The following is a 55,951-nucleotide window of genomic DNA, read 5'->3' as shown; positions in this document are numbered from 1 at the left end:
TGCTCGGCTAGCATTGGCGGTCTTCCGCTTACCAGTCGCGACGGTTTTCAATGAGTTATCAGGTTCTTGCACGTAAATGGCGTCCGCGCTCGTTCCGCGAAATGGTCGGCCAGACACATGTGTTGAAGGCCCTGATCAACGCGCTGGACAGTCAGCGCCTGCATCACGCCTATCTGTTCACCGGCACCCGCGGCGTCGGCAAGACCACCATTGCGCGGATCATCGCCAAGTGCCTCAATTGCGAAACCGGTATCACCTCAACCCCGTGCGGCACCTGCTCGGTGTGCCGGGAGATCGACGAAGGCCGTTTCGTTGACTTGATCGAGATCGACGCCGCCAGCCGCACCAAGGTTGAAGACACCCGTGAGTTGCTGGACAACGTGCAATATGCGCCGAGTCGTGGGCGCTTCAAGGTCTACCTGATCGACGAAGTGCACATGCTTTCCAGCCACTCGTTCAATGCGTTGCTCAAGACGCTTGAAGAGCCGCCGCCCTACGTCAAGTTCATCCTCGCTACCACCGATCCGCAAAAGCTGCCTGCCACGATCCTGTCGCGTTGCCTGCAGTTCTCGCTGAAGAACATGACGCCCGAGCGTGTGGTCGAGCACCTGACTCATGTTCTGGGTGTCGAAAACGTGCCGTTCGAAGACGACGCATTGTGGCTGCTGGGTCGCGCTGCCGATGGTTCGATGCGAGATGCAATGAGCCTCACCGACCAGGCGATTGCGTTTGGCGAAGGTAAAGTCATGGCGGCCGATGTGCGTGCCATGCTCGGTACGCTGGACCATGGTCAGGTTTTCGATGTACTGACCGCGCTTATCGAGGGTGACGCGCGCGGCGTGCTGGAGGCCGTGCGTCATCTGGCCGAGCAGGGGCCTGACTGGAATGGCGTGCTTTCGGAAATCCTCAACGTGTTGCACCGGGTGGCGATTGCCCAGGCATTACCTGAAGGTGTCGACAATGGGCATGGCGACCGTGATCGTGTACTGGCCTTGGCGCAGGCGCTGCCCGCCGAAGACGTACAATTCTATTATCAGATGGGGCTGATCGGTCGGCGTGATCTGCCGCTGGCGCCGGACCCGCGTGGCGGTTTCGAAATGGTCCTGCTGCGCATGCTCGCGTTCCGCCCGGCGGACAGCGACGATGCGCCCACGCAAACGCTAAAGCCAGTGGGGATCAGCCAGGCCACGGTTGATTCCCAGAAAGCGGTGGCCGATGCGACACCTGTTGCATCGGCGGCTCCGATGGCGTCCGTTGCGCCTGTGATGGCCGCGCCAGATCCGGCCTTTGAAGCTTCGCCGCCTGCTCCTGCGCCTGCGACCGCTGTTCGGGCTCCGGCTGCGCCGGTAACAGCAACACCGGTCAAGCCTGAGTCTCAGTCGCAAGCTGAGCCTGCTGAAGAGATCGACCTGCCTTGGAACGAGCCGAAGGCGCCTGCCGCCGTCGCGACATCTGAGCAGGCAGTCGAATCCGCAGCGCAACCCTCTGTAGAACTGGTCGCCGAGCCGATTCTGGAGACCGCTTCCGAGCAGCCCGAACTCACCCCTATGCCGACGCCAGCACCTGCCAGCCCGGTGCCGGATGCGCCTGAGGTCGAGGTGGTGGAGGAGGTCCCGCAGGTTGCCGAGCAGCAGGTTACGCCTGCCATGCTGGAAGCGATCCCGGACGCTGCCTATCATGCCGCTCCCATGGACCGTGACGACGAGCCGCCGCTGGACGACGATTATGTTGAGCCGGACATTGATATTGATCCGGCGTCCTACAGTTACCTTGATGAGCTGGCGCATGAAAGTGTCAGTGAGGCCGAAGCGCCCGAGCCTGAGCCCGCACCTGCTGCCATGCCGGCCACGGGGCTGGCGCTGGAGTGGCTGAATATGTTCCCGCATTTGCCGATCTCGGGCATGACCGGCAGCATTGCCGCCAACTGCACACTGATGGTGATGGAGGGCGACAACTGGCTGCTGCATCTGGACCCAGCCCACAGCGCGCTGTTCAATACGACCCAGCAGCGGCGCTTGAACGATGCATTGAACCAGTTCAAGGGTCGTACGATCCATTTGACTATCGAGCTGATCAAGCCCGAGCAGGAAACCCCTGCCCAGGCTGCTTCGCGTTTGCGTGCCGAGCGCCAGCGTCAGGCCGAGGCCTCGATTCAGGCTGATCCGTTCATTCAACAGATGTTGCAACAGTTTGGCGCCGTAATCCGTGAGGACACTATCAAGCCGGTGGACGCTCCTGTAGCAGGCACTCAATAACCGATAGCGCAGCGTCTGAAGGCGTTGCGCACACGCACCATCCATATTCGAGGAGATATCCCATGATGAAAGGTGGCATGGCTGGCCTGATGAAGCAGGCTCAGCAAATGCAGGAAAAAATGGCCAAGATGCAGGAAGAACTGGCCAACGCAGAAGTCACCGGTCAATCGGGCGCAGGCCTGGTGAGCGTGGTGATGACCGGTCGTCACGACGTCAAGCGCATCAATCTGGATGACAGCCTGATGCAGGAAGACAAGGAAGTACTGGAAGACCTGATCGCTGCCGCCGTCAACGACGCCGTGCGCAAGATCGAGCAGGCCAGCCAGGAAAAGACCGCTTCCATGACCGCGGGCATGCAACTGACGCCAGGCATGAAGCTGCCGTTCTGACGGTTATAGCGCGGTAATCAATGCCAGGCCAATGTGCCTGGCATTTTTTTGGGTGGGAGTAAGCAAGCAGGCCTTGCCGGCTCGGAGATGGCTTAAGCGTGAGCGCCCTTATGTTCAGGCACGAGGCGTATTTCCACGCGTTGTCCGAGCGCCCTGGCTGCGCTGGCAAGCGTCGCCAGCGTCATTCCCGCGTCATTCTGGTCCAGCGCGCGATCGACCGCAGTACGGCTGGTATGCATTCGCTCGGCCAAGGCTTTTTTGGTGACTTTCTGACGTTTCATGGTTTCGGCAATCTGCCACGAGATGACCCGCTTGAGCGCAGCAGCAGAAACCTCTTCCACAAGACCTTGCTCTGCCAGGAAGTCATCGAAATCAGAGCCGATGTGCTGGGTCATTACGTTTTCCTCTTCACCGTCGCTTTGCGCTTTCTGGCAATCTCCAGATCAATCGCAGGGGTTTTTGGGCTCTTCTTGATCAGCCCGTGAAGTAGCACCATGGTGCTGCCTGCAAGGGTGAAGAAAACCCGGGATATGCCGTCAGCGAAATCGGTTCTCACCTCCCAGAGGTCGGTTTCCATTTTGCGTACAACAGGCATCCCTATCGGCCATCCGAATTGAACTGTCTTGATATCAACTCCAATGGCTTTTCGGCATTCTCGGGGCAATTCAATCAGCCATTCGCGCACAGGCTCGTTACCCACGTCCGTTTTATAAAAACTGACACTCAGCGTGGGTGGGAGTCTACTCATATAGAGTGCACCAAAAAAGGTGCTTTAATCAACGGGCAGTAGAACGGCTTCATATTCGCTTCGAGTTTTGAAGAAGGATTCGACGCAAACTCTAGCGGGGAAATGCCGCGGGGCATTCTCGATTTTGTCGCAAGCAATGTTTGGCAGGGCTCAGCCTGGTTTACGCTCTTGATAAACGCAATCAAGCTGAAACGTCCAGGACGATATAAATTTATCAATCTGATGCCCCGCTCGAACCACCCATCAGGGCGATTCGAGCGCGCAGTAGAGGTTATTCGAAGCCGACGATGGCTTTGATTTCCAGATACTCCTCGAAGCCGTGCACACCGTATTCGCGGCCATTGCCGGAGCGTTTGTAGCCGCCGAACGGGGCCATGGGGTTCCAGGCCGGGTAGTTCAAGTGAACCTGGCCGGCGCGGATACGTGATGCGACAGAGCGGGCCAGCTCCAGGTCCTGGCCTTGCACGTGAGCGCCCAGGCCGTAGACAGTATCGTTGGCAATGGTGACGGCTTCATCGACAGTGTCGTAAGCGATGATGCACAGCACCGGGCCGAAGATTTCTTCCTGGGCGATGCGCATTGAAGAAGCGACCTCAGAAAACACGGTCGGGCGGGTATAAAAACCCTTTTCAAGCCCCCCTGCGCGTCCGGGCCCACCGCAGACCAGTTTTGCGCCTTCTTCCAGACCGGCTGAGATCAGGGTCTGGACGCGATGAAACTGCGCCTGGTTGGCGATGGGCCCAAGTACCGTATCTTCGGCTTGCGGGTTGCCAACCACGATTGCATTCGCGGTCGCGGCGGCGAGCGCTTCAACTTCAGCGAGACGGTTTCTCGGCACGATCATGCGGGTCGGTGCGCTGCATGATTGCCCAACGTTACGGAATGCCACCATGACGCCCATGGGCACAGCTTTGGCGAAATCGGCATCTGGCAGAAACACATTGGGTGATTTGCCTCCCAGTTCCAGTGTCACGCGTTTCACGGTGGGTGCAGCGGCCTGGGAAACCAGCGCGCCGGCACGGTTCGAACCGGTGATGGAGATCATGTCGATGTCCGGGTGCGCGGCCATGGCGCCGCCGACCTCTGCACCGCTGCCATTCACCAGATTGAACACGCCTGCGGGCAGGCCGGCGTCATGCACCAGTTGCGCAAAAAGCAGTGCGCAGAGGGGCGACAGCTCGCTGGGTTTGAGCACTACGGTGCAGCCTGCGGCGATGGCCGGTGCGACCTTGGCGGTGATTTGATACAGCGGCCAGTTCCACGGGGTAATAAGGCCGCAAACACCGATTGGTTCGCGGCGGATGGCAGTGCCGCCTTCGACGTTCTGAAAGTTGTAGGTGGACAAGAGGTCGCGTGCGACCCGCACATGTTCGGCGGCCAGTGGCACTTGCATCGCCCTGGCCGACGCCATGGATGCGCCCATTTCCAGGGACAGTGCCTGAGCCAGCTCCTCCTTACGCTCGATGATCAGCTCGTGCAGTTTGCCGAGCACCTGGGCGCGGGTTTCAAGCGCCGAGGTTGACCAGCTCGCAAAAGCTGCGCGTGCTGCTGCGACGGCGCGATCCACGTCTTCGGCCGTGCCGCTTGCAACGTGGGCCACTACCTCTTCGGTGGACGGGTCGACCACCGGCAGGCTGGCAGGCTTGAGCGGAGCACACCATCGACCGTCGATATAGAATTTCTGCGCGGTATCCGGATCAACGCGGTGGCTGTTCAAGGAGGGTGTGGTCATCAACGGGTTCCCCGAAGTGTGAATGGGTCGGCTGGCACAAGACGCTGTTACTCGTCAGATGAACACGCCGTTTCATATCAATACGCTAACAAAGCAGCCTGAATAAAAAGCGCCGATCTTCAGCGCCGCAAAGAATAATCTGCTGTATGGGACCGGCTGACGCTATTTGGGCGAATTGGGCGAAGAGTCGACAATCTTTGCGTGGGCGGCTGGAGCGATCAGCCAATGGTCTGTGTGATCAAGGTCAACTGCTTGATCACCAGGTCAGTCGGCGGCAGGTGCCCGACACGGTACACGGCACCCATGACGCCGCCACCGATAATCCATGTATAGCTCTGTCGTGAGTCGATAACTGCGCTCGACGTGCTCATCATGCGCGGCGGGCCAGGGCTTCGATTTCGATCAGATAGCCATGGTGCAGGGCGGGCACTGGAACGACCGCGCGGGCAGGACGATGGGTCCCCAGGTAGCGTGCGTAGATCCGGTCGAAGGCAGGCCAGTGCTCAACGCCTGCGATATAAACCGTCACTTTCAGCACATCATCGGGCTCACTCCCTGCGGCCTTGAGAATCGCCACCAGGTTGTCCAGGGCAATGGTGGCCTGCACCTCGAACGGCTCGTCCATGCTGTGGCTGCCGTCGGCACGCACTGGCAGTTGTCCCGAAACGTGCAGCACACCCTGGTGCAGAACGGCCTGTGAGTAATGACCGCCGGGCTGGGCGGCCTCTTTAGTTTGGATCAGCTCGATATCACCAGCCATGCAGACGACTCCAGAGTGTGACGTCACCCTGTGCACCACAGGCGTGATATTCGGGGAACTGCGCACCGGTGGCGCAGGCGTGGTTGGGCAGGATCCGCAGGCGGCTGCCGATGGGGAAACGGGTGGTGAGATTGTGGCCGTCGTCAGTACCCAACGTGATGATGCCGTGCTCCTGGTTGGCGCCGGTGATCCGCGCGCCGTCGATCCATTCACCGGTTTCGGTGCAGACCTGGCCATAGCCGAAATCCTGTCGTTGGCGTTGCGTGCCACGGTCGCGGCTCATGGCCATCCAGCCCGCATCAACGATGATCCAGCCCTTGTCCTGCTGATGGCCGATAACAGTGGTCAGCACACTCAACGCCAGTTCATCGGCCCGGCAGACGCCAATGTTGTGCATCACCAGGTCGAAAAATACGTACACGCCGGCCCTGACCTCTGTCACGCCGTCGAGGTTTTGCGCCGACAGTGCGGTGGGGGTCGAGCCGATGCTGACCTCCGGGCAGGGCAGCCCGACTGCGCGGATACGTTGCGCGGCGCTGACACACAGGGCGCGTTCCTGCTCGGCGAGTGCTTGAAGCGCTTCAGGCGTGTCGAGGTCGTAGCTTGAGCCTGCATGGGTCATCACGCCGTGCAACTGCATGCCGCCCTCGACCAGAATGCGTGCGACTTCAATCAACGCGTGGTCTTCGACGGTGAGCCCGGAGCGGTGCCCGTCGCAGTCAATCTCGATCCACACCTCGAAATGCTCGTCATGTTGCTGACCAAAGGCGACGATGGTCTGCGCGGCCGCGACGCTGTCAGTCAGTACGCTCAAGCTGCAACCGCTGCGCCGCAAGGCGAGTGCCTGCATCAACTTGCCCGGTGCAATGGCCACGGCGTAAAACACATCAGTGATGCCTTCGGCGAAACAATGTTCAGCCTCTTTCAATGTGGAGACGGTCACGCCGCCGGCGCCGGCCTCAAGCTGGGCCTGAATGACTGGCAGTGATTTGCTGGTTTTGACATGCGGGCGCAAACGCACGCCCAGACTGTCCATGCGTTGCTGCATGCGCTGGATGTTGCGCTGCATGCGTGACACATCGACAAGGGCGACGGGCGTATTGAGAGAGGACAGGGAAGCAGACATGGGCGAGGCTCGCAGGGCAGGGGACGGCTTCACTCTACTGGCCAGTAGTGAACCTGTGGTTCAATGAGTCTTCATCAATCATTAAGAAGAAATGAATGATTGCCATCGAAGACCTGCGGCTGGCGGTGACCCTGTCGCGATGCGAATCCTTGAGCGCGGCTGCCAGGGTGCTGAATGTTTCACCGCCCGCCTTGTCGATGCGCTTGCGCAAGCTGGAGACGCAACTGGGCATCACGCTCGCCAACCGTGACGCCCGACGTTTGAGCTTGACGGCCGACGGCGAGCGCTTTGCCCGGGAAAGCGCGCACCTGCTGGAGCAACTTGATGCGCTTCCCGAATCGTTTCGACAGCGTGATGAGCGACTGGTCGGCACCTTGAGGCTGGCCGCGCCCTTTGGTTATGGCAGGCAGCGTATTGCGCCGTTGCTGGCGCGCTTTGCCCGGCTGCATCCCCAATTGCGCCTGCACCTCGATTTGCGCGAAACCCCGTGGCCCGATCGTCACGACAGCGACGCGGTGATCCACATCGGCAACCTCAATGACAGCCTCTGGATCGCCAGGCCGCTGGCCCATAACAATCGTTGGCTGTGCGCCAGCCCGGCCTACCTGGAGCAGCACGGTGTGCCGCTGCAACCGGACGAACTGGCGCAGCATCGCTGCATCTGTATTCGCGAAAACGATGAAGACGTGACCCTCTGGCACATGAGCAAAGGGCAAGCGAAGAAGGCGTTGCGCATTGAGCCTGCGATGCTCAGCAACGACGGGTCAGTGGCCCGTCGTTGGGCTGAGCAGGGGCTGGGGATCGTGCTGCGCTCGGAGTGGGACGTCGGTGACGCCATTGCCAGCGGCAGTCTGGTGCGGGTGCTCGCTGACTGGCAGCTGGCCAGTGCACAGATCAATCTGCTGGTGCCGCTGCGCAAGCACCGAAGCGCGCGTTTGCAGGCATTGACGGAGTTCCTGGAGAGCGCTTTGAAAGCGTAAAGCAGGCCTCGACGACCGGCTATTGGTCGCAGGGGCGAAACCCTCAATTGACGCTCACGGCAACGCGCGGGTATAAACCGCGTCTTGTGTTTTTGTCGGACTTTTCTTCATGAGTTTCAGCCCCCTGATTCGCCAGTTGATCGATGCTTTTCGCGTATTGCCAGGCGTCGGTCAGAAAACCGCTCAGCGTATGGCGCTGCAACTGCTGGAGCGCGACCGCAGTGGCGGCTCGCGCCTTGCGCTGGCCCTGAGCCAGGCCATGGAGGGGGTCGGCCATTGCCGCTTGTGTCGCACGCTGACCGAAGAAGAGCTGTGCCCGCAGTGCGCCGATCCGCGCCGCGACGACACGCTGCTGTGTGTGGTCGAGGGCCCGACGGACGTGTATGCGGTCGAGCAGACTGGCTATCGTGGCCGATACTTCGTGCTCAAAGGGCATTTGTCACCCCTTGATGGGCTGGGTCCGGAAGCCATTGGCATTCCCCAGTTGATGGAGCGCATCAGCCAGCAAGGCACTTTCACTGAAGTCATTCTGGCCACCAATCCGACGGTAGAGGGCGAGGCCACAGCGCATTACATCGCCCAACTGCTCAACGACAAAGGTCTCGTCGCCTCACGCATCGCCCATGGCGTGCCGCTGGGCGGCGAGCTGGACCTGGTGGATGGTGGCACACTGGCGCATTCGTTTGCCGGGCGCAAACCGATTGCGTTGTAGCCAGCGATAACGGTCGATGTGTCGCCCGTGATGGGCAACACACGTGTCAGTTGCTCTGGCGACCCGGTGTGATGTCCCGTTCGACTGGCGGCGCATCCGGGTCCTGCCCGACGGGGAACTTGCCTTTCAGGTGCCAGGCGAACGCGATGATTTCGGCGATCGTGCGGTACAGCGGCTCCGGGATGCTGTCGCCCAGTTCCAGGCGAGCCAGCAGTTTGACCAGTTCGGCGTTCTCGTAGATAGGCACTTCGTATTCTTGCGCGATGGCCAGAATGGCTTCTGCCAACTGGTCGTCACCCTTGGCGCTCAGGGTGGGGGCCTGTTGGCCGTCGTAGGTGAGCGCAATGGCCTGGCGTGGGACGTGATCGGGTTGGGTCATCAGGCGTTCTCGTCAATCCAGCGTTGTTCAAGGGCGGTACGCGGGCCTTGGGGCGGTGTGCCATGGCTGCAGGTCAGTTCGCCGACTGCCAGACCACAGACAACCAGCCGATCCCGCAAGTGGCCGAGTTCCTGATCGATCATCGCAGCACTGGCCGGGCGTTCTGCCCACAACTGACTGGACAACGTACCGCGCAGCAATTGGGCATGTACTTGCAAAGGCCCCAAGGGTTCCATGTCAAACGCCAGGTCGATCTTCCAGAGCTTTTCCCGGGTTTCCTTGACCTCGATATCGCCGTTGTCTTCTGTGTCGTCCTGCTCCGGCTTGTCTTCACGCTGTACTTTGACCTGCAACGGCACGATATCGTGGGCGTTGCGCATCGGCACCTCCAACTGCCAGGTGGTGACCTGGGTGCCATCGGCGTTGGTGCGAGTCTGTTCCAACCCGCCCAATTGATGACTTTGCACGCGGGAAACCGCTGCAGCGGCGAGCTTCAACAGGATTTCCAGATCATCCTCTTTTTCGCCGCCACCGACCGTGCGTGAAGGCAGCGGAAAACTGGTCGGTTGGGTGCGAGCAGCAACCAGCCCGAGCGTTCCCAGCGCATTGCGAATCGCGTTGGGCATCGCGCGTATGAGCGTGTTGGATGCGGCCGCCGAGCTGTAGGACGTGTTGTCCGGCAAGCCAGGCAGGATCTGCGCAATCAGACGCATCAGATTGGCTTTCATGTCTGGCATTTGCGCAGGGTTCAGACCAGCCAACAGCTTGGACTCCATAAACACGCCGCTGGCGCTTAACGCCTGGGCAACGGTTTTGGGTGTGGTCATCTCCTCGATATCGGGAATGTTGCTCAATAACTGATTGATGCTGGCCTGCAAGGGCGCGCTGATCGCCGGGCTGTTGCCTGGCAGGTTCTGCAGCGCGGTGAACAGGTTTTCGAGCGAGCCCTGGCGGCTTTGCTGAGTGGTCAGTTGCTGCGTTACGGCCAATTGATCGAAGCGGCTGGGCAGCGCCACGAAATTGAGCGCCTGAGTGCTCTTGACCTGTGCACTGAGCAAGCTGTTTACCGGCAATGGTTGCGGGCTTTCGATCGTCAGGCTCGACCCTGCCAGGGCAGTATTGAGGAGCATCACGATTGAGCGGTAGATGACCGGCGCAGCTGCTGCACCCGCACCCGCACCCGCACCCGCACCTGCACCTGCACCTGCACCTGCACCTGCACCTCCGTTCGCACCTGCGTTGACCCCAGCACCCGGCCCTGCGCTGGCATTTGCGGCGGTACCCGGCGAAGCACTAGGGATAGCGGCAGCCAGCTGACTGATGTTCTGGGCGACGATCTGACTGGTCATGACCTTGGCTTGCAGCAGCGTTCCGACCGGCAGTTGTCGGGTGTCCAGGCTGGTCAGCGAGTTTTTCAGCGCGCTGTTGAGCTGTTGCAGGGTCAGCGTCAACTCGTCGGCCGACGATTGCGACACTTGCAGCAGGCTGCCAGGTGTGAAGGGCACAGCGCTGCTGACCGGTACATTGGCCTGGGTGCCGTTGCTGAGAATCAGTTTGAGCAACAGCTGAAAGTTCTGATTGACCTGCTTGAGAGTCAGCACCTCGGCTTCGGCAGTCTGTCCTTCGGGGATCAGGTTATTGGCCGAGTTCAGCAAGGTCAGGACCTGCGCCTGAGAAATGCCCGCGCGTATCAGCGCCGTCGTCGGGACGGTCGCGGGAACGCTGGTGATATCGCCTGTCATTGAATTCGACCTGAGGAAATTGCCCCTTGGATGGCAGGACGGGCATGTATAATACCGGCCGACCAGAGCCTCGCCGCTATTAAGTTCTTTTCATGTAACGGCCGCTCCAATCCTGACTTGAACAGCCATTTTCTCAGTTTGTGTCTTTTTCGACGCATTTCAAGACATTGCGATACTGGAAGCGCTCGATGAATCCTCCCATTCCATCTTTGCAGGCAACCGCGCTGGCGTGCGAGCGGGATGGGCGAATGCTGTTCGAGCATCTCGACCTGCACGTTCGCGCTGGCGACATGCTGCACGTCGGCGGGCCCAACGGTAGCGGCAAGACCAGCCTGCTGCGGCTGCTGTGCGGTTTGATGCAGGCAACCGCGGGCGAAGTGTTGCTCGGCGCGCTGGCGCTGGGTCGCCAGCGTGCGGGGCTCGCGGGCGAGCTGCTGTGGATCGGTCATGCGGCCGGGTTGAAGGACGTGCTGACCCCTGTCGAGAACCTGGCGTGGCTGTGTGCACTGCATCAATCTGCAGGCACCGCCCAGATCTGGCAGGCACTCGATACGGTCGGTCTGGCAGGTTTCGAGGACGTACCTTGCCACACGCTGTCTGCCGGACAGCTGCGCCGCGTTGCACTTGCGCGCCTGTACCTGCCGGGGCCATTGCTGTGGCTGCTGGACGAACCGTTTACCGCGCTCGACAGTCAGGGCGTTACCCAACTTGAGCAGCGACTGGCCGAGCACTGTGAGCGTGGCGGTGCTGTGGTCCTGACGTCCCATCATCAGTTGGTCCACAAACCTTCAGGTTATCGAACTCTTGAGCTGGGGCAGCATTCAGCGTGATCAAGGTCATCGCCCTGTTGTTGCGCCGTGAAGCCCGGCTTCTCGTACGTCGTCCCGCCGAGCTGATTAACCCGCTGGTGTTTTTCGCCGTGGTGGTTGCCTTGTTTCCGCTGGCGGTGGGCCCGGACACGCAATTGTTGCAAAGCTTGTCGCCGGGACTGCTCTGGGTGGCGGCACTATTATCGGTTCTGCTCTCGCTGGACGGGCTGTTTCGTAGTGATTTTGAGGATGGCTCGCTTGAGCAGTGGGTCCTTTCGCCGCACCCTCTGGCGCTTCTGGTACTGACCAAAGTACTGGCACACTGGATGTTTTCCGGGCTGGCGCTGGTCGTGCTGGCGCCGTTCCTTGCATTGATGCTGGGACTGCCAGCGCACTGTGTCCCGGTGCTGATACTGTCGCTGCTGCTGGGTACGCCGGTGCTGAGCCTGTTGGGTGCAGTCGGAGCCGCGCTGACGGTCGGTTTGAAGCGGGGCGGTCTGCTGCTGGCGCTATTGATTCTGCCGCTGTATATCCCTGTGCTGATTTTGGGCAGCGGTGCGTTGCAGGCCGCTTTGCAAGGCATGCCGTCGACCGGTTATCTGTTATGGCTGAGTAGCCTCACGGCACTGGCGGTTACCCTGACACCCTTTGCAATCGCGGCTGGCCTGAAAATCAGTGTCGGCGAATAATCGTGGTTCCGACCCGTTCATCCGGCGCTCGGTCAGCCCTGGATGCAGTGATGGATATGTACCGATGAACAGGCAGCGATGAAAGGTAACGTGATGAAAAGCGGCATTGGCTGGGCCTGGCTGCACCGGCTCGGCTCCCCCAAAGTCTTCTATGGCATCAGTACGCGTCTGCTGCCCTGGCTGAGCGTTGCCGCCGCGTTGCTGATCGGGTCTGGTGCGGTGTGGGGGCTGGCGTTTGCGCCGCCGGACTACCAGCAAGGCAACAGCTTTCGCATCATCTACATTCATGTGCCTGCGGCATTGCTGGCGCAGTTCTGCTACGTGATGCTCGCACTGTGCGGTGTGGTCGGGCTGGTCTGGAGGATCAAGCTGGCTGACGTCGCGCTGCAGTGCGCCGCCCCCATCGGGGCATGGATGACAGCGCTGGCGTTATTGACTGGCGCGATCTGGGGCAAACCGACATGGGGCGCCTGGTGGGTCTGGGATGCCCGCCTGACTTCCATGTTGATTCTGCTGTTTCTGTACCTGGGCCTGATCGCGCTCGGCAGCGCCATCAGCAACCGTGACAGCGCAGCCAAGGCCTGCGCAGTGTTGGCCATTGTCGGTGTGGTGAATATCCCGATCATCAAGTATTCGGTCGAATGGTGGAACACCCTGCATCAGGGCGCCACGTTCAGCCTGATGGAAAAACCGGCCATGCCTGCCGAGATGTGGCTGCCTTTGCTGCTGACTACGTTGGGCTTCTATTGCTTTTTCGGTGCAGTATTGCTGATGCGCATGCGCCTTGAAGTGCTTCGGCGCGAGTCCAGAAACAGTTGGGCAAAGGCCGAACTGCTGCGCAGCCTTGGCCATGCCACGGTTCCCTCGGAGCGCACGCCGTGAGTTTCGACACATGGGCTGATTTTCTGGCGATGGGGCGGCACGGCCTCTATGTGTGGTCGGCGTATGGCATCTGTCTGTTCGTCCTGGTTCTCAATGTGGTGCTGCCCGTTCTTGCGCGTCGGCGTTTCCTGCAGCAAGAGGCGCGTCGTCTGCGTCGGGAGCACCGTCCGTGAATCCACTGCGTAAAAAACGTCTGTTGCTCATCGTGGCGGTTCTCGCCGGTGTTGGCCTGGCTGTGACACTGGCCCTCAGCGCGTTGAAGGAAAACATCAATCTGTTCTACACCCCAAGTCAGATCGCCAATGGCGAGGCACCCCTCAATACACGCATCCGTGCCGGTGGCATGGTGGAAAAGGGCTCGTTGCAGCGTTCTGCCGATTCACTGGACGTGCGTTTCGTGGTGACCGATTTCAACCGGTCTGTGACGATTACCTACCGCGGCATTCTGCCGGACCTGTTCCGTGAAGGGCAGGGCATCGTGGCGTTGGGCAAACTCAACGCCCAGGGCGTGGTGGTGGCTGACGAAGTCCTGGCCAAACATGACGAGAAATACATGCCACCTGAAGTGACCAAGGCGCTGCGCGAAAGCGGTCAGGCCGCGCCTGCGGCGTCTTCCCTACCTGCGAAACAGGGCTGATCGATGATTCCCGAGCTCGGCCATCTGGCCATGATTCTGGCGCTGGGCTTTGCCCTGGTGCAGGCCGTTGTGCCACTCATCGGCGCCTGGCGCGGTGATCGCCTGTGGATGAGCCTGGCTCGTCCTGCCGCCTGGGGCCAGTTCAGCTTTCTGATATTTGCCTTCGGTTGCCTGACTTATGCGTTCATGGTCGATGATTTTTCTGTCGCCTATGTCGCGCAAAACTCCAATACCGCGTTGCCCTGGTATTACAAGTTCAGCGCCGTCTGGGGGGCGCACGAGGGTTCGTTGTTGCTCTGGGCGTTGATTCTGGGCGGCTGGACTTTCGCCGTGTCGGTGTTTTCCCGGCAGTTGCCGCAGGTGATGCTGGCAAGGGTGCTTGCGGTGATGGGCATGATCAGCCTCGGCTTTCTGTCGTTTCTGATCTTTACTTCCAATCCGTTCACCCGCCTGCTGCCGCAAATGCCTGCCAACGGCCGCGACCTCAATCCGCTGTTGCAGGACATAGGCCTGATCGTGCACCCGCCGATGTTGTACATGGGCTACGTCGGTTTCTCCGTGGCTTTCGCCTTTGCCATCGCCGCATTGTTGGGCGGGCGTCTGGATGCGGCGTGGGCGCGCTGGTCGCGCCCCTGGACGCTGGTAGCCTGGGCGTTTCTCGGCATTGGTATCACGCTGGGTTCCTGGTGGGCGTATTACGAACTGGGTTGGGGCGGCTGGTGGTTCTGGGACCCGGTCGAAAATGCCTCGTTCATGCCCTGGCTGGTAGGCACCGCGCTGATTCATTCGCTGGCCGTTACCGAAAAACGCGGTGTGTTCAAGAGCTGGACAGTGTTGCTGGCGATTGCCGCGTTCTCTCTGAGCTTGCTGGGTACGTTCCTGGTTCGCTCGGGCGTACTGACATCCGTGCATGCGTTTGCCTCTGATCCCGAACGCGGGGTGTTCATCCTGATGTTTCTGTTGATCGTGGTGGGCGGTTCGCTGACGCTGTTTGCGATCCGTGCACCGGTGGTCAAAAGCCATGTCGGATTTGGCCTGTGGTCACGGGAAACGCTGCTGTTGGGCAATAACCTGGTGCTGGTGGTTGCCGCGTCGATGATTCTGCTCGGCACGCTGTATCCACTGGTGATCGATGCCACGAGTGGCGCCAAGATGTCGGTGGGCCCGCCGTATTTCAATACGCTGTTCGTGCCGCTGATGGCCTTGCTCATGATGGTGATGGCGGTTGGCGTGCTGGTGCGCTGGAAGGACACTCCGTTGAAATGGCTGCTGGGCATGCTGGCCCCTGTGCTGGTTGGCAGTGCGGTACTGGCGGTAATAGCCGCCATGGTCATGGACGATTTTCAGTGGGCGGTGCTGGCGACGTTCATGCTGGCGGCCTGGGTGCTGTTGGCCGGAGTTCGTGACCTGCGAGACAAGACTCGCCACAAGGGTCTGCTTGCCGGCGCGCGTGGTTTGCCGCGCAGCTATTGGGGCATGCAACTGGCCCATCTCGGCATCGCGGTGTGCGCGCTGGGCGTGGTGTTGTCGAGCCAGAACAGCGCCGAACGTGACCTGCGCATGGCGCCTGGCGAGTCCACCGAACTGGGCGGTTATGTGTTTGTGTTCGAGGGTGCCCGGCACCGTGAAGGCCCGAACTTCACCTCGGATCGCGGCACCCTTCGTGTGTTGCGCAACGGCGAACAGCTCACTGAGCTGCACCCGGAAAAACGTTTTTATACCGTGCAGCAGTCGATGATGACCGAGGCCGGCATTGATGCGGGCTTCAGTCGCGATTTGTACGTCGCGTTGGGTGAGCCGTTGGGTGATGGTGCCTGGGCGGTGCGGGTCCATGTCAAACCGTTCGTGCGCTGGATCTGGCTCGGGGGGCTGCTGACCGGTCTGGGGGGCGTGCTTGCGGCTCTGGACCGACGTTATCGGCTGAAAGTCAGCAGCAAGGTGCGCGACACGCTGGGCCTGTCGGGGGCAACCGTATGAAGCGCTGGGTCATGGTATTGCCGCTGGTGCTCTTTCTGGGCGTGGCGGCATTGCTTTACCGGGGCCTGTACCTGGACCCCGCAGAGCTGCCTTCGGCGCTGATCGGCAAACCCTTCCCGGAATTTTCATTGCCTGCAGTGCAGGGTGAGCGAGTCCTCAGTCGCGCCGATCTGCTTGGCAAGCCTGCACTGGTCAACGTCTGGGGCACCTGGTGTGTGGCCTGTCGTGTGGAGCACCCGGTGCTGAACCGTCTGGCGCAGCAGGGCGTGTTGATCTATGGGATCAATTACAAGGACGTGAACGCCGATGCACTCAAATGGTTGAAGGAATTTCACGACCCTTATCAACTGAATATTCGTGATGCAGAGGGTTCGCTGGGCCTCAATCTGGGTGTGTACGGCGCGCCGGAAACCTTTCTGATAGACCGTCAGGGCATCATCCGTCACAAGTACGTCGGCGTCATCGACGATACGGTCTGGCGAGAACAGCTCGCCGCGCTGTATCAGGGGCTGGTTGACGAGGCGAGGCCATGAACCGCAGGACCCATGCAGCGTTGCTGATTCTGAGCCTTTGGTTGGCCTTCACCGGCATCGCCCGCGCCGCCATCGATGCGTACACGTTTCGTGACGATGCGGAGCGAGCCCGCTACAGCGAGCTGACCAAAGAGCTGCGCTGCCCCAAATGCCAGAATCAGGACATCGCCGACTCCAATGCGCCGATTGCGGCTGACCTGCGCAAGGAAATCTACCGCAGGCTGGGCGAAGGGCAGAGCAATCAGCAGATCATTGATTTCATGGTCGACCGCTATGGCGATTTTGTTCTGTACAAGCCGACGTTCAGCGTCCGTAACGGGCTGTTATGGTTTGGCCCTGCCGCTCTGTTGCTGGGCGGCGTTGTGGTAATTGGCGTGATTGTGACGCGGCGTCGCAGCGGGCGTTCCGGGCAGGGCTCGGCCTTGAGCGACGATGAGCAACAGCGCCTCGCCGATCTGCTGGATGAGAGCCGAAAATGATCGATTTCTGGATGGCTACCGGGTTGTTGCTGTTGGTTGCTCTGAGTTTTCTGCTCATCCCCGTACTGCGCGGTCAGCAGGCGCAGCGTGAAGAGGACCGCACCGCCCTGAACGTGGCGCTGTATCAGGAGCGCCTTGCCGAATTGCAGGGCCAGCAGGAGGAGGGCGTACTCTCTGCAGTGCAACTGCAGAGCGGACGCGCCGAGGCGGCACGGGAACTGCTGGCCGACACCGAAGGTGCTGATCAGGTTCGCGCAGCGCGACTCGGCAAGCCGGCACTGGTGCTGGCCGCCGTACTGGTGCCGGTGTTGGGCATGGCGGTGTACTTGCATCTTGGAGCCAGCGACCGTGTGGAACTGAGCCGTGAATTCGCACAGCCACCGGCCTCGCTCGCCGACATGACCCAGCGCCTGGAGCGCAGTGTGCAGGCCCAACCGGACTCGACCGAGAACCTGTACTTTCTGGCACGCAGCTACATGGCGCAGAACCGTCCGGCTGACGCAGCGGCGATGTTCGAGCGTGCAGTTGCCCTGGCGGGTCGGCAACCGGAACTGCTCGGGCAGTGGGCGCAGGCGGTGTACTTTGCCAGTGGCAAGCACTTCACCGCTCAGGTACAAACCTTGACGGATGAAGCGCTCAAGGCCGATCCCATAGAAGTCACCAGCCTCGGTCTGCTCGGCATTGCCGCGTTCGAGACGAAACGCTATCAGGCTGCGGTCGATTACTGGACCCGGCTATTGGCTGCCTTGCCTGCGCAGGATGCCTCGCGTTCGGCACTGGAAGGCGGCATCGCCCACGCCCGTGAGCAACTGGCCGCGAGCGGTGGGCCTGCTCCCGTCAAACCGGCGCTGCGTGTGAGGGTCGATCTTGACCCCGGGCTGCGTGGCCGGGTCCGTCCTCAGGACAGCGTTTTCATCTTCGCTCGCGCCGTTGATGGGCCAGCCGCGCCGCTGGCGGTCAAGCGCATCACCGTCGCCGAGTTGCCCGCCGACATCGAACTGAGCGATTCCGACGCAATGATGCCGCAACTGAAACTGTCGAAGTTTGCGCAAGTCCAACTGGTGGCGCGGGTGTCTCGCGCAGGGCAGCCGACCACCGGAGAATGGGTGGGCCGCAGCCAGCCGCTGGCCAGCGATACCGGGGCGCAGCAGGCATTGACCATTGACAGTCCAGATAACTAGAGAATTCGCTATGTACCGCACCGCACGCGTCACCTTGTTGGGTCTGGTCATGGGTTTGAGCGCCTGTGCGGTCCAGCCGCCAGCGCCCAGAAGCCAGGAACCGATCCAGACCTTGCCTGGCACCCAGCAGCCTGGCGCTCCGCGTACTACGCCAGCCCCCAATAAGCCGTCCAAGATACCCGCTGCCGGGCCGAAAACGTCAGCCAGTTTCGCGCCGCCGCCGGGCGGTAACAGCCACTGGGATGCACGCCTGGGTGTCTACGTGATGGACGACCAGAACAATACCTTCTATCGCCAGCGTACCTACTACCAGTGGAACAACGGCTGGAGCTGGGCCACCCAGCCGGACGGTCCCTGGCAGGCCACCGATGCCAGCGGCGTACCCGCAGGGCTGGGCCGTCAGTTCGGTCATTGATCAGCGTCGAACCGCAACGGCTTGAAACGCAAAACGGCGACCCTCGGGTCGCCGTTTTGCAGGTGGCAGGCAGTGCGGGTGTTATTTGCCAGGGTAGATCTGGTCGAACACGCCACCGTCGATGAAGTGGGTCTTCTGCACAGTGCGCCAGTCACCGAAGGTTTTTTCGACCGACAGGAAGTCGACTTTCGGGAAGCGATCCTTGTATTTGGCGAGTATTTGCGGGTCACGTGGACGCAGGTAGTTGTTGGCAGCGATTTCCTGGCCTTCCGGCGACCACAGGTATTTCAGGTAGGCTTCGGCCAGTGGGCGGGATTGCTTCCTGTCCACGACCTTGTCGACCACGCTGACCGGTGGCTCGGCTTCGGCCGAGACTGACGGGTAGACCACTTCAAACTGGTCACGGCCGAATTCGCGGGCAATCATCTCGGCTTCGTTCTCGAAGGTCACCAGCACATCACCGATCTGGTTGGTCATGAACGTCGTGGTTGCGCCGCGGCCACCGGTGTCCAGCACCGGTACGTGGCGGAACAGTTCGCCGACGAATTTCTTCGCAGCGGCTTCATCACCGCCGTTCTTCAGGGTGTAGCCCCATGCAGACAGATAGGTGTAGCGACCGTTACCCGAGGTCTTCGGGTTGGGCACAATCACTTCGACGCCGCTCTTGATCAGGTCTGGCCAGTCTTTCAGCGCTTTCGGGTTGCCTTTGCGCACGATGAACACGGTGGCGGACGTGAACGGCGCGCTGTTGTTCGGCAGGCGGCTGACCCAGTCTTTCGGAACCAGTTCGCCGTTGTCAGCCAGGGCATTGATGTCGGTGGCCATGTTCATGGTGATCACGTCAGCCGGCAGCCCGTCGATGACCGATCGCGCCTGCTTGCTCGACCCGCCGAAGGACATCTGCACGGTCACGTCTTCGTTCTTTTCCGCTTTCCAGTGCTTCTGGAACGCGCTGTTGTAGTCTTTGTAGAAGTCGCGCATCACGTCATAGGAGACGTTGAGCAAGGTTGGCGCGGCCTGGGCGGCGCTGGAGAGCGCCAGGCCTGCGGCCAGTAGCGAAGCGGCGAAGAGTTTGTTCACTGCAGGGTCCTTGAGATTAAAGTTGTCGTTATAAAGTTGATGGCTTTATGCCGTGACACTAGCAGCAACACCCAGACTGGCTAAAGATCAAAAAAGTCTTTGCTTATGCCTTGTTCGCCACCTTGGGGAACAGCTGATTGCCGCAGCGCGAGCAGAACGCCGCGCCATGCTCATGGTAGTTCTTCGAGCATACCGGGCAATCGTGCTTCAGCTGTTCACCGCGCATGGCGTTGGCCAGCTCGGCGGTGAATATACCGGTGGGCACCGCGATGATCGAGTAGCCGATGATCATCACCAGCGACGAGAGCATCTGGCCGACCGGTGTCTTGGGCACGATATCGCCGAAACCAACGGTGGTCAGGGTCACGATAGCCCAGTAAATACCCTTGGGGATGCTGGTGAAGCCATGCTCCGGGCCTTCAATCACATACATCAGGGTGCCGAATACCGTGACCAGTGTCGAGACAGTCACCAGAAATACGATGATCTTCTGCTTGCTGCCGCGCAACGCCGCCAGCAGGTAATTGGCCTGACGCAGGTACGTGCCCAGCTTGAGCACCCGAAAGATCCGCAGCATGCGGATGATCCGCACAATCAGCAGATACTGCGCATCGCTGTAATAGATCGACAGCACACCCGGCACGATTGCCAGCAAGTCCACCAGCCCATAGAAGCTGAATGCGTACTTCAGGGGGCGGGGCGAGCAGTACAGGCGCAGAATGTATTCGATAGCGAAAATCAGCGTGAAACCCCATTCGACGTAGGCGAACAGGGTCGAGTAGTCACGGTGAATGCTCTCGATGCTGTCAATGCTGGTGACCAGCAGGCTGAGCAGAATAAGGACCAGCAACGTCTTGTCGAAGCGGCGACCGGCGGGCGTATCTGTCTGAAATATAACGATATGCAGCTGCTGACGGCGGCTGAGTGAGGTGTCCATGGTGCGTTCCGAGTCAAAGATCGGCTGAGCGTGGGGCAATGGGCAGCGCAGTGCAAGTGATCCCGACCGAACCGGGGAAGCAGCCAGACGCCTGGGCCAACAAGATGATGCACCAGCGGTGCTGCCCCCTGCACGCAGGCTATTTCGCGTCTTCCTCCCAGCCACCGCCCAGCGCCAGAAACAGATTGATCTGGCCCATGGCAACCTGGGTATTGGCCTCGGCCAGTTGGGCACGTACGTCGGTGTAGACGCGGGTGGCCTGCAAGTCCGCGAGGAACGAAGCGCGTCCGGCCTGATAAAAACGGTGGGTCTGGTCGGCGGCCTCTTTTGCCGACTGCTCGGCGTCCTTCAGGGCGTCGCGGCGGTCGAGCAGGGCGGTGTACTGCGCCAGCCCGGTCTGGGTCTCGCGAATGGCGTTGAGCACCACGCCGTCAAAGTGGGCCAGCGCCGACTGCGCCGAGGCTTCGGCCTGATGAATACGGGCCCGCGAGCCGTTGGACGGAATGGTCCAGTTCAGCAGCGGGCCAAAGCCCCAGCGATTGGCCGACGGTTTGCCGAGGTTTTCGATCAGGCCGACCGTGCCGACGGTCGCGCCGATGCTGATATCGGGGTAAAGCTCGCCCGTCGCCACGCCGATCTCGGCGGTAGACATCGCCAAGTGGCGCTCGGCCTGACGCACGTCCGGTCGGCGTTTGAGCAGCGCAGCGCCATCGCCTACCGGCATCACCTGCGCGATGTGTTGCAGTTCGTTGCAGGCGCTGACCCCGGCAGGCAGTTGCTCCACCGGTTTTGCCAGCAGCATCGACAGGCGAAACATCGCGGCCTGGCGTTGCGCCTCATAACGTGGCAACTCGGCGCGCAAGGATTTGAACTGGGTCTGGGAACGGGTGACCTGGGTTTCATCGCCACGGCCCGCATCGCGCAAACGCTGATTCAAGGTCACGCTCTGCTTCTGCAGATCCAGCGACTCATGAGCGATGCCGAGTTCTTCATTGGCCGCACAGATCTGGGTGTAGGCGCGCACCACATCGGCCACCACCGTGATTCGCGCCGTATCGACCGCCGCCTGATTGGCATCGACATTGGCCTGGGCCGCTTCGATACCGCGTTGCAATGTGCCAAACAGGTCGAACTGATACGAGGTGGTCAGGCCCACGTCACCGACATTGGCCACTGGCACCTTCTCGGTCAGCAAAAACGCTTCGCCTGATTCCTGCAGGCGTTGAGCGCCCACTTTTGCGCTGTTGGTGAAGCCTCCAGCCGCTTCAGCTTCGTCCCCTTGAAAACGCGAACGTTGCAGGTTGGCGGCGGCGATGCGCAGGTCGGTGTTGGAGGCCATCGCCTGGCGCACCAGCTCATCCAGTTTCGGGTCTTGATACAGGCGCCACCAATGAGCAGGCACCGGCGCCGAAACGGTATTCCCCGATTGGCCGGCCAGCTCGCCCTGCAAGTCCGGGCGATTGATCGCGCCGTCCCTGGGCAGCTCGTAGTTCGGGCCGACCATCTGACAAGCCGAGAGCAAAGCGCTGAAACCCAGCACCGTCAGGCGAGGCGCGCATTTCATCGTGCGGCCTCCTGCTTGTCTTCAATGATCGACACCGTCGCCGTTCGCCCGGCAATCATTCGGAAATCCTTGGGCACTTCGTCGAAGGCAATGCGCACCGGAATACGCTGCGCCAACCGCACCCAGCTGAAGGCCGGGTTGACGTTGGGCAGCAGGTTCGAGCCGCTGCTGCGGTCGCGGTCTTCAATGCCGGCGACGATGCTCACCACATGCCCGGTCAGGCGGGCGTTGTCACCGATCACCCGAATGTCCACGCCCTGGCCGACGTGAATGCCGTCGAGCTTGGTTTCTTCGAAATAGCCGTCGATATGAAACGAGGCCGCATCGACCACTGACAGCACCGGGCGACCGGCGCTGACGAATTCGTGTTCGCGAGGCGCGCGGTCATTCAGGTAGCCGTCGACCGGGCTGCGGATCACCGAACGGTCCAGGTTCAATTGCGCAGCATCTACTGCCACGCGTGCTTCACCCAAGGCAGACAGTGCACGGGCTTCTCGGGACTGGCTTTCTTCGAGTTGTTCGCGGGCGACGAGGTTGCCCAACCCACGGTTGCGCTTGTTCTCGCGACGGGCCTGCTCCCAGGTCTCCTGGCGCTCCGACACAGTGGCCTGAGCCTGGCGCAGTGCCAGACGGAAACGGTCCTGGTCGATGGTGAACAACACCTGGCCCTTGTGTACCGGCTGGTTATCGGTGACCTCGACCTTCTGGATCAATCCGGAGACGTCCGGCGCAAGCTGAACGATGTCGGCGCGAATGTGGCCGTCACGCGTCCAGGGGGCGTACATGTAATACATCACCATGCGCCACACTACGGCAGTGGCCAGGGCGACAACGAGCAGGGTCAGGACCACACGGCCCAATGTCAGAATCGGTTTTTTCATGTCATCAGGTATCGACTTAGAGTATCCACGCCGCCGAGCAGCAAAGCGTATAGACCTACATTGAATAAAGCCCGGTGCCAGACCAGGCGGTAGAAGTGGGCACGCGTCAGCACGGCGTGCACCCCTAGAAACAACAGATAGGCGATGCCCATCATTGCCAGAAACGTGGGGACGAAGATCCCACTGATGTCCAGATCACCGATCACAGAGGCGCTCCATCAATGCCATGCGGCAGTTGTTCGGTCAGCTCTCCACCCACGCTGACGATCTCCACGCCCGGCAGCAACGCCAGGCGCAGGCCACTGAGTGCATGCAGCAAGTGCAGCCGTGCCGGGTCATCGCCCATCGCCTGATCGGTCAGGGAGCGTCGCGCCCGGTCCATCGCCATCAACAGGCCTCGGGGTGCAGGCAGGCGTTCGCCCGCTTTGGTGCAGTGCCGGAAATAACCGCTCACTTCATTGATGACCTGTCGCAACAGCACCTGAGCCGCCGGTGTCGCCCGTCGTGTGTAGGCCAGCAGATCGAGCATGTTCAGCGCCACGCGCAACTCACGCAGAGCGATACCGGTGTCCTGTGCGGTCAGGGTCAGGCGGGGCAGTTGCTGCATCAGGCGATCCAGCATTTGCACGCCCATCCGCCGATGTTCGGCCAGGGTCGAGCCCTCGCTGAGGCTGGCAATGTCGCGCCAACTGAAGCGGGTCAGCCGTTTGACTGCCAGTTCAACACCGAACGGGCGGAACACCAGCGTCCATATAAAGGCAAACAGCAACCCCATGGGCCCTGCCAGATTGGCGTTCAGGAAATTCAGAAAGTCGGCATCATAGGCGCTCTGAATGCTGATGAAGGATGACGTGTTGACGATGGTCAGCAACGTGCCGAGAAAGAAGCGCGGCTGCACGGTCAGGGTGCCAACACAGATGAATGGCACCGCGAAAGCCAGCACCAGCATTGGAAAATCGTGCAGGTTCGGCAGCACCACGAACAGGTACAGACTGGCGAACACGACTGAAAGCATGGTCCAGAAGAAAAACCGATAGATCTGCGGAGCAGGGTCGTCCATGGCCGCGAAGAAACTGCACGAAACGGCGGCCAGTGCGACAGCGCTGGCGCCGTCTTTCCAGCCCAGAAGTATCCACAGTACTGACGCCACAATGATCGCCAGTACCGTCGAGACCACCGAATAAAGCATCAGGCCCCGGTCCAGAAACGGCGTCAGTCGACCCAACCGCCAATGCCGGTAAACCGCGCGCCACGACGACTGATCGTCGTTCCTGATTGCGTATTGCAGCGTGCGGCAGTCCTGCCACAGATCAATCCACTCACCCAGGCGGAACAGTGTGTTGGACAGCAGCAACTGATCGCGATCGTCCAACTGCGCCGAGTCCGGTTGCAGGCTCTGCAGCCTGCTGTGCAACTGCTGCCACTGGTCCGTCTGTGGACCGTTGGCAGTGGCTTCCAGCCAGTTGCGCGTATCCAGCAGCAACGGCGAGAGGCTGGCAAGCAATTGCGGCGTGCGTCTTTCCAGTGCCCACAGCGCATCGTCCAGAGCATCGATCACAGGCAGCAGATGAATCATCCGGCCGCGTAGCTCATGGGCATTGCGTACCGTCTGCTTGCGGGCGCCTTCGTGGCTCAACTGCCCGATCATCATCTCCAGCGAATTGAAGCTGGCGACCATCGAGTTGCGCAGCGCACCGATTTCTTCGGGCTGGCAGGTGCGGCTTATGAAGCGCTCGCTGTACGTCGAGGCATCACCGAACCACTTTTCGGTGGTGGCCTGAAAAACCGGTGCCAGCCGTCTGGGCCAGAACATGGCGCCGACGACGGCAGCGCAGATGATGCCCAGGAAAATCTCTTCGGTACGTGACACGGCGATCTCGAACACCGCCTGCGGGTTGTCGACCACCGGCAGTGAAATCAGTGGCATGGTGTAACCCGCCAGCATCAGCGCGTAACTGTTTGCAGTGCGCAAGTGCAGCGACAGGAATAACAGCGTGCCGGTCCAGAGCCCGACGACGATTGCCAGCAGCAATGGGGTCTGGACGAACATCGGCACCAGTAACACCGAGGCGGCCGCGCCTGCCAGCGTGCCCGCCGCGCGGTACAGTGCCTTGGAACTGGTTGGCCCGACAAAGGGGCTCGAGACGATATACACCGTAGCCATCGCCCAGTACGGGCGCGGCATTTCCATCAGCAGGGCGATGTACAGCGCCAGCATCGACGCGCCAAAGGTGCGCACGCCGTAGAACCAGTCGCGGGCGGGCGGCACGCTGGAGAAGAAACCGCTCAAGACTGTCCCTCGTAGCCGCGCTGCGCAGCGTCGGAGAATGCCTGAAACACGCGCAACGTAGCGTCAAGATCGGCTGGCTCCAGGCCTTTCAGCACATCGGCGCGCAGGCGGGTCAGCTCTGCTTCGATCGACCCTGCCAGCGCCCGACCTTTGTCGGTGAGGCTCAGGGCTTTGGCGCGCCGGTCATTGGGGTCTTCGGTGCGGCAGACGATTCCGGCTTTGCAGAGTTGGTCCAGCAAGCGAACCAGTGTCGGGCTTTCCATGCCTGCCGCCTGTGCGACTTTGACCTGATGCACGCCGTCGCCGAGCCGGGCGATGGCCAGCAAAGGCCCCGCACAGGCTTCGGAAATGCCATAGGTCACCAGCGTGGTCTGGCAGATACGTCGCCATTGGCGGGACGCTGCCACCAGACCGCTGCTGATCGCCCGGTGAAGAGAAGCGGTAGACATGCCGTCACCCGGATTGGTTAGGAGCAACATTGTTAGTGAGGATATAAATAGCTTGCTAACTAATATCCTGTAACAACTTCTTACAGTCAACCCAAAATGGCCGAACGGATGCTTTCTCGTGAAACCTGCGCGTTCAAGATGAAGAATGCCCCTCAAAGAGACCGTTAGGGGGTGATATTCATCAGCAAAAATCCTGAAAGTTCCCTTCTTGTGAGGTTTTTCGCTACCGCTCGTCAGTGTTTTAACGGGTTTTTCATCTTTTTTTGCACTACGTCTTCAAAAAAATGACGCGTTACCGATAGGGCAATGTCCTGATAAACCGTTGCGTTGAGGCAAGAAGTGGCATCAAGCCGCAATGGGGATTTTGGCGGCAAAATAGTGGCCAAGCGCTGTTTTAGACATTTTTTTGGCGCTAAGACGTTGTCGTGTCACTTCAAAAAATAATCGATTCAGCCGATAGCCTTGATGAACCGAACAGGCCAGCACGCCTGTTCCAGAGCCATCCTGTTGTTGGTGCGCATGCGTACCTTGCGAGCTACCCCATGATCGATCTTGCCACTTGGAATCTGTCCGTCCCTGTTGGGACACCTGCAACCATCATCGAAACCCCGAAGCTGATGAATGGTTACCGTGATGGTTACTTCCGTTCCGGAGATACGCTGTTCTTCTGGGCGCCGGTCACCGGCACTACGACTGAAAACGCCAAGTATCCGCGCACTGAGCTGCGCGAAACGACGCCTGATGGCAGGGCTTACAACTGGGCATACTCCAGCGCGGACAATTTTCTGCGGGCGACTCTGGAGGTCGATCAGGTGCCATCATCGGGCAAGATCGTGATTGGTCAGATTCATTGCTACCAAAGCACCGAGCCTTTGTTGAAGGTCGAGTACCAGTACAAGGAGAAGCTGAAGACCGGCAACATTGTTGCCAAGTTTCGTCGGACTCCCGATGCTGAAATTGAGGTGATCACCATCGCCCAGGGCGTGCCGCTCAATCAGCAGTTCAATTACAGCATCAACCTGACGCCGTCAGGAGATCTGACGGTCAACGCGTTCAATATGGTCTGGTTTGCCAAGCTTGACTCGGCGTGGAGCACCAAGCTGTTTTACTTCAAGGCCGGTGTCTACACCCAGGACAATACGGGCTACACGACCGAAGGCGGCTCGGCCACGTTTTACAAGCTGGCCATCGCCCATGAGAAAAAGTCCTGAGGTGAGCTGACCGGGGTGGACCGATGACCGCAATTACCGTGCGGGAAACACCAGCCTGAAACAGATTTGCCCCAGGCGGGGCTGAGTCACTTCAACCCGTCCACCGTGCAGGTGCATGATTGCTGCAACGATTGCCAGACCCAGGCCGTTTGAATCCGAAGGTTGATGGCGTGAAGCATCGCCACGGTAGAAACGATCAAAAAGCCGGGCAAGACTGTCCTGCGACAATGTTGGCCCCTGGTTTTCCACTTCAATGCCCACGCAGTCGTCAAGGATGACGACGCGCATCAATATCTCGCTGCTTTCGTCAGCGTAGCGAATCGCATTGGCGACCAGATTGCTTAATGCACGCCGCAGTAAAATCGGATCAGCCAGCAACATCCCCTCGCCGCTAGGGATCAGATTCAGATTGCGCTCTTCAGCCAGCCCTTCGAAATAACCCGCCACCCGCTGCAGTTCTTCATTCATATCCAGTGATTGGCGTTTCAGTGCTGCCTGAGCTTCGTCGGCCCGCGCCAGAAACAGGATACTTTCCACCAGCCTCGAAATTCGCTCCAGCTCTTCCAGATTGGACGCCAGCAACACCTGATATTCGTCCGCGCTACGGTTTTGGCGCAGCGCGACCTGGCAGTGGCCCATCAACGAGCCCACGGGTGTACGGATCTCATGAGCGAGGTCGGCTGAAAACTGCATGAGGCGACGATAGCCATCATCCAGTCGGTCAAGCATGGCATTGAACGCATCGCTCAACTGCTGCAGTTCTACCGGTGTGTCGCGGCTGTCCAGGCGACTGTGCAGACTGGCCGGTGTTATCGCAGCGGCGTGCGCGGCCATTTTGCGCAGCGGGCGCAGGCCGCGTCGCAACAGCGCATAGCCGAGCAGGGCGGTCACCAGGAAGGCCAGCACCACCGCGCCATAAATATGCTGACGGAAGCTGGCGAGCATGGCCATTTCCTTGACCATCAGGTGCGCGGCCTGCAAGCGGACCTCGACGCCATTCGACATCACCTGCACGGCAGCCGCCCGCAATGGCACGCCTTGCAGGCTGGTGCCGCTGCGCAGGTCGTCAACCTGCAAAGGCTGGTCCTGCGGTACGGTCGGCAGCTCGGGCAGTGGCGCGCGCTGTGGATTGACCGAAATCACCGGTGGCTTGCCCGGTTCGCCAATGATGAAGATGTCTTCCTCGCTGTCGAGCATGTTCTCGAACAACTGAGGACTGCCCTTGAGGTTGTCCATGGTCAGGTCGTAACGCAGCAGTTTGCGAAAGTGGTCCAGACGTGCGAGCACAGCATGGTCGCTGCGTTGCATCACGGTCTGCTCGATCGACTGATACAGGTACAGGCCTGCGCCGCCGACGGTGAGCATTGCCACCAGTGCAAAGGCCAGCGTCGAGCGCAGGGTCAGGGAAGGTTGGCGTCGAGGCTGCATGGCCGCACCTCGCACACATAACCGATGCCGCGCACGGTATGGATCAGTTTGATCGGGTAGGGCAGATCGATCTTGCTGCGCAGGCGCTTGATGGCCACGTCGACCACGTTGGTGTCGCTGTCGAAATTCATGTCCCAGACTTCCGAGGCGATCTGCGCCCGTGACAGCACGTCGCCTTCGCGGCGCAGCAGCAGATGCAGCAGCGCGAACTCCTTGTTGGTCAGCACGATGACCTGCTGCTGACGCGTGACCCGGCGACGCAGCAGGTCCAGCTCCAGATCGGCGAGATGAAAATGGTCCGCCTCGCGCACCACACCGCGTCGCAGAATCGTGCGGATGCGCAACAGCAGTTCGGTAAACGAAAACGGTTTGACCAGATAATCGTCGGCACCCAGTTCAAGGCCGCGAATGCGGTCCTGAAGCTGGTCGCGGGCGGTCAGAAACAGCACCGGTACATCCTGTCGGGCGCGCAGGACTTCAATGATCTGCCAGCCATCGATGCCGGGCAGCATCACATCGAGCACAATCAGGTCGTAACGGTTTTCCAGCGCCAGGTGCAGGCCATCAGCACCGTGCTGGGTCCAGTCGACTTTATAGCCGGACTCGCCCAGGCCCTTCTTCAGGTACTCCCCGGTCTTGGTATCGTCTTCAATCAGCAGGATATGCATCGTTACGTCCGCTACGCTCTGCAGGCGCCTATGCGCCGATGCCAAAGTCTAACCAGTTGCCGGGAAGGTGTCCGGCGAATGACAAAAATGTCATTGCGCGGTCATTTTGCGGTGCCGGTAGCGATGCAAACATGTGTCCCAGAACTCACCTGCCAAGGAAGTACCGATGAAGACTGCACTGTCCACCACGTTCGGCCTGTTGCTGCTCAGCGCCGCTGTCATGACTCAGGCCGCCGACATGCCGGTCGTCAAACCCATGCGCGGCACCGTCGACAGCCTTCAGGCCGACACCTTGAACTTCACGACCCGTGCGGGTCAGCATCAGAGCATTCAACTGACCGACAAGACCGGCATTCGTCTGGTCTCCAAAGCTGACCTGGAAACCATCAAGGCCGACAGCTTTGTCGGTTCGGCGGCCATTCCTCAGGCCGACGGCACCTTGAAAGCTCTGGAAGTCACCGTGTTCGAAGCCAGCCTGAAAGGCAGCGGTGAAGGGCACTACGGTTGGGAGAATGCCGACGGCACCACCGGCACCATGACCAACGGCACTGTGGGCACCTTGTCCAAGGCCAATGGCCGCACGTTGACCGTGCAATACAAGGGCGGCGAGAAGCAACTGGTCGTTCCGCAAGACGTGCCAATCGCCTATGTTGAGCCAGGCCAGCGCAGCGAGCTGAAAGCCGGTGCCAAGGTTGTGCTGTTTCCGGCAGACGATGGCAAGTCGGCACGCGGTGTTGCGGTCGGCAAAGACGGTTTCACGCCGCCGATGTAAGCGTTCTGTCCGGCGCTCGCTGTTGCTATGACCGTGAGCGTCGGGCCGCACCATCACCTGTACAGGTTCTTCATCATGAAAACCCGCCCGATTCATCCATGGCCGGTGCGTTTGACGCATTGGGTCAACGCCGTGGGCATGGTCTGCATGTTCATGAGCGGCTGGGCCATCTACAACGCGGCGCCGCTGATGCCGTTCACGTTCCCCAAATCCCTGACACTCGGCGGCTGGCTGGGCGGCTCGATCGCCTGGCATTTCGCAGTCATGTGGCTGCTGGTCATCAATGGCCTGATCTATGGGCTGTATGGCGTGTTCAGCCGTCATTTCAAACGTGATCTGTTGCCGGTTCGTCCGACGCAAGTAAAACGTGATGTGATTGATGCGCTGCGTTTTCGCCTGGCGCACATCAAGGGTCAATACAACGCTGTGCAACGCTTGATGTACTGGCTGGTGCTGGCCATGGGCGTGCTGGTGGTGGTATCCGGCCTTGCCCTGTGGAAACCGGTGCAGTTTCAGCAACTGGCCAGCCTGCTGGGCGGCTACGATTTTGCCCGCTGGGTGCACTTTGGTGCGATGACGGCCATTGGTGCGTTTGTCGTCGTCCACCTGGCATTGGTCCTGCTGGTGCCGCGTACCCTGTTACCTATGATTATCGGCGGCCGGCGGCCCGACGAAGAGGGAGCTGGCAAGCCATGAACGAACCTCGTAAACGCATCACTCAGAGTATTCGGCTCGAACCTGCGCAACAGACGCAACTGGTCAACATCCAGCGCCGCGCCTTTTTGCGTGCCGGGCTGACGGTCGGCGCCATGTCGATGCTGACTGGCTGCAACCTGCAGGACGGCGATCAGGTCGACAAAGTGCTGTGGGCCATGTCGCGCTGGAACGACCGGGTTCAGGCATGGTTGTTCAGCGGGCAGAAACTGGCGCCGACCTACACCAAGGCGCAGATGACCAACCCGTTCCTGTTCAATGCGTTTTATCCCGAGTACAACGTGCCGGAACTGGAGCTTGCCGATTACCGTCTGGCGGTCTCGGGGCTGGTGCGCGACAAGCAGCCCTGGACCCTCGAAGCCTTGCGCAAATTGCCGCAGCGCACCGACATCACACGACTGATCTGTATTGAAGGCTGGAGTGCGATAGGGCAGTGGGGTGGGGTGCCATTGAGGACGTTTCTGGAGTACATCGGTGCGGACACGACGGCGCGCTTTGTCGGTTTCAAATGCGCCGACCGGTATTATTCGAGCCTCGACATGCCCACCGCCTTGCACCCGCAGACCCTGCTGGCGCTGGACTTCGGCGAGGTCGCCCTGCCGCCCGATTTCGGTTATCCGCTGCGGGTGCGGGTGCCGACCAAGCTGGGCTTCAAGAACCCCAAGCACATCGTCGAGATCTTCGTCAGCAACGAAAACCCTGGCGGCTACTGGGAAGATCAGGGGTATAACTGGTTCAGCGGGATTTGAGTCAGGGTTGAAGTGCATATCAGGTTAACGGGCGATATGGGCTTCAACGACAGCACACCCACCTGCAACAGTGGGTGTGCGCGATCCGCTCTGTCTGGGACTCAGTTAAGGCCCAGCTTGCCGCGCAGGGTCGAGAGGTCTTCGGCCAGTGTGTTGACCGGGCCGATCAGGGCCTTGCGGTCGTTCTCCTTCACCTTGTCATAGGTTTCGAAGCCACCGTCCCTGGTCTTGTACTTGGCGAGGATCTTGTCCACGGTCGCGAAGTTCTTGTCGACTTTGGCGGAGAACGCCTTGTCCTGCTGTTCGATTTGCGGGCGGAACAGGTCGACGATCTTCTTCGCCCCGTCGATGTTGCCCTGGAAGTCATACAGGTCGGTATGGCTGTAACGGTCTTCCTCACCGGAGATCTTGGTGGCCGCGACTTCTTCCAGCAGGGCCGCGGCGCCACCGACGACTTTTTCAGGCGGGAAGGTCAGGTCAGCCACGCGCTTTTCCAGGTCCTTGACATCGCTCAGCAGTTTGTCGGCAATCGGACCCTGGTCCTTTGTGGTGTTCTGCGAGAACAGTGCGTATTCCAGACGATGGAAGCCGGTGAAGTCTTCAGCCGTCACACCCTGTTCGTGGTCGTCGACGCGGGAGTCGATGGACGCGTCCAGGTCACTGAACAGCTCGGCAATCGGCTCGACTGATTCGTAGTACACGCGGGTCGGGGCGTAGAGTTTTTTGGCCGTCGCGATGTCGCCTTTTTTCACCGCATCGGTAAATTTCTGGGTATGGCTCACCAGCTCTTCGATGTTTTCGGTGACATAGATCTTGTAGTCCGAAACCGGGCCCACCAGGTCCAGCGGCGCCGTGGCAGCGAAGGCGGCCAATGGGGTCTGGAGCAGGCCAAGAGTCAGCAGTAAAGCCAAGGGCGTCTTTGTCATGATGATTTCCGGTTGAGGGTTTTGAAAGTCATGCGGTTTGGGAAGGTGACGTGGTGGCCAGCAATGAGCGGCCGATGAAGTCCTTGTCGCTGGTAACACCCGGCAATGTGAAGAAATAGCCGCCGCCTACTGGCTTGAGGTATTCCTCCAGCGGCTCGCCATTGAGGCGGGTCTGCACCGTGATGAAGCCTTTTTCCAGGTCTGCCTGGTAGCAGATGAACAGCAGGCCCATGTCGAGCTGGCCATTCTTGTTCACGCCGTTGGAGTAGTTGAACGGACGGCGCAGGATCAGGTTGCGCTGGGTTTCGGCGGTACGTGGATTGGCTAGACGGATGTGCGAGTCCAGTCGGGTTTTCTTGCCCTCCGGGTCTGCCGCGTAGTTGGGCACGTCGGTCTCGACCTTGCCGTCCATGGGCGCGCCGGTGCTTTTGGTGCGACCGAAAATCGACTCCTGCTCCTGCAGCGGCGTGCGGTCCCAGCGTTCGACGAAATTGCGGATGATGCGCACGGCCTGATAGCTGCCATTGACTGCCCAGGCCGGTTCGTCGCTGCCGGGCTGCACCCAGACCAGTTCGTTCATGGTTTTCTGGTTGTTGGAGTCGGGGTTGGCCGAGCCGTCCCGGAAGCCCAGAAAATTACGCGCACTTTCAGGCGGCTGACCGGGTTTCTTCGGTGCCTGCGGCGGTACGGTGCCTTCCTGTTTCCAGCGCACCAGCAGCAGGTCGGGCAGGTTCTTGACGATATCGCGCAACGCATGGATGTTGCTGTCGGCGGTGTTGGCGCAGAACTGGATGCTCAAGTCGCCGTGGCAATTGGCAGGCTCTAGCGCATCGTTGGGGAAACCGACCATGCGGCTCAGGCGTTTTGGCTTGGCCGGGGCCAGGCCGAAGCGCTCATCGAACAGCGATTCGCCGACCGACACGGTAACCGTCAAATTGTCCGGCGTGACTACCGGGCCAAGGATGCCCGAGTCGGTCGGCGGCAATTTGGGGTCGACTTCAGGCACCGGGCCACCGGTCATCAGGAACGCAATACGCTCGTTGAGGGTTCGGAACAGGCGCTCCAGGTCGTCCCGGTCAGTTGCCAGCACATCGAAGGCCACCAGCATGCCCGCTGCAGGGCGCGGGTTGACGATGCCGGTCTGGTGCTCGCCATGAAAAGTGTTGTGGTCCTGAGTTTTCTCGCTGTTGGGTGCTTCCGTGACCTGCGCCGGCGATGCAGCCATCACGTTGCCGCTCAGGCTGCTGCCCGCGAGCGCTGCGCCTGCGGCGCCAAGGCCCATCAGGACCCGACGACGCTGAAGGGAAGTCGGGGCGTTGTTGACGTCTGGAGTTTTCATCGTGGTGTGCTGTGCTCCGGTGTGTCAGAGGTCAGAAAGTCCAAGGGCCGGGTCGATGCCTTCGAGTGCTTTGGCCAGCGTTGCGGCCTTCGCCGCAATCTGCTGACGCTGCGCAGCATCGACTTTGTCGTAAGGGCGGTAGCCGTTGTCGGTGCTCATTGCATCCAGGGCGGTGTCCAGATCGGCCATGGCTGCGTCAATCTGTTGCAACAGCTCACCCGAGCTTTTGCTCAACAGTGGCCTTAGCAGGTCGACGATCTTGCGCGTGCCTTCAAGGTTGGCGGCAAAGCCGTTCAGGTCGGTGTGGCTGTAGCGTTCCTCTTCGCCGCTGCTGCGCACATCCGCAAGGCTGCGCAGGGTGCGTGTCGCAATGGCCGCCAGTTGTTCAGGCGCGAGGGTTTGCGCCAGCAGCTGTTGTTTGAGCTGGGTGACATCGTCCTGCAGACGCTGCGCCACGGGCGTCAGGCCTTCGACGCTGTGTTGACTGAACAGCCCGTACTCGATGCGGTGGAAACCGCCAAAGCCCGGATCCTGTTCACGCTTTTCGTAGTAATCGGCGCGGGCATTTATCGCGTTGTCCAGCGCAGCCAGGCGTTGGGCGGCAGGTGCGATACGCTGGTAGGCCGAACGGGCCGGCAGGTAAGCCGCTTGTGCTGCACTCAGATCGCCGGCATCAATGGCTTGCTGCAGTGCAGTCACGGCTTTGATCAACGCCGAACCTTGCAGGCTCAGATACACGCGGTATTCGGACAGCGGGCCAATGAAGGCCGTCATCGACGGGCGCGCTTTGGCCCTGGCGTCGGATTCTGCGGTCGGCGTTACGTGCAGCGTGCCGCGTGGGTTGCTCAACAGGCCACAGGTGATTGCGTAGTCACCGGGCGCCAGATTGGCGTTGATGACCTGGCTCAACCCGGGCGCAATGTTTTCCCGCTCCTCGATCACCAGCACACCGTCCAGAATTTCCCACTCAACCGCTCGCTCGGACTGGTTGACGATGCGGAAAGCGTTCTTGCCGGCCTGCACGGTCAGTGCATTGGGTTCGCAATTGTGGGCATGGATATTGACCACGGTTTCGCTGCCAGCATTGGCGGCGCGTTTTTTTGCGGCCACCTGGGAAGCGTAATAAAACAGCCCGCCTGCGGCGATCATCAGGATCACGGAGCCCGCGACGGCCAATCGCAGGACACGGGGCGGCCGGGCTTTCTCGGAAAGCCCTGTGGGACGGTTCGACATGGGTGCCCTTATTCGTTCGTAACAGAAGATGGGTGCGGTTGCACAGGCTTGCTGGCGGTCGGGGCGTGCGGCATGAAAAACAGCACCAGCGCCCCGATCAGGTATATGAGGTAGACACTCAGGGTGCTGACGGTCGGCGCATCCTGATAACCGAACATGCCTGCCAGCACCGAGCCGGTCGGGCCGTCCATCGGCAGCCAGGCACTGATGTCGAAGACCACGCCTTGCAAGTGATTCCAGACGCCAGCTTCATGCAGTGCCTGGACCGAGTTGGCCAGGATGCCCGCCGCAACGACCAGAATGAACAGCCCTGTCCAGCGGAAGAACAGACTGAGGTTCAGGCGCATGCTGCCACTGTAGAGCGCCACACCAAAACCGATGGCCAGTAACAGGCCGAGCAGGGCACCCAGTGGTGCGCTCGAACCTTCGCTCTGTTGAAACACCGCAAGCAGGAAAAACACGGTTTCCAGCCCTTCGCGGGCCACGGCGAAAAACACCATGGCGATCAGCGCGTAGGTCTGGTTTTTCGAGCCGGCGAGCGCGGCGTCGAGGGATTCGTGCAGCGCGTGCTTGATGGAGCGCGCCACTTTGCGCATCCAGAACACCATGGAGCTGAGAATGCCCACGGCGATCAGGCCGACAATGCCTTCGAACAACTCTTGCTGCTTTTGCGGAAACTCGGCGCTCATCAGCTCCAGCCCGCCACCGACGAACAGCGACAGGGCGGCCGCCAGAAATACGCCAATCCAGACGGCAGGCATCCATTCGCCACGGCCTGTCTGTTTCAGGTAGCTGGCAATAATGCCAACGATGAGCGCGGCTTCGATGCCTTCGCGCAGCATGATCAAAAACGGAACGAGCATATTTCACCGAATCAGGACTGGGGGTGCGCGTGTATCTACAAACGTTTCGTCGAGCCACAAGCCGAAACAATGCGTAACATAATGATACTCATTCTTGAATGGCGGAAGTTGTTTTTTGTCGGAAATTCGTTTTTGCCCAGTTGTTCAGGTTAGGTTCAGGCAGCGCTGAGCTTGAGTTTTTGGGGCGTGACGTGTAGCAGTGGATAGATTGACGGGCGTAATGCCAGAGGAGAACTCGATGGGTAGAGAGGCGGTCGGCCAGGCCGGGACGGGTCAGCACCCTGCAGAGGTTGCGCACGCTCTAGCAATGGAGTTTCTGAAAACGATCGACGCTCAATGGCTCGCGCTGGTCGAGCATGCAGGGCCGTGTACTCACCCGGTATCGGCTGCTCAGGACCCGTTTCAGGCGTTGGTCAAGGCCGTTGCTTATCAACAGCTTCACGCGAGGGCAGGCGACGCGATGGTATCCCGGCTGAAGGCGCTGTTTCCTGGCTCGGTCTTCCCGGGCGCCGAAGCGCTCAGTCGGGTGGATGATCAGGCGCTGAGGGCGTGCGGTTTCTCCGCCTCGAAAACGCGTGCGATCAAGGCCATTGCCGAGGCGAGACTCAGCGGTCAGGTGCCTGACGTGGATCAGGCACTGGACATGGACACTGAAGCCTTGATCCTGCGTTTGACGGAGTTGCCTGGCGTGGGGCGCTGGACGGTGGAAATGATACTGATCTATGGCCTGGGCCAACTTGATGTCATGCCCGCCAGCGATTTTGGAGTGTGCGACGGCTATCGCCGGTTGTATGGCCTGGCCGACAAGCCACGGCCCAGGGAGATGCTGGCCCTGGCTGACCGGTTCCGGCCCTTCCGCACGATAGCGGCCTGGTATCTGTGGCGGGTGCCTGCCAGCCGCTAGCGCGGTCTGGGCATCAGTTCGCCGAGAAGGGCGTAGGCCAGTTCTACCCGCTCTTCATTCGGGTAGTTGCGATTGGCCAGCATGACGATGCCCAATTGCTGCTCGGGTATGAACGCCACGTAGGCGCCGAAGCCGTTGGTCGAACCAGTCTTGTTGACCCACGTCGCGGGCATCGCTGGCTGTGGCGGCTCAAGCGGTTGTGCCTTGAGCGTCTGCAGCGCGAGCCGGCCAGCATTGCCGTCCAGCAGGGTTTGAAGCGGCACAGGGATGGGATACTGCTCCCAGATCAGGTCCTGAGTCATGCCGCCGACCCTGAAGTACCCGGTCCGGGTATCGAGCAGGGCGCGTTGCAAAGGCGCGGCATAGTTGCCTCGGCCCATGTTTGCCTCCACGAAGCGGATCAAATCCTGGCTGCTGGATTTCACACCGTAGGCTTCATCCGCCAGCACGCCCGGGTTGACCCTGACGGGTTCATTGAGCCTGTTGTACCCCTGGGCATACAAAGGCTGTTTGTCTGCTGGCACATCAAGGTAGGTGTTGTTCAGGCCGAGCGCCGGAAACATGCGTTTCTGCAGAGCGTCCATGAACGATACATCAAGGCTTCGCGCAGCGATCATCCCCAGCAGTCCGACACTGGGGTTGGCGTAGGTGCGATGCGTGCCGGGCAGATACTGGGGTTGCCAGGCCTTGAACCAGTCCATCAATTGCCCGGTGTTCTGCACTTTTTCCGGCACCTGCAAGGGGAAGCCTCCAGCTGTGTGGGTGCCCAGATGAAACACCGGCACCTTGCCCAGACGCGAGCCGTGCAGTTGCGGCAGACAGGTGTCAACGTTGGCCGTCAAGGACAAGTGACCGGTGGCCTGCGCCCAGGTCGCGAGCGTCGCGGTGAAGGTCTTGCTGATCGAACCCAGTTCAAACAGTGTGTCTTGGCTCACCGGTTTGCCGGTTTCCTTCGAAGCCACGCCGAAGTCATAGAACTGTTGCTTGCCGTTCTGGGTGATCGCAATCGACAGGCCGCTGATATCGTTCTGCTGCATGGTTTTGCCAGCTGCCTCGCGCACAAACGTATCCAGCGACGGCGCGTCTGCCTGAGCAAACGCGAGGTCAGGCGCTATGCACGCTCCTGCCAGCAACAACGCGCAAGACGATATCCGATTCCAATACATGACTGATCCTTGTTGTTCTTCAAGAGCGAGGCCAGGCAAGGATACGCCGATCAAGGCCGACCGCGCTCACGGTGCAGTGCCTTGCAGAGTTTCATCGAGCATTTCTACCAGCCGCTGGGCCGCCGGGCTCAGCGTGTGGCCGGAGCGTGTGATCAAGCCGATTTCGCGGCTCACACCGGGATGATCGATCGGCACCTGAACGGTGTCCGAACGGCCCTCGTCGGCCGACTCCGGTAACAGCGTCATCCCCAACCCCTCGCGGACGAGCGCCAGCACAGTGGACATGTAATTGGCCTCAAGACCCGGCACCAGCGCCAGTCCTTCGTCGGCAAACAGTTGCTCCACGCGTTCGCGCACGCTGCTGTCGCGGCCGGTGAGGATAATTGGCTGCCCGGCCAGGTCGCTTAGCACCACGGAGCGCCGGCTGGCCAGTGGATGTGTGTGCGCCACGAACAGGCGCAAGCGGTCGACCATCACCACGTTGAAGTCCAGGCCATGGCTCATGCGGGCCCGAACCCCGAGGCCGATATCGACCTCGCCTTCACGCACCAGTGTATCGATGCGCTGCGCCACCACATCGCGCAGGCGTACTTCAATACCGGGGAAGCGTGCGCGGAATGCGCTCAGCACAGTGGGCAGGATGCTCGAACAGATCGACGGCAGGGCGGCGACGGTGACCACGCCACGGCGCAAGGCGGCGAGGTCGCGTGAGCCGCTGACGATATTGTCCAGATCCATCAGCAGCTTTTCCATGGGGCGCAGATTGCTCTGGCCCGCCGCCGTCAGGCTGAGATGTCGCGGACTGCGTTCAAGCAGTGCCACACCCAGCCATTCCTCCAATTGCTGGATCTGCACCGTGAGGGCGGACGGCGACAGATTGAGCTCGACCGCAGCCTTGGCAAAGCTGCCGCTGTGAGCCACCGCGAGAAATGCCCGGATGTGCTGAATAGAATTTTTCATCGGATTGCTCGTTCTGATTTTCCGAATGCAAGGTGCTGAACATTTCAATTTACAAAGCTTACCCCCGTTTCGATACTCGTTGAAAACAACAACAACCTATCCCGCCGTCTTACGGTCAGGGATGACAAACGGGACATGCCCATGCTCGCCACGCTCGGTGTCATCACCATTCTTTGTCTGCTTGCTGCTGTCATGAGCAAGCGCCTTTCGCCTCTGGTTGCTTTGATTGCCTTGCCCATCATCGCCGCGCTTATCGGCGGATTCGGTTTGCAGACCAGCGCCTTCATCATCACCGGCATCAAGAACGTCGCCCCTGTGGTCGGCATGTTCGTGTTCGCGATTCTGTTCTTCGGGGTAATGACCGACGCAGGCATGCTCGACCCGATCATCGACCGCATCCTCAAGGCGGTCGGCACACGACCCACCCGCATCGTGATGGGCACTGCGCTGTTGGCGTTGCTGGTGCACCTGGACGGCTCCGGCGCCGTGACGTTTCTGGTCACGATCCCGGCCATGCTGCCGCTGTACACCCGATTGGGCATGGACAAGCGCATTCTGGCCTGTGTCACGGCAATGGCGGCGGGGGTCAATTTCCTGCCCTGGACCGGTCCGGTGCTGCGCTCATCCGCCGCCTTGCACGTGCCGGTGGCGGATCTGTTTCAGCCGCTTATCCCTGTCCAGTTGGTCGGCCTTGCGTTTGTATTTGCCTGTGCGTGGTTTCTTGGACGTCGCGAAGAGCGCCGACTGGGACTCGGCGCTGGTGCAAAGGTTGATGTGGTCCCGCAGCGCGTGTTGACCGAACAGGAAGAGGGCCTGCGTCGCCCGCGTCTGTTCTGGGTCAACCTGATCCTTACCGTGATGGTCATGGGCGTGATGATTTCAGGCCTCGTCGACCCGGTGGTGATGTTCATGCTCGGTACCGTCGTGGCGCTGTGCCTCAATTACCCGAACGTCGATGCGCAACGGACCCGCATCGACGCCCACGCCAAGACCGCGTTGACCATGGCCAGCATCCTGCTCGCTGCCGGGGTGTTCACCGGCATCATGCAGGGCACCGGCATGCTCAAGGCCATGGCTGAAGTGGCGGTGCATCAGATTCCGGCTGGTCACGGCAAGTTGATCCCGATGGTGGTGGGTTTCCTGTCGATGCCGCTGAGCCTGCTGTTCGACCCGGATTCGTTCTACTTCGGTGTGATGCCGGTGATTGCCGAAGTGGGCAAGGCATTGGGCGTCGACCCACTGCAAGTGGCGCAGGCCTCGCTGCTGGGGGTGCATACGACCGGCTTCCCGGTCAGCCCGCTGACGCCTGCCACCTTCCTGCTGGTGGGGCTGTGCAAGATCGAACTTGCCGACCACCAGCGCTTCACCATCCCCTTTCTGTTTGCGGCATCGGTGCTGATGACCCTGACGGCCTTGCTTCTGGGAGTGTTCTGAATGAAAACCCTGCGAATCGGCTCGGGTGCCGGTTATTCCGGTGACCGTATTGAGCCAGCGGTCGAACTGGCCGAACATGGAAAACTGGATTATCTGGTCTTTGAATGTCTGGCCGAGCGCACTATCGCGCTGGCGCAGCAAGCCCGGCTGAGCAACCCGGACGCGGGCTTTGACCCGTTGCTGAGTGAGCGCATGCGGCGTGTCCTGCCCTTTGTCGGCCAACGCGCCGGAGAACGTCGCTTGCGGGTCATTACCAACATGGGCGCGGCCAATCCATTGGCGGCCGCCCTTGAGGTACGACGTATTGCGGTCGAACTCGGCCTGCCGCATCTGAAGGTCGCGGCGCTGACCGGTGATGACGTCCTGACCCACCTGCAGGCCGATCCGACCCGTTTGCTGGATAACGGTGCCACGCTGGCATCGCTGGGCGATCGGCTGATTTCCGCTAACGCTTATCTGGGTGCCGAAGGCATCGTCGAGGCGTTGCAGGCCGACGCCGATGTTGTGATCACTGGCCGGGTGGCCGACCCGTCATTGTTTCTGGCGCCGCAACTGTTCGAGTTCGGTTGGGCCGCCGATGACTGGCCGCGACTGGGACGCGGCACCCTGGTCGGCCACTTGCTTGAGTGTGCCGGGCAGATCACCGGCGGTTATTTTGCCGATCCCGGGTTCAAGGACGTGCCGGATCTTGCCCGTCTGGGCTTCCCGCTGGCCGAGGTCGATGCGTCGGGCAACGCGTGTATCAGCAAAGTGAAGGGCTCGGGCGGTCGTATCGATACGGCGACCTGTACCGAACAATTGATCTACGAAGTGCACGACCCTGCGGCCTATCTGACGCCGGACGTCACTGCCGATTTTTCATGCGTCAGCTTTAGCGCGGACGGCGCTGATCGCGTGCAGGTATCCGGCGCGCAGGGACGCGTCCGGCCTGACACATTGAAAGTCTCCGTGGGTTATCTGGATGGCTGGATCGGCGAAGGGCAAATTTCTTACGGCGGCCCCGGCGCGGTCGCGCGTGCCCGGTTGGCAAGGGAGATCGTGCTGGAACGCTTGAAGATGACCGGGGTGATTCACGAGGACATTCGTGCCGAGTTGATCGGAATCGATTCGCTGCACGGCGCAGATGTGGGTGCCCGAGCAGGCTCTGAACCCTGGGAAGTGCGTCTGCGAGTCGCCGCCCGCTGTGCTGATCGCGGCCATGCCACCCGCATCGGTAATGAGGTGGAAACCCTTTATACCAACGGACCTTACGGCGGAGGCGGAGCGACCAAGGCGGTACGCCAGGTGGTGGCAGTCGCCTCTCTGTTTGTACCGCGCACAGTCGTCCACACCAAGGTTCATCTGGAGCAAACCCCATGAACCACTCCGTAAAGCTGCGCGAACTGGCCCATTCGCGAACCGGCGACAAGGGTGATACGTCCAATATTTCGGTTATCGCCTACCGCAGCGAAGACTATGCGCGGCTTTGCGAGGCGTTGACCGTCGAGCGCGTCATGACCTATTTCGCTCAATTGCTCGACCCTGGCGCCGCGCCTGTCCGGCGTTACGAACTACCCAACGTGTGTGCGCTGAACTTCGTGATGCCTGGCGTATTACGTGGTGGCGTGACCCGATCGCTGGCGCTGGATGCTCACGGCAAGGCGCTGGGCGCGGCGTTGATGGATCTGGACATACCCTGAGCATCTGGTCGGCTGACCGTGTACCTGAAACCTTACAGCACTGGCCGCTCGCGGCATGTTTGCGTAAAATGCCGCACTTTTGCGCCTCTCCCGGTTGATTCGCGGGATGCACTTTCAGGTACACCATGAAACCAACCCGTATACGCGCCGACGTGCTGGCAGGCCTCACGACGTCCTTTGCATTGGTGCCCGAGTGCATCGCTTTTGCGCTGGTCGCCCACCTCAACCCGCTGATGGGCCTGTATGGTGCCTTCATTATCTGCACCCTTACAGCGTTGTTTGGCGGCCGACCCGGCATGGTTTCCGGTGCGGCGGGGTCGATGGCCGTGGTGATCGTGGCGCTGGTGGTGCAGCAGGGCGTGCAGTATCTGCTGGCAACCGTATTGCTGGGTGGCTTGCTGATGATTCTGTTCGGGCTGCTGCGCCTGGGCAAGCTGGTGCGGTTAGTGCCTTATTCAGTGATGCTCGGTTTCGTCAACGGCCTGGCCATTGTCATCGCGATGGCGCAGCTGGAGCATTTCAAGGTCGGCGAAGCGTGGCTCAGCGGCACCCCGCTGTACGTGATGCTGGGGCTGGTTGCGCTGACCATGGCGATCGTCTATCTGCTGCCACGTCTGACCCGCGTTGCGCCTCCCGCACTGGTGGCGATTCTTGGCGTGGGGCTGGCGGTTTACCTGTTCGGTCTGCCGACCCGCACCCTGGGTGACATGGCGCACATTGCTGGTGGTCTGCCGCAGTTTGCGCTGCCCGATATCCCGTGGAACCTTGAAACCCTGCGCATCATTGCGCCTTACGCCGTGTTGATGGCACTGGTCGGGTTGCTGGAAACCCTGCTGACGCTCAACCTCACCGACGAAATCACCGAAAGCCGTGGTTACCCGGACCGCGAGTGCGTGGCGCTTGGCGCGGCCAATATGGTTTCCGGCGCCTTCGGTGGCATGGGCGGCTGCGCAATGATCGGACAGACCGTCATCAACCTCAGCTCCGGCGGCCGGGGTCGCCTGTCCGGGATTGTGGCCGGCCTGATGATTCTGATGTTCGTGCTGTTTCTGTCGCCGCTGATCGAGCGCATCCCGCTGGCGGCATTGGTCGGCGTGATGTTTGTGGTCGCGCAACAGACCTTTGCCTGGGCGTCGCTGCGGGTGTTGCGCAAGGTGCCGGTCAACGACGTGCTGGCGATCATCGCGGTGACGGTGGTTACGGTGCTGACCGATCTGGCCACCGCTGTGCTGTTCGGCATCGTCATTGCGGCGATCAATTTTGCCTGGCAGCAGGCCCGTGAGTTGTACGCCGACAGCCATGTCGAAGCAGACGGCAGCAAGATCTATCACGTACATGGGACGTTGTTCTTCGCCTCGACGACGCCTTTTCTCGATCAGTTCGATCCTGCCCAGGACCCGGCGCACGTCACGCTTGACTGCCGCCATCTGAGCTTTGTCGACTACTCGGCGATTGCGGCGCTCAAGACGTTGCGCGAGCGCTATGCAAAAGCGGGCAAACACTTGCGCGTCGTGCATTTGTCGGAGCGTTGCAAACGCCTGCTCAAGCGTGCAGGCGTCCAGCACGCCTGAGTCAACCATCCGTAACCTGCAAGGCAAGCCTGTGTTTCAGACCTGCCTTGTATATGCTGAGCTTCTTTTTTTGCCGTGCAAGGTGTTTGCCTGATGGATCCCCTGTCTCCTCTGGATGCTTATGAGCGTGCTGTCCAGCGTGGTTTTCAGCCTGATCAGTCGCAATTGCTGGCTGCCCACAGCCTGCAGGACTGCTATCTGGCGCTGAAAGCCCCACGGAGCAAGGCGAAAGGTGTTTACCTGTGGGGACCGGTCGGACGCGGCAAGACCTGGCTGATGGACCGCTTCTTCGAAAGCCTGAGCGTGCCTGCCCGGCGCCAGCATTTTCATCACTTCATGCGTTGGGTGCACAAACGCATGTTCGAACTGATCGGAACGCCGCACCCGCTGACGGTGGTGGCCAAGGAGCTGGCGCGCGAGGTTCGCGTGCTGTGCTTCGACGAGTTGTTCGTGACCGACATCGGCGATGCCGTGATTCTGGGTGGGCTGCTGCAAGTGATGTTCGAGGAAGGTGTGGTGCTGGTCTGCACGTCGAATCAGCCGCCAGATCAGTTGTACAGCCATGGCCACAACCGTGAGCGATTTGTGCCCGCGATCGCCGCCATTCAGCGTTACATGAACGTCGTCGCCGTAGACGGCGGCGAAGACCATCGTCTGCACCCAGGCCAGTTGCATCAGCGTTACTGGGTAGCTGAAACCGGTCGTCCGAGTGCCTTGCAGCCGATCTTTGAAGCGCTGAGCGCGGGCCAGTCGGTGCACGACTCACAGGTCATGCTGGGTTATCGCAGCATCAACGTCATTCAGCATTCCGATACGGCGGTCTGGTGTCGCTACCGCGACCTGTGCGAGCAGCCGTTGGCTGCCATGGATTTCATTGCGCTGTGTGATCGCTTTTCGGTGATCCTGCTCAGCGAGGTGCCTGCTCTCAGCGCGGCGCAGCGCGAGTCGAAAATTGCACGTGGTACGGAAGATGGTGTGGAGCAGGTGGTTGCCGGAGATCGCGAGCTGCCGCAGTTGTCACCCAATGACGACGGTGTGCGGCGGTTCATCGCGTTGGTGGACGAGTGTTATGACCGGCGTATTCCGTTGTACGTCGAAGCCCCTGTTTCGATGACCGAGCTCTACACCCAGGGCTATCTGTCATTTGCTTTCCGCCGCACCTTGAGCCGGCTTCAGGAAATGCAACTGGAGCGCTTTACCGAGCATTGATCGTCAGGTGGCGTCCCGACGGCGTTGGGCGAGCATGTGTTTGACGCCTTCAATGACCAGTACCACCACCGCCAGCCAGATCGGCAGGTAGGTCAGCCACTCATCGCGGCTGATGCTCTCGCCCAGCAACAGCGCGACGCCCACCAGCAGCACCGGCTCGACATAGCTGAGCAGCCCGAACAGGCTGAACGGCAGCAGGCGGCTGGCGACGATGTAGCTGACCAGCGCCGAGGCACTGATGATGCCCAGCACGGGGATCAGCAGGTAGAGCATCGGCGTCTGCTGAATGGCTTGCGGGTCGCAGCTGAGGATGAACCACAAACCGATTGGCAGCATGAACAGCATGTCGAACCAGAGGCCACCCAGGTGATCGGTCTTGAGCTTGCGACGCAGTACGAAGTACAGCGGATAACCGCCAGCGACCAGCAGCGTTTCCCACGAAAAGCTGCCCAGACGCCAGAGCTCATGCCCGACGCCGACCATGGCAAACGCAGCTGCCACTTTTTGCAGATACGACAAGTGCTCGCCGTACACCACACGCCCGGTGAGAATCATGCTCAGCGGCAGCAGAAAATAGCCCAGCGACACCTCAAGGCTGCGCCCGTGCAGCGGCGCCCACATGAAGATCAACAACTGCGCACCCAACAACAGTGACGACAGCAGCAAGGCGAAAATCAGCGTCGGCTTTTGCCGAATTCGGTTGCCAAGGGCTTTTACCAGCTTCCAGTCGCCACTGATCAGCATGAACAGCGTCGCGCATGGCACAGTCAGCAGCATGCGCCAGCCGAAGATTTCTTCGCCGCTCAACGGTTTCATCAGTGAGGTATAGAAATACATGACCCCAAACAGCACAGAGGCCAGGACCGACAGCACGACGCCTTTGTACACAGCGGCCTCTACGGGAATCAGCAACGTTGCCCCGACTTGGGGCGAGAGGTGGCCAGTTTAGTGCGCTTGCGTGGAAAAAGCTGCAAGTCTGCCTGGTAAGTGAAGTTGGACCAGCGTGCAGTCGAGCCTGTTACCCAGGCGCGTTGGAAAGCGCGCGGCAAGGTTTGCAACGCGTCCATGCCCAGTATGGGTGAAGCTGACCTGAACCGGTTTTACATGAGTCGGTTCAGGTGCATGTCTACCTGTGAGGATCTAATGCGAGAGGATCCTCAGAGCTGAAACTTGCGCACTTCCTGCTGCAGGCTTACCGCCAGGCTGTTCAGTCCACCACTGGTTTTGAGCAGTTCCTGAACCGACAGGTTGTTTTGTTCTGCCATCTGCGCCGACCGCTCCACGTTTCGGGCCACGTCCTGACTGGCCACCGTCTGTTCCCGCAGGGCAAAGGAGATTTGATCAACCACCTGCAGCACTTTGCTTGAACTGTCGCGAATTCCGACGATGGCTACGCCGGCAGTACCTGCCATTTCCACGCCGTGGTTCACTTCTTGTACGCCTGTACGCATGCTTTCGACCGTTTCGCGGACGCCCGCCTGGATCTTCTCGATCATGCTGGCGATTTCTTTGGTCGATTTACCTGTGTTCTGGGCCAGCAGCCGAACTTCGTCCGCCACTACCGCGAAGCCGCGGCCTTGCTCACCGGCACGGGCGGCCTCGATAGCGGCGTTGAGTGCCAGCAGGTTCGTCTGATCGGCGATGCCTTGAATCACGCTGATGATTGATGAGATATGCTCCGAATGCTGTCCAAGATCAGCGACCTGAGTGGATGAGTGTTGAACGGTCCTGGCGATGCCGTTCATGCTCGACAGTGTGTTTTCTATCACTCGGGCGCCTTCTTCTGATTGCTGTCCTGAATGACTGGCAATCTGATGAGCTTCGTCGGCATTTTCGGAAACATGGTGGATGCTGACGGTCAATTCTTCGATCGTGGCGGCCATCATGGACGCTGAAGTCGATTGCTCGTGAATCGCGCCTGAAAGCTGTTCGGACGCACCGGAAATCTGCTGCACCGCGACCACCAGTTGATTCGCCGCCTGGCTTATCTGCTGAATCATTTCGCGCAAACGGTTCTGCATACGGTCAAAGGCCTTTGGCAATTCGTCATGACTGCTGGTGTCGATGACGGTGTCCAGCTTGCCATTGGCAATGGCCGTTGCCGCATCAATAGCCAACTGCAAACGTGCCGTGGTACTGCGCCCCAGCGTGGCGGCCAGTATCGCCGCGAGGATGGCGGCTGCCAAACCGCCGTACATAAGGACGCTGATTGCGAAATGTCGCGCGTCTTGCATTTTCTGGGTTCTCTCCAGAAGCAGTCTGTCTTCGGTCGCACTGATTTCAGCCAGTGCACTGCGCATGCTGTCCATCTTGGCCTTATCGCCCCCTGCAACAATGCGGGCGTCCAGCTCATCGTCAGGCTGGTTACGTGCGGTCAGGTCCCTGCGCAATGCAACGATCTGATGAACGTCCTCATCCAGCCAGCGCTTCTGGGTGTCTCCCAGCACTGTAAGGCGTCGCTGTTGTTCAGCGTTGTCCGAAGTCAGGCGCTTGAGGGTATCAAGCTCTTCAGTAAAGGTTTTCTCTCCCGACACCAGAGGTTCCAGAAAAGCCTCTTTGGAGGTGATGACGAAGCCGCGCATGCCAGTTTCGATGTTGACCAGGCTTTCAAGCGCGCGTTGCGCTTTGTTAAGAACTTCGTAGGTGTGAACATTGCCATTAGTGGCTTCTTCCACCTGTTCAAATCCGCGGTAGGCACTGCCCACCAATACCGCGATAAGTATGACGATCGCGATAAAGCTTAAATAAAGTTTCTGGGAAATACTGAGCTTGTTCAGCATGATGACAGTCCTGGAACATGCCATCCTTGGCCTGCTAGTGGAGGTGCTTATGAGAAATTATTTGCGTGATGGCATAGAGTAATTATTCGTATCGACTTTCGTTCTTGTAACTTTAGGTATTCGGAAAAATAAACTCTTTAAGTGAAAAGTTTTTAACATAACGACATGAATTTTAAGGTAAATATTGTTTTTTATTGGATTTTAGTCAAATCGTTGACGACTTTTAGTGTCAAAAAAAACGCTGATGTTAAGTGGTTTTTTTATGTGGCAGACCGCTTCGCAGGCTGTTATTGAGGTCGCTTGACGATCGGCGCGATGCACTGTAAGTAAGCTCTAAACGAGGTCTGTCCAGTAAGACGCAGTGAAATCTTCTATGCCAGTGTGGTTTTCAGCAGCGTTACAAGAGGTTGTTGTTGCCTGGGTATACCAGTGAATCACTGTTTCATCATCTGATACTTACGCGAACTGATGTCTTTCAAGGCTTTCAAGACAGTGGGAGGTTCAGGAGAAGTTGCCCCTGTGCCACGTCAGCTTGCTGTCCTGCCTGTGGACGCTCATGCGCGTCCTTCTCGATGGAACGTGCCCCATTCAAGCGCATCAGACATTTGGTTAATCGATCAGCTTTGTTAGGCTGTCGCGCTCGCTGGCGCGATTCCGTCTGGCAACTACAAGGAGCATGCATGACCTCTTTCAGCACCGCAGCCCAGGATGCCAAGGCTCGGGCGGAACAGTCTTCGACGCGCATAGCGTTTTTCATTGCCGGTTTCAGCGTGGCGTCATGGGCGCCACTGGTGCCTTACGCCAAGCAACGCATGGGTCTGGATGACGGTACGTTGGGGCTGCTGTTGTTGTGTCTGGGCGTGGGTTCGATTATCTCCATGCCGCTGGCGGGTGCCCTGGCCGCGCGGTTCGGTTGCCGTCGCCTGTTGGTCTGTTCGACTCTGTTGATCTGCTTGAGCCTGCCACTGCTGGCAACAGTATCGAGCCTCCCGCTGCTGGTGGCCACGCTGTTCCTGTTCGGCGCAAGCATGGGTGGGGTGGACTGCACGGCTAATATTCAGGCGGTTATTGTCGAGCGTGCCAGCGGCAAGACCATGATGTCCGGCTTCCACGGGCTGTTCAGCCTTGGCGGCATTGTCGGCGCCGCAGGTGTCAGCGGGCTGCTCAGCCTGGGCATTTCACCGTTTGCCTCGATGCTGGTGGTTGTGGCCCTGACGCTGCTGGCGTTGGCCAAGGCCGCCCCGCACCTGTTGTCGTATGGCAGTCGTTCCGATGGGCCGGCATTCGCGATTCCGCATGGTGTGGTGCTGTTTATCGGCCTGCTGTGCTTCACCGTATTTCTTGCCGAAGGCGCGATGCTGGACTGGAGTGCGGTGTTCCTGACGTCGCTGCGCGGTGTCGAAGCGTCCTATGCCGGGCTGGGCTATGCGGTATTTGCCGTCACTATGACGCTGGGCCGGTTGTTTGGCGACGCCATCGTGCGCCGGGTTGGCTCGAATCGGGTGATCATTCTGGGCGGGCTGTGCGCAGCCAGTGGTCTGGCGATTGCCACGCTGATACCGGCCTGGGAGGCTGCACTGCTGGGGTATGCTCTGGTAGGTGCAGGTTGCTCCAACATCGTGCCGGTTTGCTACAGCGCGGTCGGAAGGCAAAAAACCATGCCCGAGAGCGTGGCGATCCCGGCGATCACCACGGTGGGTTACGCCGGGATTCTGATTGGGCCGGCGGCCATCGGTTTCATCGCGCACGTCAGCAGCCTTGAGCTGGCGTTCATGATTGTCGCGGTCATGCTGCTGGGTGTGGCAATCGGTGGCAGCAAGCTCAAGGCCTGATGGGTCAGAGCTTTCGTGCCATGCCTGAGACGCGGATCGAGCTGCCGATCTGCTCCGGTATTTCCGCACGCAGGCGTGATGGGCTGCCCATGTCCTCACCTTGCAGGACGTCGATCACCCCGCCGTGCGGCCAGCCAATGTCGCGCAAATAGCCGCCGAAGGCTGCGGTGGCGGCGCCGGTCGCCGGATCCTCATAGACGCCGCCAAACGCGAACGGGTTGCGGGTGTGAAAGCGCTGGTTGCTCTCGGCGTAAACCAGCAGGATCGTGGCCCAGCCCTCGCGCACCATCAAGTCCCGCCCGACCTGCTGGTCGTATCGCATGGCTTTGAGCGTCGCCCGGCTGTTCAGCGCGAGCACCAGATGCCCGGCACCGCCGTTGATGTGAGCGGGCGTAATGCGTGGGTCCAGATCATCATGGTGGTAGCCGAACAGCGCCAGCGCCTGCTCCACGACGTCGGAACTGACGGGTTTGCTGTGTGTGGGAGGGGATTGCAGCGCCGCCGAGGTCAACGAACCCTGTGCATGACCTTCGACGGTGATGCGGGCGTGATTGAGCGTCAGGTTGAACACGCCGTCACCCTGCCGGCCAGCGAGCGCGGCGCCCAGGGCGATGGTCGCATGGCCGCAAAAAGGCACTTCGGCCAGTGGTGAAAAATAGCGTGCTCGCCAGCCGTCTTCAATCGGCACGGCGAATACCGTTTCTGAATAACCCACCTCGGCGGCAATCTGTTGCATCACGCTGTCGTCAGGCAGCGTATCACCCAGCCAGACCCCGGCAGGGTTACCCCCATGATCCCCATCGCTGAATGCAGCCAGTTTTAGTATCTCAATTGTCATGAACGCAAGTCCTTGCAGTTGTCAGTGACTCGCAGTTTGCCTTACGCGCATTTTGATAATCCAACAGCAAATGCTGATGCAGTGAATTTGCTGCGTTGATGAATGTTCTCGTTTATTGATCGATCGGGCTGCTGCCCAAGTGTGCCGCGACTTGAAAGTGTACTGGCAATCATGCAAGGATCAGTCATGACCTACCTTATCCCAAGCAACCGCCATCACCATCACGGACACCGCTCAAGGTGCCGCGGTTGCTTGTGCTTATCGATCCATCAGAGTCCTGAACTGTCATTATGACGGGTCGATAAGCGAAACCGGGGCGCCAATGGCGCCTTTTTTATTGTCTGCAATTTGTGCAGCAAACTTGGGAGATGGAACATGACGATGCTACGTGGAACTCGGATTGTGACGGGCAAGGAAGCGGCGATGATGCGCAAGATAGAAGGGCGTTTTCGGAGCTATCTTCATCGAAGCAGGCGCTGAAGAGGCTATTGTTCCTGCGCTATGGGGGCAGGACACGTTTATCGAGAAGGCCGGCGGCAGTGAGATCATCGGCCAGATGTGGGCATTCGACGACAAGGCCGGACGTGCCTGTTGCCTGATCCCGGAAGCCACCGCGTTGTTTCAGGAACGCTACCGTCTGCTGCTTGGTGCGCGAGAACAAGCCATGTTTTTCTACGTGGCGCGGTGTTATCGCTACGAGCGACCTCAAGCGGGTCGGTACCGTGAGTTCACTCAGTTGGGGCTGGAAATTCTGAGCCCTGATCCCGCCGATGCATTGCAACGCAGTCAGGCCTTGTGCCGCGGATTTCTGGACTCGCTCGGGCTGAGCTATGAGCTCAGTCTGGCGGTCAAGCGCGGGTTGAGTTACTACCTGCAGGGCAATGGCTTCGAGGTGCGCTGTCCGGCGCTGGGCGCGCAGCAGCAGGTGGTCGGTGGCGGAGCCTATCGCGAAGGCGCCGGGTTCGGCATCGGGCTTGAGCGTCTGGCTCTGGCGTTGGGAGACGTCTAGCCTGACGGTGTCATTGCACTCGGCCGGTGTTCGGTTTTCGAGCCGTCACCGTGCCTCGCACCGCGACAATTGGCGCTGCATGATGCGTTCGCGCAGCTTGTCGTAGGCCCAGTTGAACAGCATGGTGTACGGCAGGAACATCAGCAGCAGGCCGATATCCAGCAGGAACGCTTCAAACAGGCTTATCGACAGCCACCAGGCTGCCAGCGGCACGACGGCCAGAATCAGTCCGGCTTCGAAGCCCATGGCGTGCAGGGTGCGCATTGCCAGTGTCATCCGGAACCCGGTGCGGCTGCGCAGACGGTCGAACATCGCGTTGTAGAGCATGTTCCAGAGCATGGCGATGGTGGAGATCATCACCGTCATGGCGCCCATCATGGCCAGCGAGTGGTTCATGAGCCAGGCGAGCAGCGGTGCGACCAGTATCACTCCGCCGATTTCAAACAGCGTTGCGTGCAGAGCGCGTTCCTTGATGGTTTTTTGCGGCACCGTCGTTGATGAATGAACGTGTTCAGGTGTGCGAGTCATGAGGCATAAGTCCTTGGGCTCTTGTATTGCCTCCATTGTCATCGGTCATTGCGTTAAAGTGAAAATCGTTACCATCGGTCAAACCGATAGGAGGTTACCGTGAGTTATTCCCCCGAAGCATTGGAGGCTTTCGCGCAGATTGCCGAGCTGGGCTCGTTCAGTGCCGCCGCTCGTCGTTTGGGCAAGAGCCAGTCGACCATCAGTGAAGCGATTTCCAGGCTGGAGATCGATCTGGGACTTGAGCTCTTTGATCGGTCGTCACGACAGCCGGTCCTGACCGAAGCGGGCAAGGTCATGCTGGGGCGTGTCGATGACGTATTGTGTGCGTCTGACCGGTTGCGGCGTGCTGCAGCAAGGCTGTCGGAAGGTGTCGAGCCACGTCTGACGCTGGTGTTGTCCGACGCCAATCAGTTCGCCGATTTTGAGCGTTTGATGACCGAGCTGGATCAACGGTTTCCGGAGCTGGAGATGGAATGCGTGTTTGCCGAGCACGGGGATGCCATCAGCCTGGTGCAGTCGGGCAGGGCGTCTCTGGGGCTGCTGTCGGCGCAGGCCAGTTATCCGCCGGAGATTGGTCACGCGACCATCGACGAGAGCGCGGACTTCGGCCTGTTTGTGTCGCACCAGCATCCGCTGGCGGCGCTGGAGCGGGTCGATTATCAGCAACTGGCCCGGTACCGCGCGTTGCGTCTGAATACGTTGATTGAACACAGTATTCCGACCGACGACTTGCCGACCAGTGGCCATCGCCATTGGTCGGCGCCGAACTATTTGCTGTTGATGGATATGGCAGCGTTCGGCTTTGGCTGGTCGGCGTTGCCGCGCTGGTTGGTATCCCGTTATTCGGGCGGTCTGCTGAAAGAGCTGAAAGTGGCAGGATGGCCACGTCGCTCGGCGGTGGACGTGATCTGGTCGTTCCAGCGCAGCCTTGGGCCAGCAGGTGCGTGGTTGCTGGAATCCATGGTGCCGTTTGCCGGTGAATGATCATCCGGTCTGGTGGTATGGGTGACCATCGGTCTGCTGGCAAATTGGCAATGGCCATCTGCTTGTTCAGGAGTCTGTAGCGCTCTGCCATAATGTTGCCAACCCCATTGCTGCAACCATGCAACACCACCATGAAAGCCCTCCATGCTCCTGAATGATCCCTTTACGCTGCTGCTGTTGATCACGCCTTTCGGGCTTATGACGGCCGTCCTGCTCTGCCTGTCGTGCATGAGCATGAGCCAGCGAAACGCGCCGCTGTACTGGTGGCTGGCCGGGGATCTGTTGCTCACTGCGTATCGTCTGGCCGACATTCTCCAGCCCGGTCTGCTGGCACCGGAATATGCGTGGCTGGGGATCTTTTCGCCTGAAAACGCGTTGTTGGCCAGCACCACACTGTTGTTGGCCGCCATCGGTTGCCACACTGCGGCCCTGATCCAGTTTCACCAGGACACTACACGGCCCCATCTGGCTTTACGCGTCGTGCTGCTTCCCGCGCTGCTTTATGGCGTGTTGGCAGCGGTGATGTTGCACACCTCCTGGTTGCTGCCGTGGTTTTCAGTCATGGCGCTTTTGGCTATCGCCTGTCAATTTCGGATTTCGCTCGGGTTGAAGGACCGTTATCGCGGGGCATGGGGGCTGTTGGCCGGGCAGGCAGTGGTGATGTATTTCCACGCTTCATCCGCTCTGGGCCTGATCATCGAACCGATCGGGCCTCTGCCATTCGATGAGCCGGACCTGCTCTCCAGGCCAGCATTGGCTATGGATTTCATGGTGTCGTTCCTGTTCACCCTGAGTTTTGCCTTGATGTTGCAGGAGCAACTGCGCAGGCAGCTTTATCTGCTGGGGGTGACGGATGCGCTGACCGGCGCCATGAACCGACGCGGTGCTGCCGCGACGCTGGCCAAGGAGTGGAGTCAGGCCGCACAGGGTAAATACTCGGTGGCAGTGGCGATGATTGATCTGGACAACTTCAAGGCCATCAATGACACCTTTGGGCATTCAGTCGGCGACAGCGCCTTGCAGCGATTTGCCGATGCGGTGTTCGTACTCAAGCGTGCCCCCGACATTTTTGTGCGTTGGGGTGGCGAGGAGTTTCTGTTGGTCTTCCCGCGTACCAGCGTGCAGCAGGCACAAGGTATTCTCGACCAGCTGAGCGAGTCCCTGAAAAGCCTTGAAATAGCGCCGCGCCTGCCGTTACGCATCGGTTTCAGTGCGGGGCTTGCCGAAACAATGGTTGCCCAGAACGACCATTTCGAGGCCCTGCTGCGTGCTGTCGACAAAGCGCTTTACAGAGCCAAGCAACACCGGGGGCGGGTGGAAGTGGTCGAGCTGGCCGATCGTTGAGTGACGCCGCTGGAAACGTTAGTCTGCGATGCATCGCTCAACAGGACGCTCACATGACCTTCGATTGGCACAGCAGCCCGATCACGCGTGAAACCATGGTCGACGATCAATACCGCAATACCCAGAATGTGCGGCGCTTCATGACCCGACAGTGCGGCCCGCAGTTCAAGTTCGACCGGCCGTTCATGGCCTGGATCAAGGAGGGTGCGCCCAAGAGCATGGGGCAGGTCGCGGACGAATGGCTGCGTCGGCACGCCGAGGCGGACGGTAGCTGAGCGGTGTCACAGGTCAGTGATTGAAAGCCGGTTCGAGACGATTTGCCTGGCCCAAAAGCGCAAATCACAACAATTCAGCGCCAAAATGCCATTATTTTTGCAAGCGACGGTTTTTTCTCGTAGCGTGCTCGTGCCGACCTGCTCGATGGGAATACGGCGACACTCATCTCCCAGGTGCAGCCGCTTTGACCCCGACCGATATACCTGATCTCCAGAGCCGTTTTCAGGCTCTCGAAGCCGAGAACGCCCAACTCAGGGAGCGCCTCAGCATCAATGGCCAGAAAGCCCAGGATGCGCTGGCTTTGTCGCAGGAACGTTACCGTTTTCTGTTCGATGCCATGGACGAAGGGTTCTGCATCATCGAGTTTTTCGACGGTCCGCATGGGTCGCTCAGCGACTACATCCATATCGAAGCCAACCCTGCCTATGAGTTTCATGCCGGCATTCCAAATGTCGTGGGCAAGAAACTGAGGGAGATGGTCCGTGAAGAGGCGGACGGCTGGGTCGAGTTTTACGGCAAGGTGCTCCACACCGGTCAGCCGGTCCGCTTCGAGCGTGAACTGGAAGCGACGGGGCGTTATCTGGCGTTGACAGCCTTTCGCATCGAGCCTGCCAGTCGCAGGCAGGTCGCAGTGCTGTTTCAGGACATCACTGAGCGCAAGCGCGCCGAGCTGGCACTCAAGCAACTCAATGAGACCCTGGAAGCGCGAATTATCGAAGCTGTTGCCGAGCGCAAGGTATTCGCCGATGTGGTCAACGGCACCAACGCATTCATTCATGTGATCGACTTCAATTACCGCTGGATCGCCATCAACGGCTCTGCAGCACGCGAGTTTGAGCGTCTGTTCGGCGTGCGCCCCAAGGTCGGCGACAACATGCTGGAGTTGCTCAAGAATCGGCCTGAAAGCAAGGCCGCACTTGAACAACGTTGGGCGCAGGCTTTGGCAGGTGAAGAGTTTGCCGAGAGTGCCAGCTTCAGTGACTCGAATGACCCGTCGCGGCATTTTGAAATACGGTACAGCACGCTGCGCAACGCCGAGGGCCAGGCCATTGGCGCTTACCTGTTCGCCTATGACGTGAGTGAGCGTCGGCGCGAGCAGGACCGCCTTGGCCAGGCTGAAGAAGCGTTGCGTCAGTCACAGAAGATGGAAGCGGTCGGCCAGTTGACCGGCGGCATCGCGCACGATTTCAACAACCTGTTGACGGGCATCACCGGCTCGCTGGAGCTGCTCAAGGCTCGGCTGAGTCAGGGCCGCTTTACGGAAATTGATCGCTATGTGGCGGCTGCGCAGGATGCATCCAAACGTGCCGCGTCGCTGACTCATCGCCTGCTGGCGTTCTCCAGGCGCCAGACTCTGGACCCCAAACCGGTCGATATCAACCGGCTGGTGGTCGGGATGGAAGAGCTGATCCGTCGTACGGTCGGCCCGCACATCACCGTCGAAGTGGTGACCTCGGTGGGGATGTGGTCCACTTTCATCGACGCGCCGCAACTGGAAAACGCGTTGTTGAACCTGTGTATCAATGCGCGCGATGCCATGCCGCGTGGCGGGCGTATCACCATTGAAACTGCCAACAAGTGGATCGACCAACGTGCTTCCGAGAGCCGTGACCTGTCGCCGGGGCAATATCTGGCGTTGTGCGTCAGTGACACGGGAACTGGCATGTCGCCCGAGGTCATGAACCGCGCCTTTGATCCTTTTTTCACGACCAAACCGTTGGGACAAGGCACAGGCCTGGGTCTGTCGATGGTTTACGGTTTCGTGCGTCAGTCCGGCGGGCAGGTGCGCATATATTCCGAACCGGATCAGGGCACGACCATGTGCCTGTATCTGCCTCGCCACTATGTTGGGGCGCCAGAAGAGACTGCCGACGCTGAGTGTGCGCAAGCAGTGCCGACGCTAAGTGC

At 60.1% G+C, this 55,951-nt stretch carries 56 protein-coding genes and 2 pseudogenes (1 of these 58 cut by a window edge); 30 read left to right on the top strand and 28 right to left on the bottom strand.

Translation table 11 applies throughout. The features are described from left to right. Positions 1–50: 50 nt before the first annotated feature. The gene (gene dnaX, locus KDX37_RS04710; protein ID WP_231651517.1) at positions 51–2,255 is read left to right on the top strand and encodes a DNA polymerase III subunit gamma/tau; all 2,205 of its coding nucleotides are present in this window, start codon (positions 51–53) and stop codon (positions 2,253–2,255) included. A 62-nt stretch (positions 2,256–2,317) separates the two neighbouring features. Beyond that, complete coding sequence (locus KDX37_RS04705) at positions 2,318–2,644, top strand: YbaB/EbfC family nucleoid-associated protein (protein WP_231651516.1); 327 nt, start codon at positions 2,318–2,320, stop codon at positions 2,642–2,644. 92 nt (positions 2,645–2,736) lie between these two features. Here KDX37_RS04705 and KDX37_RS04700 read toward each other — a convergent pair whose 3' ends face one another. The 6 genes from KDX37_RS04700 to KDX37_RS04675 form a co-directional block, all read right to left on the bottom strand. Then, positions 2,737–3,039 (bottom strand): XRE family transcriptional regulator, encoded by a 303-nt coding sequence (locus KDX37_RS04700; RefSeq protein WP_231651515.1) that lies wholly within the window; start codon positions 3,037–3,039, stop codon positions 2,737–2,739. Continuing rightward, the gene (locus tag KDX37_RS04695; RefSeq protein WP_231651514.1) at positions 3,039–3,392 is read right to left on the bottom strand and encodes a type II toxin-antitoxin system RelE/ParE family toxin; all 354 of its coding nucleotides are present in this window, start codon (positions 3,390–3,392) and stop codon (positions 3,039–3,041) included. Before KDX37_RS04695 ends, KDX37_RS04700 begins: the two co-directional genes overlap by 1 nt. Positions 3,393–3,663: 271 nt before the next feature. Then, complete coding sequence (locus tag KDX37_RS04690) at positions 3,664–5,124, bottom strand: aldehyde dehydrogenase family protein (RefSeq protein WP_231651513.1); 1,461 nt, start codon at positions 5,122–5,124, stop codon at positions 3,664–3,666. Positions 5,125–5,342: 218 nt separating this feature from the next. Continuing rightward, the gene (locus KDX37_RS04685) at positions 5,343–5,498 is read right to left on the bottom strand and encodes a hypothetical protein (RefSeq protein ID WP_231651512.1); all 156 of its coding nucleotides are present in this window, start codon (positions 5,496–5,498) and stop codon (positions 5,343–5,345) included. Continuing rightward, positions 5,495–5,884: a RidA family protein gene (locus tag KDX37_RS04680; protein WP_231651511.1), complete on the bottom strand. Its 390-nt coding sequence runs from the start codon at positions 5,882–5,884 to the stop codon at positions 5,495–5,497. The genes KDX37_RS04685 and KDX37_RS04680 overlap by 4 nt, the downstream gene beginning before the upstream one ends. Continuing rightward, positions 5,874–7,010, bottom strand: coding sequence for a DSD1 family PLP-dependent enzyme (locus tag KDX37_RS04675; RefSeq protein ID WP_231651510.1), 1,137 nt, complete (start codon positions 7,008–7,010; stop codon positions 5,874–5,876). The genes KDX37_RS04680 and KDX37_RS04675 overlap by 11 nt, the downstream gene beginning before the upstream one ends. Before the next feature lie 95 nt (positions 7,011–7,105). Between KDX37_RS04675 and KDX37_RS04670 the strand changes: the two genes are divergently transcribed. After that, on the top strand, positions 7,106–7,990 hold the full coding sequence (locus KDX37_RS04670) for a LysR family transcriptional regulator (RefSeq protein ID WP_231651509.1): 885 nt from the start codon (positions 7,106–7,108) through the stop codon (positions 7,988–7,990). 109 nt (positions 7,991–8,099) lie between these two features. Then, the gene (recR, locus tag KDX37_RS04665; RefSeq protein WP_231651508.1) at positions 8,100–8,702 is read left to right on the top strand and encodes a recombination mediator RecR; all 603 of its coding nucleotides are present in this window, start codon (positions 8,100–8,102) and stop codon (positions 8,700–8,702) included. 46 nt (positions 8,703–8,748) lie between these two features. On the opposite strand, the gene KDX37_RS04660 is transcribed toward recR, so the two are convergent. The 3 genes and pseudogenes from KDX37_RS04660 to KDX37_RS29675 all read right to left on the bottom strand — a co-directional run. Continuing rightward, positions 8,749–9,081, bottom strand: a complete 333-nt coding sequence (locus tag KDX37_RS04660) for an EscU/YscU/HrcU family type III secretion system export apparatus switch protein (RefSeq protein ID WP_231651507.1) — start codon at positions 9,079–9,081, stop codon at positions 8,749–8,751. Next, positions 9,081–10,259 (bottom strand): annotated as a pseudogene (gene fliK / locus KDX37_RS04655) (flagellar hook-length control protein FliK); the annotation flags it as partial. The gene KDX37_RS04660 and the pseudogene fliK, both read right to left, overlap by 1 nt. A gap of 132 nt (positions 10,260–10,391) precedes the next feature. Next, positions 10,392–10,823: pseudogene (locus KDX37_RS29675) on the bottom strand (flagellar hook-length control protein FliK); the annotation flags it as partial. 188 nt (positions 10,824–11,011) lie between these two features. Between KDX37_RS29675 and ccmA the strand changes: the two are divergent. The 10 genes from ccmA to KDX37_RS04605 all read left to right on the top strand — a co-directional run bounded on the left by ccmA (position 11,012) and on the right by KDX37_RS04605 (position 18,425). Further along, positions 11,012–11,653 (top strand): cytochrome c biogenesis heme-transporting ATPase CcmA, encoded by a 642-nt coding sequence (gene ccmA / locus KDX37_RS04650; RefSeq protein ID WP_231651505.1) that lies wholly within the window; start codon positions 11,012–11,014, stop codon positions 11,651–11,653. Continuing rightward, on the top strand, positions 11,653–12,321 hold the full coding sequence (ccmB, locus tag KDX37_RS04645) for a heme exporter protein CcmB (protein WP_406641510.1): 669 nt from the start codon (positions 11,653–11,655) through the stop codon (positions 12,319–12,321). The genes ccmA and ccmB overlap by 1 nt, the downstream gene beginning before the upstream one ends. 78 nt (positions 12,322–12,399) lie before the next feature. After that, positions 12,400–13,203: a heme ABC transporter permease gene (locus KDX37_RS04640; protein WP_231651503.1), complete on the top strand. Its 804-nt coding sequence runs from the start codon at positions 12,400–12,402 to the stop codon at positions 13,201–13,203. A gap of 29 nt (positions 13,204–13,232) precedes the next feature. Next, positions 13,233–13,376, top strand: coding sequence for a heme exporter protein CcmD (gene ccmD, locus KDX37_RS04635; protein ID WP_264759145.1), 144 nt, complete (start codon positions 13,233–13,235; stop codon positions 13,374–13,376). After that, positions 13,373–13,840, top strand: a complete 468-nt coding sequence (ccmE, locus tag KDX37_RS04630) for a cytochrome c maturation protein CcmE (RefSeq protein WP_231651501.1) — start codon at positions 13,373–13,375, stop codon at positions 13,838–13,840. Before ccmD ends, ccmE begins: the two co-directional genes overlap by 4 nt. Positions 13,841–13,843: 3 nt before the next feature. Beyond that, complete coding sequence (locus tag KDX37_RS04625) at positions 13,844–15,817, top strand: heme lyase CcmF/NrfE family subunit (RefSeq protein WP_231651500.1); 1,974 nt, start codon at positions 13,844–13,846, stop codon at positions 15,815–15,817. After that, a complete protein-coding gene (locus tag KDX37_RS04620) occupies positions 15,814–16,350 on the top strand; it encodes a DsbE family thiol:disulfide interchange protein (protein WP_231651499.1) in 537 nt (178 codons plus the stop codon). Before KDX37_RS04625 ends, KDX37_RS04620 begins: the two co-directional genes overlap by 4 nt. Beyond that, the gene (locus KDX37_RS04615) at positions 16,347–16,829 is read left to right on the top strand and encodes a cytochrome c-type biogenesis protein (protein ID WP_231651498.1); all 483 of its coding nucleotides are present in this window, start codon (positions 16,347–16,349) and stop codon (positions 16,827–16,829) included. The genes KDX37_RS04620 and KDX37_RS04615 overlap by 4 nt, the downstream gene beginning before the upstream one ends. Continuing rightward, on the top strand, positions 16,826–18,010 hold the full coding sequence (gene ccmI / locus KDX37_RS04610) for a c-type cytochrome biogenesis protein CcmI (RefSeq protein ID WP_231651497.1): 1,185 nt from the start codon (positions 16,826–16,828) through the stop codon (positions 18,008–18,010). The genes KDX37_RS04615 and ccmI overlap by 4 nt, the downstream gene beginning before the upstream one ends. Positions 18,011–18,020: 10 nt before the next feature. Then, entirely contained in the window at positions 18,021–18,425 is a 405-nt protein-coding gene (locus KDX37_RS04605) for a hypothetical protein (RefSeq protein ID WP_231651496.1), read from the top strand. Positions 18,426–18,506: 81 nt separating this feature from the next. Here the strand turns inward: KDX37_RS04605 and KDX37_RS04600 are convergent, their stop codons facing one another. From KDX37_RS04600 to KDX37_RS04570, 7 genes are all read right to left on the bottom strand, one after another. Then, on the bottom strand, positions 18,507–19,505 hold the full coding sequence (locus KDX37_RS04600) for a sulfate ABC transporter substrate-binding protein (RefSeq protein WP_231651495.1): 999 nt from the start codon (positions 19,503–19,505) through the stop codon (positions 18,507–18,509). Between the two features lie 103 nt (positions 19,506–19,608). After that, the gene (locus tag KDX37_RS04595; RefSeq protein WP_231651494.1) at positions 19,609–20,442 is read right to left on the bottom strand and encodes an ion transporter; all 834 of its coding nucleotides are present in this window, start codon (positions 20,440–20,442) and stop codon (positions 19,609–19,611) included. A 139-nt stretch (positions 20,443–20,581) separates the two neighbouring features. After that, complete coding sequence (locus KDX37_RS04590; protein ID WP_231651493.1) at positions 20,582–22,006, bottom strand: efflux transporter outer membrane subunit; 1,425 nt, start codon at positions 22,004–22,006, stop codon at positions 20,582–20,584. Further along, positions 22,003–22,887: an efflux RND transporter periplasmic adaptor subunit gene (locus KDX37_RS04585; protein WP_231651492.1), complete on the bottom strand. Its 885-nt coding sequence runs from the start codon at positions 22,885–22,887 to the stop codon at positions 22,003–22,005. The genes KDX37_RS04590 and KDX37_RS04585 overlap by 4 nt, the downstream gene beginning before the upstream one ends. Further along, positions 22,884–23,093, bottom strand: coding sequence for a DUF1656 domain-containing protein (locus KDX37_RS04580; protein ID WP_231651491.1), 210 nt, complete (start codon positions 23,091–23,093; stop codon positions 22,884–22,886). The genes KDX37_RS04585 and KDX37_RS04580 overlap by 4 nt, the downstream gene beginning before the upstream one ends. Beyond that, a complete protein-coding gene (locus KDX37_RS04575) occupies positions 23,090–25,177 on the bottom strand; it encodes an FUSC family protein (RefSeq protein WP_231651490.1) in 2,088 nt (695 codons plus the stop codon). Before KDX37_RS04575 ends, KDX37_RS04580 begins: the two co-directional genes overlap by 4 nt. Next, a complete protein-coding gene (locus KDX37_RS04570) occupies positions 25,174–25,626 on the bottom strand; it encodes a MarR family winged helix-turn-helix transcriptional regulator (RefSeq protein WP_231651489.1) in 453 nt (150 codons plus the stop codon). Before KDX37_RS04570 ends, KDX37_RS04575 begins: the two co-directional genes overlap by 4 nt. Before the next feature lie 542 nt (positions 25,627–26,168). Between KDX37_RS04570 and KDX37_RS04565 the strand changes: the two genes are divergently transcribed. Beyond that, positions 26,169–26,837 (top strand): polysaccharide lyase family 7 protein, encoded by a 669-nt coding sequence (locus tag KDX37_RS04565; protein WP_231651488.1) that lies wholly within the window; start codon positions 26,169–26,171, stop codon positions 26,835–26,837. A gap of 33 nt (positions 26,838–26,870) precedes the next feature. Here KDX37_RS04565 and KDX37_RS04560 read toward each other — a convergent pair whose 3' ends face one another. Then, positions 26,871–28,265, bottom strand: a complete 1,395-nt coding sequence (locus KDX37_RS04560; RefSeq protein WP_231651487.1) for a heavy metal sensor histidine kinase — start codon at positions 28,263–28,265, stop codon at positions 26,871–26,873. After that, on the bottom strand, positions 28,238–28,933 hold the full coding sequence (locus tag KDX37_RS04555; protein WP_231651486.1) for a heavy metal response regulator transcription factor: 696 nt from the start codon (positions 28,931–28,933) through the stop codon (positions 28,238–28,240). The genes KDX37_RS04560 and KDX37_RS04555 overlap by 28 nt, the downstream gene beginning before the upstream one ends. A 166-nt stretch (positions 28,934–29,099) precedes the next feature. Between KDX37_RS04555 and KDX37_RS04550 the strand changes: the two genes are divergently transcribed. From KDX37_RS04550 to KDX37_RS04540, 3 genes are all read left to right on the top strand, one after another. After that, positions 29,100–29,705, top strand: coding sequence for a hypothetical protein (locus KDX37_RS04550; RefSeq protein ID WP_231651485.1), 606 nt, complete (start codon positions 29,100–29,102; stop codon positions 29,703–29,705). A gap of 75 nt (positions 29,706–29,780) precedes the next feature. Continuing rightward, complete coding sequence (locus KDX37_RS04545; protein WP_231651484.1) at positions 29,781–30,401, top strand: cytochrome b/b6 domain-containing protein; 621 nt, start codon at positions 29,781–29,783, stop codon at positions 30,399–30,401. Next, positions 30,398–31,168 (top strand): molybdopterin-dependent oxidoreductase, encoded by a 771-nt coding sequence (locus KDX37_RS04540; protein ID WP_231651483.1) that lies wholly within the window; start codon positions 30,398–30,400, stop codon positions 31,166–31,168. Before KDX37_RS04545 ends, KDX37_RS04540 begins: the two co-directional genes overlap by 4 nt. A gap of 101 nt (positions 31,169–31,269) precedes the next feature. On the opposite strand, the gene efeO (KDX37_RS04535) is transcribed toward KDX37_RS04540, so the two are convergent. From efeO (KDX37_RS04535) to efeU, 4 genes are read right to left on the bottom strand one after another with little or no spacing between them, the layout of a single operon-like run. Beyond that, a complete protein-coding gene (gene efeO / locus KDX37_RS04535; protein ID WP_231651482.1) occupies positions 31,270–32,094 on the bottom strand; it encodes an iron uptake system protein EfeO in 825 nt (274 codons plus the stop codon). A 28-nt stretch (positions 32,095–32,122) separates the two neighbouring features. Then, complete coding sequence (gene efeB, locus KDX37_RS04530) at positions 32,123–33,433, bottom strand: iron uptake transporter deferrochelatase/peroxidase subunit (protein WP_231651481.1); 1,311 nt, start codon at positions 33,431–33,433, stop codon at positions 32,123–32,125. Between the two features lie 24 nt (positions 33,434–33,457). After that, a complete protein-coding gene (gene efeO, locus KDX37_RS04525; protein WP_231651480.1) occupies positions 33,458–34,666 on the bottom strand; it encodes an iron uptake system protein EfeO in 1,209 nt (402 codons plus the stop codon). 8 nt (positions 34,667–34,674) lie between these two features. After that, positions 34,675–35,529: an iron uptake transporter permease EfeU gene (gene efeU, locus KDX37_RS04520; protein ID WP_231651479.1), complete on the bottom strand. Its 855-nt coding sequence runs from the start codon at positions 35,527–35,529 to the stop codon at positions 34,675–34,677. A 307-nt stretch (positions 35,530–35,836) separates the two neighbouring features. Here efeU and KDX37_RS04515 point away from each other — a divergent pair, with 307 nt between their 5' ends. Continuing rightward, entirely contained in the window at positions 35,837–36,433 is a 597-nt protein-coding gene (locus KDX37_RS04515) for a DNA-3-methyladenine glycosylase family protein (protein WP_231651584.1), read from the top strand. Here the strand turns inward: KDX37_RS04515 and ampC are convergent. Next, entirely contained in the window at positions 36,430–37,599 is a 1,170-nt protein-coding gene (gene ampC / locus KDX37_RS04510; RefSeq protein WP_231651478.1) for a class C beta-lactamase, read from the bottom strand. The genes KDX37_RS04515 and ampC overlap by 4 nt on opposite strands. 66 nt (positions 37,600–37,665) lie before the next feature. Beyond that, positions 37,666–38,559, bottom strand: coding sequence for a LysR family transcriptional regulator (locus KDX37_RS04505; RefSeq protein WP_231651477.1), 894 nt, complete (start codon positions 38,557–38,559; stop codon positions 37,666–37,668). 141 nt (positions 38,560–38,700) lie between these two features. Here KDX37_RS04505 and KDX37_RS04500 point away from each other — a divergent pair, with 141 nt between their 5' ends. The 5 genes from KDX37_RS04500 to zapE all read left to right on the top strand — a co-directional run bounded on the left by KDX37_RS04500 (position 38,701) and on the right by zapE (position 44,452). Then, positions 38,701–39,993, top strand: a complete 1,293-nt coding sequence (locus KDX37_RS04500) for a CitMHS family transporter (protein ID WP_231651476.1) — start codon at positions 38,701–38,703, stop codon at positions 39,991–39,993. Then, positions 39,994–41,352 carry an acyclic terpene utilization AtuA family protein gene (locus tag KDX37_RS04495; protein ID WP_231651475.1) on the top strand — a complete coding sequence of 453 codons (1,359 nt, stop codon included), beginning with the start codon at positions 39,994–39,996 and terminating at the stop codon, positions 41,350–41,352. It abuts the gene before it with no gap. After that, positions 41,349–41,672, top strand: a complete 324-nt coding sequence (locus KDX37_RS04490) for an AtuA-related protein (protein ID WP_231651474.1) — start codon at positions 41,349–41,351, stop codon at positions 41,670–41,672. Before KDX37_RS04495 ends, KDX37_RS04490 begins: the two co-directional genes overlap by 4 nt. Positions 41,673–41,797: 125 nt before the next feature. Next, positions 41,798–43,243 (top strand): SulP family inorganic anion transporter, encoded by a 1,446-nt coding sequence (locus KDX37_RS04485; protein WP_231651473.1) that lies wholly within the window; start codon positions 41,798–41,800, stop codon positions 43,241–43,243. 93 nt (positions 43,244–43,336) lie between these two features. Further along, entirely contained in the window at positions 43,337–44,452 is a 1,116-nt protein-coding gene (gene zapE, locus KDX37_RS04480; protein ID WP_231651472.1) for a cell division protein ZapE, read from the top strand. 3 nt (positions 44,453–44,455) lie between these two features. Here zapE and rarD read toward each other — a convergent pair whose 3' ends face one another. Further along, the gene (gene rarD, locus KDX37_RS04475; RefSeq protein ID WP_231651583.1) at positions 44,456–45,340 is read right to left on the bottom strand and encodes an EamA family transporter RarD; all 885 of its coding nucleotides are present in this window, start codon (positions 45,338–45,340) and stop codon (positions 44,456–44,458) included. A 269-nt stretch (positions 45,341–45,609) separates the two neighbouring features. Next, on the bottom strand, positions 45,610–47,232 hold the full coding sequence (locus KDX37_RS04470) for a methyl-accepting chemotaxis protein (protein ID WP_231651471.1): 1,623 nt from the start codon (positions 47,230–47,232) through the stop codon (positions 45,610–45,612). A 680-nt stretch (positions 47,233–47,912) separates the two neighbouring features. Between KDX37_RS04470 and KDX37_RS04465 the strand changes: the two genes are divergently transcribed. After that, a complete protein-coding gene (locus KDX37_RS04465) occupies positions 47,913–49,064 on the top strand; it encodes an MFS transporter (protein ID WP_231651470.1) in 1,152 nt (383 codons plus the stop codon). 4 nt (positions 49,065–49,068) lie between these two features. Here KDX37_RS04465 and KDX37_RS04460 read toward each other — a convergent pair whose 3' ends face one another. Then, entirely contained in the window at positions 49,069–49,902 is an 834-nt protein-coding gene (locus KDX37_RS04460) for a PhzF family phenazine biosynthesis protein (protein ID WP_231651469.1), read from the bottom strand. A 457-nt stretch (positions 49,903–50,359) separates the two neighbouring features. Between KDX37_RS04460 and KDX37_RS04455 the strand changes: the two genes are divergently transcribed. Further along, on the top strand, positions 50,360–50,911 hold the full coding sequence (locus KDX37_RS04455; protein ID WP_231651582.1) for an ATP phosphoribosyltransferase regulatory subunit: 552 nt from the start codon (positions 50,360–50,362) through the stop codon (positions 50,909–50,911). A gap of 45 nt (positions 50,912–50,956) precedes the next feature. Here the strand turns inward: KDX37_RS04455 and KDX37_RS04450 are convergent, their stop codons facing one another. Then, positions 50,957–51,439 (bottom strand): multidrug/biocide efflux PACE transporter, encoded by a 483-nt coding sequence (locus KDX37_RS04450; RefSeq protein ID WP_231651468.1) that lies wholly within the window; start codon positions 51,437–51,439, stop codon positions 50,957–50,959. A 99-nt stretch (positions 51,440–51,538) separates the two neighbouring features. On the opposite strand from KDX37_RS04450, the gene KDX37_RS04445 reads away from it, so the two are divergent. The 4 genes from KDX37_RS04445 to KDX37_RS04430 form a co-directional block, all read left to right on the top strand. After that, positions 51,539–52,423: a LysR family transcriptional regulator gene (locus KDX37_RS04445; RefSeq protein ID WP_231651467.1), complete on the top strand. Its 885-nt coding sequence runs from the start codon at positions 51,539–51,541 to the stop codon at positions 52,421–52,423. Positions 52,424–52,567: 144 nt separating this feature from the next. After that, on the top strand, positions 52,568–53,767 hold the full coding sequence (locus tag KDX37_RS04440; protein ID WP_231651466.1) for a GGDEF domain-containing protein: 1,200 nt from the start codon (positions 52,568–52,570) through the stop codon (positions 53,765–53,767). Between the two features lie 53 nt (positions 53,768–53,820). Continuing rightward, the gene (locus KDX37_RS04435; RefSeq protein WP_231651465.1) at positions 53,821–54,042 is read left to right on the top strand and encodes a DUF6434 domain-containing protein; all 222 of its coding nucleotides are present in this window, start codon (positions 53,821–53,823) and stop codon (positions 54,040–54,042) included. Positions 54,043–54,227: 185 nt separating this feature from the next. After that, positions 54,228–55,951: the 5' portion of a hybrid sensor histidine kinase/response regulator gene (locus KDX37_RS04430; RefSeq protein ID WP_231651464.1), read on the top strand. 370 nt of this gene lie beyond the right edge of the window; the window shows 1,724 of its 2,094 coding nt (coding positions 1–1,724); its start codon is at positions 54,228–54,230; the stop codon falls past the right edge of the window.

This window comes from Pseudomonas californiensis (genome assembly GCF_021147775.1).
GTDB lineage: Bacteria > Pseudomonadota > Gammaproteobacteria > Pseudomonadales > Pseudomonadaceae > Aquipseudomonas > Aquipseudomonas californiensis.
The sequence above is the reverse complement of the archived record's forward strand: the minus strand, read 5'-3'. Positions and strand labels throughout refer to the sequence as shown.

Coding starts and splice junctions, on each gene's coding strand:
- KDX37_RS04570 (WP_231651489.1), bottom strand. CDS start 25,626: ATGTCTACCGCTTCTCTTCACCGGGCGATCAGCAGCGGTCTGGTGGCA.
- KDX37_RS04460 (WP_231651469.1), bottom strand. CDS start 49,902: ATGACAATTGAGATACTAAAACTGGCTGCATTCAGCGATGGGGATCAT.
- ccmD (WP_264759145.1), top strand. CDS start 13,233: ATGGGGCGGCACGGCCTCTATGTGTGGTCGGCGTATGGCATCTGTCTG.
- KDX37_RS04680 (WP_231651511.1), bottom strand. CDS start 5,884: ATGGCTGGTGATATCGAGCTGATCCAAACTAAAGAGGCCGCCCAGCCC.
- ampC (WP_231651478.1), bottom strand. CDS start 37,599: ATGTATTGGAATCGGATATCGTCTTGCGCGTTGTTGCTGGCAGGAGCG.
- KDX37_RS04620 (WP_231651499.1), top strand. CDS start 15,814: ATGAAGCGCTGGGTCATGGTATTGCCGCTGGTGCTCTTTCTGGGCGTG.
- KDX37_RS04560 (WP_231651487.1), bottom strand. CDS start 28,265: ATGCAGCCTCGACGCCAACCTTCCCTGACCCTGCGCTCGACGCTGGCC.
- KDX37_RS04640 (WP_231651503.1), top strand. CDS start 12,400: ATGAAAGGTAACGTGATGAAAAGCGGCATTGGCTGGGCCTGGCTGCAC.
- efeO (WP_231651480.1), bottom strand. CDS start 34,666: ATGTCGAACCGTCCCACAGGGCTTTCCGAGAAAGCCCGGCCGCCCCGT.
- KDX37_RS04540 (WP_231651483.1), top strand. CDS start 30,398: ATGAACGAACCTCGTAAACGCATCACTCAGAGTATTCGGCTCGAACCT.
- KDX37_RS04690 (WP_231651513.1), bottom strand. CDS start 5,124: ATGACCACACCCTCCTTGAACAGCCACCGCGTTGATCCGGATACCGCG.
- ccmI (WP_231651497.1), top strand. CDS start 16,826: ATGATCGATTTCTGGATGGCTACCGGGTTGTTGCTGTTGGTTGCTCTG.
- KDX37_RS04450 (WP_231651468.1), bottom strand. CDS start 51,439: ATGACTCGCACACCTGAACACGTTCATTCATCAACGACGGTGCCGCAA.
- efeU (WP_231651479.1), bottom strand. CDS start 35,529: ATGCTCGTTCCGTTTTTGATCATGCTGCGCGAAGGCATCGAAGCCGCG.
- KDX37_RS04675 (WP_231651510.1), bottom strand. CDS start 7,010: ATGTCTGCTTCCCTGTCCTCTCTCAATACGCCCGTCGCCCTTGTCGAT.
- KDX37_RS04490 (WP_231651474.1), top strand. CDS start 41,349: ATGAACCACTCCGTAAAGCTGCGCGAACTGGCCCATTCGCGAACCGGC.
- efeO (WP_231651482.1), bottom strand. CDS start 32,094: ATGACAAAGACGCCCTTGGCTTTACTGCTGACTCTTGGCCTGCTCCAG.
- KDX37_RS04555 (WP_231651486.1), bottom strand. CDS start 28,933: ATGCATATCCTGCTGATTGAAGACGATACCAAGACCGGGGAGTACCTG.
- KDX37_RS04605 (WP_231651496.1), top strand. CDS start 18,021: ATGTACCGCACCGCACGCGTCACCTTGTTGGGTCTGGTCATGGGTTTG.
- KDX37_RS04615 (WP_231651498.1), top strand. CDS start 16,347: ATGAACCGCAGGACCCATGCAGCGTTGCTGATTCTGAGCCTTTGGTTG.
- KDX37_RS04700 (WP_231651515.1), bottom strand. CDS start 3,039: ATGACCCAGCACATCGGCTCTGATTTCGATGACTTCCTGGCAGAGCAA.
- KDX37_RS04495 (WP_231651475.1), top strand. CDS start 39,994: ATGAAAACCCTGCGAATCGGCTCGGGTGCCGGTTATTCCGGTGACCGT.
- KDX37_RS04440 (WP_231651466.1), top strand. CDS start 52,568: ATGCTCCTGAATGATCCCTTTACGCTGCTGCTGTTGATCACGCCTTTC.
- dnaX (WP_231651517.1), top strand. CDS start 51: ATGAGTTATCAGGTTCTTGCACGTAAATGGCGTCCGCGCTCGTTCCGC.
- KDX37_RS04670 (WP_231651509.1), top strand. CDS start 7,106: ATGATTGCCATCGAAGACCTGCGGCTGGCGGTGACCCTGTCGCGATGC.
- KDX37_RS04505 (WP_231651477.1), bottom strand. CDS start 38,559: ATGAAAAATTCTATTCAGCACATCCGGGCATTTCTCGCGGTGGCTCAC.
- zapE (WP_231651472.1), top strand. CDS start 43,337: ATGGATCCCCTGTCTCCTCTGGATGCTTATGAGCGTGCTGTCCAGCGT.
- KDX37_RS04660 (WP_231651507.1), bottom strand. CDS start 9,081: ATGACCCAACCCGATCACGTCCCACGCCAGGCCATTGCGCTCACCTAC.
- recR (WP_231651508.1), top strand. CDS start 8,100: ATGAGTTTCAGCCCCCTGATTCGCCAGTTGATCGATGCTTTTCGCGTA.
- KDX37_RS04565 (WP_231651488.1), top strand. CDS start 26,169: ATGATCGATCTTGCCACTTGGAATCTGTCCGTCCCTGTTGGGACACCT.
- KDX37_RS04625 (WP_231651500.1), top strand. CDS start 13,844: ATGATTCCCGAGCTCGGCCATCTGGCCATGATTCTGGCGCTGGGCTTT.
- KDX37_RS04550 (WP_231651485.1), top strand. CDS start 29,100: ATGAAGACTGCACTGTCCACCACGTTCGGCCTGTTGCTGCTCAGCGCC.
- KDX37_RS04485 (WP_231651473.1), top strand. CDS start 41,798: ATGAAACCAACCCGTATACGCGCCGACGTGCTGGCAGGCCTCACGACG.
- efeB (WP_231651481.1), bottom strand. CDS start 33,433: ATGAAAACTCCAGACGTCAACAACGCCCCGACTTCCCTTCAGCGTCGT.
- KDX37_RS04705 (WP_231651516.1), top strand. CDS start 2,318: ATGATGAAAGGTGGCATGGCTGGCCTGATGAAGCAGGCTCAGCAAATG.
- KDX37_RS04595 (WP_231651494.1), bottom strand. CDS start 20,442: ATGGACACCTCACTCAGCCGCCGTCAGCAGCTGCATATCGTTATATTT.
- KDX37_RS04585 (WP_231651492.1), bottom strand. CDS start 22,887: ATGAAAAAACCGATTCTGACATTGGGCCGTGTGGTCCTGACCCTGCTC.
- KDX37_RS04500 (WP_231651476.1), top strand. CDS start 38,701: ATGCTCGCCACGCTCGGTGTCATCACCATTCTTTGTCTGCTTGCTGCT.
- KDX37_RS04435 (WP_231651465.1), top strand. CDS start 53,821: ATGACCTTCGATTGGCACAGCAGCCCGATCACGCGTGAAACCATGGTC.
- KDX37_RS04515 (WP_231651584.1), top strand. CDS start 35,837: ATGGAGTTTCTGAAAACGATCGACGCTCAATGGCTCGCGCTGGTCGAG.
- KDX37_RS04685 (WP_231651512.1), bottom strand. CDS start 5,498: ATGATGAGCACGTCGAGCGCAGTTATCGACTCACGACAGAGCTATACA.
- KDX37_RS04590 (WP_231651493.1), bottom strand. CDS start 22,006: ATGAAATGCGCGCCTCGCCTGACGGTGCTGGGTTTCAGCGCTTTGCTC.
- KDX37_RS04465 (WP_231651470.1), top strand. CDS start 47,913: ATGACCTCTTTCAGCACCGCAGCCCAGGATGCCAAGGCTCGGGCGGAA.
- ccmA (WP_231651505.1), top strand. CDS start 11,012: ATGAATCCTCCCATTCCATCTTTGCAGGCAACCGCGCTGGCGTGCGAG.
- KDX37_RS04545 (WP_231651484.1), top strand. CDS start 29,781: ATGAAAACCCGCCCGATTCATCCATGGCCGGTGCGTTTGACGCATTGG.
- KDX37_RS04695 (WP_231651514.1), bottom strand. CDS start 3,392: ATGAGTAGACTCCCACCCACGCTGAGTGTCAGTTTTTATAAAACGGAC.
- KDX37_RS04470 (WP_231651471.1), bottom strand. CDS start 47,232: ATGCTGAACAAGCTCAGTATTTCCCAGAAACTTTATTTAAGCTTTATC.